This window comes from Acinetobacter uliginosus (assembly GCF_044130295.1).
Classification (GTDB): Bacteria; Pseudomonadota; Gammaproteobacteria; order Pseudomonadales; family Moraxellaceae; genus Acinetobacter.
Genome location: NZ_JBIQOC010000037.1, coordinates 1 through 47,516, shown reverse-complemented (window position 1 = coordinate 47,516; position 47,516 = coordinate 1). Strand labels below are relative to the sequence as shown.

At 43.3% G+C, this 47,516-nt stretch carries 41 protein-coding genes and 1 tRNA gene; 17 read left to right on the top strand and 25 right to left on the bottom strand.

All coding sequences use genetic code 11. The annotated features are described in order from the left end of the window. The first annotated feature begins 321 nt into the window (after window positions 1-321). From mutS to ACE01T_RS08630, 4 genes are all read left to right on the top strand, one after another. Window positions 322-2,973 (top strand): DNA mismatch repair protein MutS, encoded by a 2,652-nt coding sequence (gene mutS / locus ACE01T_RS08645; protein WP_180043655.1) that lies wholly within the window; start codon window positions 322-324, stop codon window positions 2,971-2,973. 200 nt (window positions 2,974-3,173) lie between these two features. After that, on the top strand, window positions 3,174-3,497 hold the full coding sequence (gene fdxA / locus ACE01T_RS08640) for a ferredoxin FdxA (RefSeq protein ID WP_004279936.1): 324 nt from the start codon (window positions 3,174-3,176) through the stop codon (window positions 3,495-3,497). Between the two features lie 140 nt (window positions 3,498-3,637). Then, window positions 3,638-4,351, top strand: coding sequence for a D-Ala-D-Ala carboxypeptidase family metallohydrolase (locus ACE01T_RS08635; RefSeq protein WP_086195110.1), 714 nt, complete (start codon window positions 3,638-3,640; stop codon window positions 4,349-4,351). A gap of 135 nt (window positions 4,352-4,486) precedes the next feature. Further along, a complete protein-coding gene (locus ACE01T_RS08630) occupies window positions 4,487-5,152 on the top strand; it encodes an O-methyltransferase (protein WP_180043665.1) in 666 nt (221 codons plus the stop codon). 142 nt (window positions 5,153-5,294) lie between these two features. On the opposite strand, the gene ACE01T_RS08625 is transcribed toward ACE01T_RS08630, so the two are convergent. The 8 genes from ACE01T_RS08625 to ACE01T_RS08590 all read right to left on the bottom strand — a co-directional run bounded on the left by ACE01T_RS08625 (window position 5,295) and on the right by ACE01T_RS08590 (window position 11,048). Further along, window positions 5,295-6,137, bottom strand: a complete 843-nt coding sequence (locus ACE01T_RS08625) for a universal stress protein (RefSeq protein ID WP_180043659.1) — start codon at window positions 6,135-6,137, stop codon at window positions 5,295-5,297. A 132-nt stretch (window positions 6,138-6,269) separates the two neighbouring features. Next, window positions 6,270-6,887, bottom strand: a complete 618-nt coding sequence (locus tag ACE01T_RS08620) for an acyltransferase (RefSeq protein WP_180043661.1) — start codon at window positions 6,885-6,887, stop codon at window positions 6,270-6,272. Further along, window positions 6,880-7,479 carry an IMPACT family protein gene (locus ACE01T_RS08615; RefSeq protein WP_180043663.1) on the bottom strand — a complete coding sequence of 200 codons (600 nt, stop codon included), beginning with the start codon at window positions 7,477-7,479 and terminating at the stop codon, window positions 6,880-6,882. Before ACE01T_RS08615 ends, ACE01T_RS08620 begins: the two co-directional genes overlap by 8 nt. A gap of 162 nt (window positions 7,480-7,641) precedes the next feature. After that, complete coding sequence (lptB, locus tag ACE01T_RS08610) at window positions 7,642-8,388, bottom strand: LPS export ABC transporter ATP-binding protein (protein ID WP_166168127.1); 747 nt, start codon at window positions 8,386-8,388, stop codon at window positions 7,642-7,644. Continuing rightward, the gene (gene lptA, locus ACE01T_RS08605; protein ID WP_180043089.1) at window positions 8,388-8,954 is read right to left on the bottom strand and encodes a lipopolysaccharide transport periplasmic protein LptA; all 567 of its coding nucleotides are present in this window, start codon (window positions 8,952-8,954) and stop codon (window positions 8,388-8,390) included. The genes lptB and lptA overlap by 1 nt, the downstream gene beginning before the upstream one ends. Next, window positions 8,938-9,486, bottom strand: a complete 549-nt coding sequence (gene lptC, locus ACE01T_RS08600; protein WP_180043090.1) for an LPS export ABC transporter periplasmic protein LptC — start codon at window positions 9,484-9,486, stop codon at window positions 8,938-8,940. Before lptC ends, lptA begins: the two co-directional genes overlap by 17 nt. Window positions 9,487-9,527: 41 nt before the next feature. Continuing rightward, window positions 9,528-10,067, bottom strand: coding sequence for a KdsC family phosphatase (locus tag ACE01T_RS08595; protein ID WP_092819354.1), 540 nt, complete (start codon window positions 10,065-10,067; stop codon window positions 9,528-9,530). Window positions 10,068-10,070: 3 nt separating this feature from the next. Further along, window positions 10,071-11,048, bottom strand: a complete 978-nt coding sequence (locus tag ACE01T_RS08590; protein ID WP_180043091.1) for a KpsF/GutQ family sugar-phosphate isomerase — start codon at window positions 11,046-11,048, stop codon at window positions 10,071-10,073. Between the two features lie 271 nt (window positions 11,049-11,319). Here ACE01T_RS08590 and ACE01T_RS08585 point away from each other — a divergent pair, with 271 nt between their 5' ends. The 5 genes from ACE01T_RS08585 to ACE01T_RS08565 all read left to right on the top strand — a co-directional run bounded on the left by ACE01T_RS08585 (window position 11,320) and on the right by ACE01T_RS08565 (window position 15,342). Next, window positions 11,320-12,015, top strand: a complete 696-nt coding sequence (locus ACE01T_RS08585; RefSeq protein ID WP_180043119.1) for a DUF1826 domain-containing protein — start codon at window positions 11,320-11,322, stop codon at window positions 12,013-12,015. A gap of 347 nt (window positions 12,016-12,362) precedes the next feature. Further along, complete coding sequence (cysS, locus tag ACE01T_RS08580; protein WP_180043092.1) at window positions 12,363-13,784, top strand: cysteine--tRNA ligase; 1,422 nt, start codon at window positions 12,363-12,365, stop codon at window positions 13,782-13,784. Window positions 13,785-13,849: 65 nt separating this feature from the next. Then, window positions 13,850-13,925 (top strand) — tRNA-Gly (locus ACE01T_RS08575). 286 nt (window positions 13,926-14,211) lie between these two features. Continuing rightward, window positions 14,212-14,664: a universal stress protein gene (locus ACE01T_RS08570; protein ID WP_131274254.1), complete on the top strand. Its 453-nt coding sequence runs from the start codon at window positions 14,212-14,214 to the stop codon at window positions 14,662-14,664. 291 nt (window positions 14,665-14,955) lie between these two features. Next, window positions 14,956-15,342, top strand: coding sequence for a carboxymuconolactone decarboxylase family protein (locus tag ACE01T_RS08565; protein ID WP_092819349.1), 387 nt, complete (start codon window positions 14,956-14,958; stop codon window positions 15,340-15,342). Between the two features lie 81 nt (window positions 15,343-15,423). On the opposite strand, the gene ACE01T_RS08560 is transcribed toward ACE01T_RS08565, so the two are convergent. From ACE01T_RS08560 to ACE01T_RS08500, 13 genes are all read right to left on the bottom strand, one after another. After that, a complete protein-coding gene (locus ACE01T_RS08560) occupies window positions 15,424-16,080 on the bottom strand; it encodes an ATP-binding cassette domain-containing protein (protein WP_180043093.1) in 657 nt (218 codons plus the stop codon). 1 nt (window position 16,081) lies between these two features. Further along, complete coding sequence (gene modB / locus ACE01T_RS08555) at window positions 16,082-16,765, bottom strand: molybdate ABC transporter permease subunit (RefSeq protein ID WP_180043094.1); 684 nt, start codon at window positions 16,763-16,765, stop codon at window positions 16,082-16,084. A gap of 33 nt (window positions 16,766-16,798) precedes the next feature. Further along, window positions 16,799-17,557: a molybdate ABC transporter substrate-binding protein gene (gene modA, locus ACE01T_RS08550; RefSeq protein WP_180043095.1), complete on the bottom strand. Its 759-nt coding sequence runs from the start codon at window positions 17,555-17,557 to the stop codon at window positions 16,799-16,801. A 14-nt stretch (window positions 17,558-17,571) separates the two neighbouring features. Beyond that, window positions 17,572-18,813, bottom strand: coding sequence for a molybdopterin molybdotransferase MoeA (locus tag ACE01T_RS08545; protein ID WP_180043096.1), 1,242 nt, complete (start codon window positions 18,811-18,813; stop codon window positions 17,572-17,574). Next, window positions 18,810-19,733, bottom strand: coding sequence for a bifunctional molybdenum cofactor biosynthesis protein MoaC/MoaB (gene moaCB / locus ACE01T_RS08540; protein ID WP_131274259.1), 924 nt, complete (start codon window positions 19,731-19,733; stop codon window positions 18,810-18,812). The genes ACE01T_RS08545 and moaCB overlap by 4 nt, the downstream gene beginning before the upstream one ends. Window positions 19,734-19,817: 84 nt before the next feature. Then, window positions 19,818-20,351, bottom strand: coding sequence for a molybdenum cofactor biosynthesis protein MoaE (locus tag ACE01T_RS08535; protein WP_180043097.1), 534 nt, complete (start codon window positions 20,349-20,351; stop codon window positions 19,818-19,820). A 1-nt stretch (window position 20,352) separates the two neighbouring features. Continuing rightward, entirely contained in the window at window positions 20,353-20,604 is a 252-nt protein-coding gene (locus ACE01T_RS08530) for a MoaD/ThiS family protein (protein ID WP_131274261.1), read from the bottom strand. 1 nt (window position 20,605) lies between these two features. Beyond that, complete coding sequence (gene moaA / locus ACE01T_RS08525; RefSeq protein ID WP_180043098.1) at window positions 20,606-21,658, bottom strand: GTP 3',8-cyclase MoaA; 1,053 nt, start codon at window positions 21,656-21,658, stop codon at window positions 20,606-20,608. Window positions 21,659-21,791: 133 nt separating this feature from the next. Next, a complete protein-coding gene (mobA, locus tag ACE01T_RS08520; RefSeq protein WP_180043099.1) occupies window positions 21,792-22,418 on the bottom strand; it encodes a molybdenum cofactor guanylyltransferase in 627 nt (208 codons plus the stop codon). Further along, window positions 22,415-25,195 carry a nitrate reductase gene (locus ACE01T_RS08515; RefSeq protein ID WP_180080929.1) on the bottom strand — a complete coding sequence of 927 codons (2,781 nt, stop codon included), beginning with the start codon at window positions 25,193-25,195 and terminating at the stop codon, window positions 22,415-22,417. The genes mobA and ACE01T_RS08515 overlap by 4 nt, the downstream gene beginning before the upstream one ends. 274 nt (window positions 25,196-25,469) lie before the next feature. Continuing rightward, a complete protein-coding gene (nirD, locus tag ACE01T_RS08510; RefSeq protein WP_180043120.1) occupies window positions 25,470-27,104 on the bottom strand; it encodes a nitrite reductase small subunit NirD in 1,635 nt (544 codons plus the stop codon). Window positions 27,105-27,124: 20 nt separating this feature from the next. Next, window positions 27,125-29,671, bottom strand: a complete 2,547-nt coding sequence (gene nirB / locus ACE01T_RS08505; RefSeq protein ID WP_218944719.1) for a nitrite reductase large subunit NirB — start codon at window positions 29,669-29,671, stop codon at window positions 27,125-27,127. Window positions 29,672-29,695: 24 nt separating this feature from the next. Next, entirely contained in the window at window positions 29,696-31,042 is a 1,347-nt protein-coding gene (locus ACE01T_RS08500; RefSeq protein ID WP_180043101.1) for an MFS transporter, read from the bottom strand. 448 nt (window positions 31,043-31,490) lie between these two features. Between ACE01T_RS08500 and ACE01T_RS08495 the strand changes: the two genes are divergently transcribed. From ACE01T_RS08495 to ACE01T_RS08475, 5 genes are all read left to right on the top strand, one after another. After that, complete coding sequence (locus ACE01T_RS08495; protein WP_086195084.1) at window positions 31,491-32,078, top strand: ANTAR domain-containing response regulator; 588 nt, start codon at window positions 31,491-31,493, stop codon at window positions 32,076-32,078. 3 nt (window positions 32,079-32,081) lie between these two features. Then, a complete protein-coding gene (locus tag ACE01T_RS08490; protein ID WP_180043102.1) occupies window positions 32,082-33,080 on the top strand; it encodes an ABC transporter substrate-binding protein in 999 nt (332 codons plus the stop codon). A gap of 183 nt (window positions 33,081-33,263) precedes the next feature. After that, window positions 33,264-35,339, top strand: a complete 2,076-nt coding sequence (locus ACE01T_RS08485) for a TonB-dependent receptor plug domain-containing protein (protein ID WP_395519106.1) — start codon at window positions 33,264-33,266, stop codon at window positions 35,337-35,339. A gap of 466 nt (window positions 35,340-35,805) precedes the next feature. Continuing rightward, entirely contained in the window at window positions 35,806-37,017 is a 1,212-nt protein-coding gene (mdh, locus tag ACE01T_RS08480; protein WP_180043104.1) for an iron-dependent methanol dehydrogenase, read from the top strand. 241 nt (window positions 37,018-37,258) lie between these two features. Further along, window positions 37,259-38,227: an alpha/beta hydrolase gene (locus tag ACE01T_RS08475; RefSeq protein ID WP_086195080.1), complete on the top strand. Its 969-nt coding sequence runs from the start codon at window positions 37,259-37,261 to the stop codon at window positions 38,225-38,227. A gap of 16 nt (window positions 38,228-38,243) precedes the next feature. Here the strand turns inward: ACE01T_RS08475 and ACE01T_RS08470 are convergent, their stop codons facing one another. Beyond that, window positions 38,244-39,425 carry a helix-turn-helix domain-containing protein gene (locus ACE01T_RS08470; protein ID WP_166168067.1) on the bottom strand — a complete coding sequence of 394 codons (1,182 nt, stop codon included), beginning with the start codon at window positions 39,423-39,425 and terminating at the stop codon, window positions 38,244-38,246. A gap of 204 nt (window positions 39,426-39,629) precedes the next feature. Between ACE01T_RS08470 and exaC the strand changes: the two genes are divergently transcribed. Continuing rightward, complete coding sequence (exaC, locus tag ACE01T_RS08465; RefSeq protein WP_180043105.1) at window positions 39,630-41,141, top strand: acetaldehyde dehydrogenase ExaC; 1,512 nt, start codon at window positions 39,630-39,632, stop codon at window positions 41,139-41,141. A gap of 142 nt (window positions 41,142-41,283) precedes the next feature. Next, window positions 41,284-42,003, top strand: a complete 720-nt coding sequence (locus tag ACE01T_RS08460) for a glutamine amidotransferase (RefSeq protein WP_180043106.1) — start codon at window positions 41,284-41,286, stop codon at window positions 42,001-42,003. 65 nt (window positions 42,004-42,068) lie between these two features. On the opposite strand, the gene ACE01T_RS08455 is transcribed toward ACE01T_RS08460, so the two are convergent. From ACE01T_RS08455 to tkt, 3 genes are all read right to left on the bottom strand, one after another. Continuing rightward, window positions 42,069-42,653 carry a YceI family protein gene (locus tag ACE01T_RS08455; RefSeq protein WP_086195076.1) on the bottom strand — a complete coding sequence of 195 codons (585 nt, stop codon included), beginning with the start codon at window positions 42,651-42,653 and terminating at the stop codon, window positions 42,069-42,071. 369 nt (window positions 42,654-43,022) lie between these two features. Then, the gene (locus ACE01T_RS08450; protein WP_180043107.1) at window positions 43,023-43,238 is read right to left on the bottom strand and encodes a hypothetical protein; all 216 of its coding nucleotides are present in this window, start codon (window positions 43,236-43,238) and stop codon (window positions 43,023-43,025) included. Window positions 43,239-43,398: 160 nt separating this feature from the next. Then, window positions 43,399-45,387 (bottom strand): transketolase, encoded by a 1,989-nt coding sequence (tkt, locus tag ACE01T_RS08445; protein ID WP_180043108.1) that lies wholly within the window; start codon window positions 45,385-45,387, stop codon window positions 43,399-43,401. Between the two features lie 904 nt (window positions 45,388-46,291). On the opposite strand from tkt, the gene metK reads away from it, so the two are divergent. Then, the gene (gene metK / locus ACE01T_RS08440; protein ID WP_180043109.1) at window positions 46,292-47,458 is read left to right on the top strand and encodes a methionine adenosyltransferase; all 1,167 of its coding nucleotides are present in this window, start codon (window positions 46,292-46,294) and stop codon (window positions 47,456-47,458) included. The last annotated feature ends 58 nt before the right edge of the window (window positions 47,459-47,516 follow it).

Sequence of the window (47,516 nt, the reverse complement as noted above, 5' to 3'; positions counted from 1 at the left end):
AGCTGCCGACACACAAAGTGACCCAAATTGAAGAATTGCTGCCGCACTGCTGGAAACCTGAATCGAATTAAAAATTGGTATGGGATTCAGCGGACGCTTACTTTACTGCAAAGCATTTTTCGCAATTCATGCAAATTTGATAAGATGTCTGAGCAAATGAAATAGCGTTTTTCCATAGCTCGGGTTGGCTTGAAAATAACAATAAGAACAAAGCCAGAGTCTAGGATTTAACGCATATCGTTTCATGCATAAATTTGAAATTGGTGAGACAGCCAAATTTTAACGATGAGATGTATTTAAATATTTAAGGATTTTACCTCAATGAGTTACCCGGAAATCATGGCTGATCTTTCCACTTTAACGCCGATGATGCAGCAGTACATGAGCGTCAAAATGCAGCACCCGCACTCCCTGATGTTTTATCGCATGGGTGACTTTTATGAACTGTTTTTTGACGATGCCCATAAAGCCGCCAAATTACTGGGGATTACCTTAACCCACCGCGGTAAGGCCAATGGCGAACCGATTCCCATGGCAGGTGTTCCCTATCATGCCGCTGAAGGCTATTTGGCCCGTCTGGTCAAAAAAGGCGAAACCGTGGTCATTTGCGAACAGCTTGGTGAGGGCGAGAGCGCAGGCTCTCGCGGAAAGGCACCTATGGAGCGTGGTGTGGTGCGTATCATCACTCCGGGCACCCTGACCGATGATGCGCTATTGAACAGTCATCAGTCTTCCAATCTGGTTGCACTCTGCTTACATCAGGGGCAAATTGGTATTGCATTGCTGGATTTAAGTGCCGGTATTTTCAAGGTACAACAACAAGAGTTTCATCACGAACAACTGGCAATTGAACTTTCCCGCTTAATGCCAAGTGAAATTGTGGTAGATGAAGATATTGTCGATCCCAATATTATCGAGCAGATCAAAAAACAACTCGACTGCCCTGTGACCCGTCGTCCGAATGTCGATTTCAACCTGAATAATGCACAAAAAACCTTATGTGACCAGTTCGCGGTATCTACCCTGTCCGGCTTCGGAATTGACCATTTACCGCTGGCCAAAGCGGCGGCAGCGGCACTGATCCATTATGCCAAAGAAACCCAGAAAACTGCTTTACCGCATATCCGCTCGATTCAGCTAGAACAAAGCAGTGATTTTATTGCGCTAGATCCGGTCACGCGTCGCAATCTGGAACTGGTTGAACCTCTATTTGAACATGGTACATCCCTGTTCCAGCTGATCAATGACTGCCAGACTGCCATGGGTGGCCGACTGCTCAGCCGTACACTGATGCAGCCTTTACGCGACACCAAAATACTGGATGCCCGTTTGGATGCCATTGCCGCTATGTTGAGCGGTTATCATGAAACACCGATTCGTCTGGTCCTGAAAGAAATTAGCGATATTGAACGTGTACTGAGCCGTGTCGCTTTAGGCAGTGCACGTCCGCGTGATCTGGTACAACTACGTCAGGCCTGTGCGCAAATTCCTTTTTTACGCCATGCCCTACAGCCAATGATGCAGACTAAGCAATCCGTTCTAATTCAGCAGCTGACAGATGAACTAGGGGATTTTAATGGCCTGCATCAACGCCTGATGTCTGCGATTGTCGAAAACCCTCCGGTATTACTCCGTGATGGCAATGTCATTGCAGAAGGATTTGACAGTGAACTGGATGAGCTGCGTAAAATCCGTGATCATGCAGGCCAGTTCCTGATTGATCTGGAAACTCAAGAACGTGCCAACACCGGCATTTCAACCCTGAAAATTGGCTATAATCGTGTCAGTGGCTACTATATTGAACTGACTCGTGCTCAAGCCGAGCAGGCACCGGATCATTATATCCGTCGCCAGACCTTAAAAAATGCCGAGCGTTATATCACGCCGGAACTGAAATCTTTTGAAGATAAAGTCCTGTCCAGCGAATCACGTGCCCTTGCGCGTGAAAAAATGCTGTTTGAAATGCTGCTGGATGAATTACGTCAAGACATTGGCAATTTACAGATGATGAGCAGCGCTATTGCCCAGATTGACATGCTGGCCAATTTTGCCCATCAGGCGCGTTTACGCAACTGGTCCCGTCCAGAATTCAGCCCTGAAATTGGGGTTAAAATTGTTGCAGGCCGGCATCCTGTGGTGGAAGCCTTAAGCAAAACTGCTTTTACCCCGAACGATACCACACTAGACTTTAACCACCGTATGGCCATTGTGACCGGTCCGAATATGGGCGGCAAATCCACCTTTATGCGTCAAACCGCACTGATCAGTTTACTGGCCTATTGCGGTTCCTATGTGCCTGCAAAGTCCGCAGTATTAGGCCCGATTGATCGCGTGTTTACCCGTATTGGTTCAGCAGATGACTTATCGACCGGTAAATCGACTTTTATGGTGGAGATGACCGAAACTTCGCAAATTCTGCATCATGCCACCAACCAGTCTTTGGTACTGATGGATGAAGTCGGACGCGGAACCAGTACCTATGATGGTTTGTCTCTAGCCTGGGCTTGTGTGATTGACCTGAGCAAACGGATTAAGTGCCTGTGCCTGTTTGCGACTCATTATTTCGAGTTGACCGAACTGGGCAAGGAATCAGGAATTGATAACTATCATGTCACAGCCAAGGAGCTGAACGGTAATTTAATCCTGCTACACAAGGTTCAGCACGGCCCTGCCAGTCAAAGCCATGGCTTACAGGTAGCAAAACTGGCCGGTATTCCTGCCAGCGTGATTAAAGAAGCACAAAATCGGTTAAAGATTCTGGAAAAACAGCAACATCAACAGGTCAATAAGGTAGTACAAAATGACTTGTTTAGTGCGATCGATGAACCGGCTGTAGAAATTATTGAACGTGTAGTGGAAATTGAAAAAGATAGCCCTGCACTAAGGTTGTTAAGATCGCTGGATGTAGACAATCTTTCTCCCCGGGAAGCCTTGCAACAAATTTATGCTTTAAAAGATGCCCTGGAAAGCTAATTTAAATCTGTGCCAGAAAAAGACTTCTAAATAGAAGTCTTTTTCATTTACTACATATATTTAATGAAATATTCAATTTTTACTAAAATTAACAGCCTTATATATAATAAATATCAATAAAAGCAATTGTTACTTAGCAGCATTTTTGCCTAAAATACAGCAAGAGTAACTAGAACCATATTTTTTAGGTAGCTGTCGCCATGACCTTTGTTGTCACTGAAAATTGTATTAAATGTAAATACCAAGACTGCGTAGAAGTTTGTCCGGTAGATTGTTTCTACGAAGGTCCAAATTTCCTCGTGATTAATCCAGATGAATGTATTGACTGCGCATTATGCGAACCTGAATGCCCGGCAAATGCTATTTTCTCGGAAGATGAGTTGCCTGAAGGTCAGGAAGTCTTTATTGAGCTGAATGCCGATCTTTCACAAAAATGGCCAAACATCACTCAAATTGGTGACCAGCCTGCCGATCGTGAAGAATGGAACGGTAAAGCCGACAAGTTACAATACTTGGAAAAATAAGACTGTTTCTGAGCCTGAAAAAGATCAGCATAGGCTGATCTTTTTTTATACTTAAAAAAACATTTGATTGCAATATTTTCAAATTTTATCCTTCAAATTAGATTAAAATAGCATGTATTTATAAATATCTGATTTCTATAATGAAGCATGTTTTAAAGGGCTTACTGGGCTTGAGCTTGGTCCCACTTGTCATGATTGGATGTAGCACATCTCCTCAGAAACAAGGGCAAATGCCCCATGGAAAACGGATCTTCATTCCTCAAGAACGCATTAGCCTTGAACGCCCAATTCCACCTAAAACAGTACCTTATGTTTATAATTCATGGATTGCCATCGGTGATAATTTACATCGTGTCCGTGAATATGAAAATTTTCTGGAACGTAATGGTGTCGGCAATATTATCCCAAGTTTCGAATTGTTGCGTTCTGCCCGTGACTGGCAAAAATGCGGCCGTCCACAATATATGATTCCTAACCGTGAATTGTGGAACAATCAAATTGCAACTTTACGTGTCTTTAAATACCTGGTTGCTGCCAAAGTGCTTACTGACTTTGAAGTGACCTCTGTTTACCGGGATTTGTCACTTAACCAGTGTGCCGGTGGCGCAAATTCATCACGCCACTTATTTAATTCGGCGATCGATTTCCGTATTGGGCCTGAAGTGCCCCAAGCAGAAGATTATGCATTTATTGAAAATAGCAAATTTAAATTATGTCAATTCTGGGTGCAGTACGGACAAAGCCTGAATATGGGACTTGGGCTATATGCTTCTGGTCAAATCCATATTGATACTCAAGGTTACCGCACCTGGGGTCCAGACCACTCACGCCACAGCTCGATGTGTAATTTTTAAAATCGTGTATTGCGGTAAAAAAGAGATCCTGCTGATCTCTTTTTTATTGCCCTATTTTCAATAAATCAAAACGATAAATTGCACTCTGAATGGAAAAGTTTAAAATGCATGCATCGCAACACAGGTGACCAGACTATGCAACAAATGTGGACAGAGATTGATGCTTACATCGATTCACATTTAATTCCAGAAGACCCCATTCTGCTACAGACATTAAAAAATACTGAAGATAAAGGTTTTCCAGATCACCTCGCAGTCGCACCCAATCAGGGCATGCTGCTGCAAATGCTGATTCAGATGAACAAGTGCAAACGTGTACTGGAACTGGGTACCTTTGCTGCCTACAGTACAATGTGGTTGGCTCGTGCGCTACCAGAAGATGGCTACATTCTGACCATTGAGGGTCGTGATACTCATGCAGCTTTGGGTCAGGAAAATATTGATCATGCCAAACTTCCGCAGACCATTGAGCTTAAGGTAGGGCGTGCAGCAGATGTATTAAAGGCATTGCCTGCAGATTTTGAACCATTTGACTTTGTGTTTATTGATGCCGACAAACAGAGTTATCCAGAGTATCTAGAACTCAGCTTAAACTTGTCCCATTCAGGGACTATTATTGTGCTGGATAACGTGATTCGTGCTGGCGAGATCATTAATCCTGCAAACCACAAACCTAGTATTGAAGGTATTCGCGATATGTTTGTCGCCTTGCAAGACCATCCTCGAATTTTGTCCTGTACTGCATTACAAACAGTTGGTAGCAAAGGACATGATGGCTTTGCACTTGCCATAGTGAAATAATATGACACAAAGGTTAAAAAACAATCTTTTTATTTTTTTTGTTTTTTATTAATAACTTACAGATACTGTCCATATAGTTATCCACAACTTATGCGGATAACTATGGGCAATTATTAATCAAACCTGTTAGATATTGACTCAGTTATTTCACCACCAGTAAGGGTACGGTTGAGTTTCGGAATATACTTGTTGCCACACTTCCCAAAAAGAATTGGCGAATCTTGCTGTGACTAAATGCACCCAGCAATATCAGTTGTATGCCATGTTCACTTTGGTATTCCAGTATATTTTCCGAAACATCGCCATAACGGTATTCAGTCACCACATCCATCCCGGCATCACGTAAATACTGCGAAGGTTCATTCAGTATTTCCGGATGATCACCTACATATAACAGATGGCACTGTAAGAGTCTTAATAAATCACTTTGTGCGACACGTTTCATCAGATTAACGCAGGTTGGTGAATATTCATAGGCAAAAATGAATCGTGTGGGTGGTTTAAACTGTTCCCCGACGGTCATTACGGTACATTTTGCACCACGAATAAAATTTTCTACATTACTGCCTATTGGTTTGTTTCGTTCCGCAGAACGCTCTCCGACCCGGCCAATAATGGCGATGTCATCTTCTTTAAGCACATGAAAACTTTGTTCCAGGAAATCGCCTTTTTCTTGCAGATGCGAGGCGCTAATCTCATACTTCTGCTGAATCATGTCAGAAATATGGGTTAAAAGATTATTGCTGTAATCCAGTGCCAGTTCACTTTGTTTTTGTTCAAGTTCTGCCAGTTCTTTCAGTAACATTGCATTACTTTCAAACCCGATCACCCCACTAATTTCCCCCAAATGATAACTAGCCGGGTAATAATCTAAAACCTGTAATAGTACCAATTCACGTTGTGTCTGCTTTGCAACCCATGCCGCAGCTTCAGCCACTGCATTTACACATGGAGAAGAATCAATACAAGCGATTACACGTTTCATTTTCGCCTCGCTTTTCGCCCATACAGGCTTTAAGTCTAATTGTTATTTTAACTTAGCATAACTCTTCACCGCTGTGCAGGCTTTTATGTAATTAAACTTACTCCCTGATTCATCTTCATTTTCTTGGATTTTTTAATCCCGATGACGAATAAACCTGGCCGGATTACCCGCAACAATAGTTGCCTTTTCAACATCCTTTGTGACCATACTGTTCATGCCGACAATGGCATGAGCATCAATCTTTATACCATCTTTAACACCCACATGCGCGCCTAGCCATACATCCTGACCAATCTCGATGCCCTGAGAACGTACCGCTTGCTGGTAAATGGGCTGTGCAAGTTCAATCCCGTGGTCAAAAGCATATAAATGGCAATATGCAGCTATACGGACCTGATCATGTAGCTTGATCCCCATGCGCCCACCATCGAGAATACAGTGATGGTTAATGGCCACTTCATTGCCAATTTCTAAAGGACCATGCAAGGTACAGTCTGCGGCAATAAAAGTATTGTCACCAATCGTGATTTTCCGGCCCGGCTCGGCAAAAATATGGGCCAGCGGTGAAATAAAACAGTTTTCACCAATTTCGACAGTTTCCATTTCCATCAAATAAGCCTGATATTCTTTTTGCCACTGTTCTGCCCAGCCGCGATTTTTCGGTTTTAATGACCAGTACAGCCACGGCATGTAATTTAAACGGTGCTTATGTTGTTCACGATATTTTAATAGCGGATCCTGTTCAGTCATGGTTCGGCTCTTCTACAATTTTCAGTTGTTCACGTCCGCGAGTCACATCCTGAATTTTCAGTGCCAAAGGCTGAATTTGATGAACTTGTAACAAGGCTTCGACCTGTACGCCTGTGGCAGTATATTGTTCTTGAAATTCGATGTTTTGGTGGTTCAACTCATACTGAAAAATAGCCCATTCATTAAAATGGGAGGCAAAGCTGACTTTCTTTTTTTCAATCAGTTCAATTTTTTCCGCCAGTACCAGGCACTGCCCTGCACAACCACCATAGGCCCGAACTAGCCCTCCCGTTCCGAGTTTAATACCGCCAAACCAGCGATTGACCAGAACGATGATATTGGTTAATTCATTGCCTTCAATGGTTGCCAAAATCGGGCGTCCAGCAGTACCTGATGGTTCACCATCATCATTAAAACGAACATTATGGCCAATTTTCCATGCCCAGCACTGATGTGTGGTGGTGATATCTTTATGGAACTCTAAAAAGTTTTTGACATCCTGTTCATTTTCGACTGGTGCAGCAATCGCCTGAAAGCGACTTTTTTTAATGTCTTCTTCGAAAGTAACGGATGAGGCAATCGTAAATGGCATAAATCTGGAATAAATAACAATACAGCAGCAGTATAGCCTGTTTTGAACCGCTTGCAGATACAAAAAAACCTCCTATAAAAGAAGGTTTCTTAATAATTAAAAATATTTAAACTTAAATGATACTGTAATTTATAAGATTAAATCATTCTGATTAAACTTTAATTAAACAGTAAAATCTTCACCCAAATAGACTTTGCGCACAGTGTCATTTTCAAGCACTTCTTGCGGTGTACCCTCTGCAATTACCGCACCTTCACTGACAATATAGGCATGCTCACAAATCGCCAATGTATCCCGTACGTTATGATCGGTAATCAGTACACCAATTCCGCGGTCTTTAAGTTCACGGATAATATCCTTGATGTCCGCTACAGAAATAGGATCGACCCCCGCGAAAGGTTCATCAAGCAGCATGAACTTGGGATCGGCCGCCAAAGCACGGGCAATTTCAGCACGACGGCGCTCACCACCAGACACACTCATCCCCAGTGAATCCTTAATATGCGTGATTTTAAAATCTGCCAATAGTTCATTTAAACGCTGTTGACGCTGTTGCTTGTTCAGATCTTTACGGGTTTCAAGAATCGCCATAATGTTTTCAGAAATCGTCAGTTTTCTAAAAATTGAGGCTTCTTGCGGCAAATAACCAATGCCTTTACGGGCACGTTCATGCATGGCCAAGTCTGACAAATCAAGATCATCCAAATGAATCTCGCCTTTGTCCATCCGAACTAAACCCACCACCATATAGAAACTTGTGGTTTTACCCGCACCGTTTGGACCAAGTAAGCCTACAATCTGTCCACTCTGCATCTGAAAAGAGACATCTTTCACAACCCATCTTTTACTATAGTTTTTTGCCAGATGTTTAATACACAATGTTTGGGGCTGATTTAGCGGTTGATCCATTAATCACGTGCTCCTGGGAACGTTTTTGAGCTAGATGGTGGAATAATAATTTGTACGCGACCTGAAGATGAGCCAGTATTGTTCGGTGTACCTGTCGCTTCAACATCACCTTTATTCATGCTGTATTTCAAAGTATTACCGCGAATACTTGCCCCATCCTGCTGTAAAAATGCATTGCCGGACAAGGTGATAATGCCAGTTTGGGCATTATAAAGAATCTTTTGTGCCTGACCTTTCGCCAAGCCTTTATTGACATCAATTTGTTGTTGGAAACGTGCCGGACCGCCTGTCGCCGTAATGCTACTGATCTGTTTTTGACTGTTCAGATTGGCAACAATAGAGTTGGCTTGCAATCTCATGGTGCCCTGTTCGATGATGACATTCCCGCTATAGGTCGTCACCCCGGATTTTTCATTATAGGTGGCACGGTCAGCAACCAGTGAAATAGGCTGATTTCGGTCAGATGGAATGGCCAATGCCGCTGCCGACGAGAATACAACCAAACCGGCTAAAGCTGCCTGTTTAAGCAAAGTTTTAGACAATGTAAGCTTAAGATTGTGGTTCATATTTTCCTCGAATATTAAAAAATTCGTATTGACCGTCATTTAAATTGGCTTTCAGACCTTGGCTTACAAATTCAGCTTGCGGAGATTGCACAATGACCTGTTTATCTGTCTCAATTTCCCGGGTTTCAGGATATCCGGTTAATTCCTGGGTCTGAAACTGCATTTTGCCCTGTGGCATCAACTTGGTCGCCACGACATTTCCTGACAGAATCACCCGTTGATTGTCATCATAACTGTTCGCCACTTTGGCATAAAAAGTGGCATCAACTGCGCCATTTTTATACAGCGAGGCATTCAGGTTCTCGAGTTTGGCCGTTTCTTTTTGCATGTCCTGTTCCATACGGTCGACCTGAGCACGGGCATACAAATTACCGTTGTCATCGGTTTGAGTCAGGTTAATTTTTTCAGCGGAATAGGTCATGCTTCTGGCTGAATCAACCTCGAGCTTGTTGCCCTTACCACTGTAATAGTAGTAACCACCACTTATAGCTGCAATTGCTATAGCAGTCAGGTATAAAACTTTTGTATCCATAAGTGTGGCACTTAACTCAAATTCAATGAATTGTTTAACAATTAATGTGGGGCAGCGGTATAGGTTTCAAGCAGCTGTTCATAAGCCCCTTTGGCCGTCAGAATCATGTCGCAGATTTCACGCACTGCACCACGACCACCCATGGCCTGAGTAACAAGGTCAGCACGGCGTCGAACTTCGACATGACCATTGGGAACAGTCACTTTCATACCGGCAATGGCAAATGCCGAAAGATCAGGCCAGTCATCGCCCATATATAAACAGTCTTCTGGAGCAACATTCAATTGGGCACAGGCTTCGCGTAATGCAGTGCCTTTGTCTTCACGGCCCTGGAAAACCAGGTCTACACCCAAGTCAGACATGCGCTTTTCTACAATATTGCTTTTACGTCCAGTAATAATAATGACTTTTACACCGGCTTTCTGTACGAGTTTCATACCTAAACCATCACGGATATCAAAGGACTTGATTTCATCCCCGGTATTGGTCAGGGTGACAAAACCATCACTCAGAATTCCATCGACATCAAGAACCAAAGCTTCAACATGGCGCGCCTGTTCCAATAAAATATAAGATGCCATTTATTAATTTACCCCGGCTTGAATCAGGTCATGCATGCTAATCACGCCAATAACCTTGTTTGCACTATCTACTACAACAAATTGATTAATTTTCTTTTCGTTCATGCGCTCTAGGGCTTCAACGGCACGTGCCTCTTGCGAAATGGTCAATGGATTTTTAGTCATGACCTCAGAAACCGGCAAGTTCACATCAAAGCCTTGTTGTTTATCAATTAAACGACGTAAATCGCCATCAGTAAAAATACCCAATAGAACGTCATTTTGATCGACAATTGTGGTTAAACCTAGGCGTTTGTTTGAAATTTCGTATAAAACCTGATTCATTGGTGTATCTGGAGAGACTTTTGGCAATTCTGTACCTGTGTGCATGAGGTGTTCGACATGTAACAACAAGCGTTTACCTAATGCACCGGCTGGATGAGACAGCGCAAAATCATCAGCAGTAAAACCACGTGCATCCAGCAAGGCAACCGCCAAGGCATCGCCTAAAGCCAGAGTTGCCGTGGTGCTTGAGGTCGGTGCCAGACCCAGTGGACAGGCTTCCTGAATATTTCCCAAGGTTAAAGCGACATCGGCATTTTGCGGCATAGGGCCTTTGTTGTCGCCACTAATGGTAATTAGAGGAATTTCCAGACGCTTGATTAATGGCATGAGCATCATGATTTCATCACTCTTGCCCGAGTTAGAAATGGCAATCAGCACATCGCCAGGAACCAGCATGCCCAAATCGCCATGTCCCGCTTCACCTGGGTGCATAAAGAATGACGGCGTACCTGTAGAAGCAAAGGTTGCTGCCATTTTACGGCCGATATGCCCTGACTTCCCCATACCGGTAATGACTAAACGCCCTCGACACTTCAAGATGATTTCACAGGCACGACTAAAACGATCGTCAATTTGTGTTGCCAATATTTCCAGTGCTCGTTCTTCTATACGCAAAGTTTCTAATGCAACTTTTTGAAAGTCTATTTGATTTGGCATATTTGGTGGGTTCAAAATAGGTTTACCTTTACTCTATACAGAGTTGATTCAATCAAGCAAAAAATAATTTTCGCAATTTTATCATATCTATGCAAATGTCACGTTTCTAAATTACAAGATTTCAATAATTGTGCAGAAATTATGGTGAGTAAAACTCAGGTTTATCGCGAACGTCATCCTTACTCTCTTCAGGTCATGTGTCATGAATCATTCTGCATTTATGTAAAGCTGAGTGTATATTATGAAACTTGGTTTATTATTTAATTCTCATATGAAAAATACGCTTTCTGATCACAAGCAAATTGGTGTGGTTGCCACTTTTCCTGAACTGGTCAATTCCAAGTTTCAAGGAAATATGAATGCCATGTGCTGGTATAGAAATCTGGCTGGTGATTTTAAAGAGATTGTGACTAAACTTGAATTAAAAGAGAATATTACAGAAATTTCTGTGGAAGATCTTTTAGCGCTGCAACTTTCAGAACAAGGTCATCTGGCTCGGGAAATGATCTTAAAAGATATCCAGCTATTAACCGATTTCGGAGCATCCCCATCTCTTAATTTACTTAAAAGTTATGAACGGGATGAAGAGCTGGATTTCATTGCAACAGATGTGTATTCCTATCACGTTGACCGCTCACCTATAGAAACCGATACTTTCTTATGTACTTATTCTGGTTGTGCCAGTGATATTTTGCCAAATGATCAGGTTGAGCAAAAGATTTTGATTCCCGAATTAAGAGCAAAGCTGAAAGACTTACATGATGGTCCAGAAACTGAGTTCGAAAATTTCCTGGAAGAATATTTCTTTGATTTGCATTATGCCCCCAAAGCGGATGCAACACCGATCAATTTAGGCCAGGGACATCTTTGGCGTTTGGCTGTCGATCATCCAACGCAGCCCGTTTTGCCTTGCGTGCATAGAGCGCCTGCTGAAGCGGGTGAATACAGACTTCTCTTGATCTGTTAAATATTGATGAGATATAGGGCTCACTTGATCTATAAGATTTAGATGTTACATCTGTCTGTTTATTCAATGCTCTGCTCTTGAATGCTCTAGAGGAACGGGACAGATTGGTCCGTATGAACTCACATTCCCGCTATACAACTATTTTGATTGCTGAATTGTTATTTTTCAGGTATCGCTGATTATTTTCATGAGCAGTGTGCTTTCTTAAGCCATAAGTAATGACATTAAATTTTCATATCGAGTTTTATATTCCCTAAAAAACTTCTGCATTTTTTCGTTTTAACTTTATGAAAAAAAATGCTTAGGTTAAGATGAGCCATCTTTTGTAAAAGCATCTTAGAAGACCTATGCAGCCATTTGTTCTATATAACTCAGAGCAACGTAAAAAAGTAGAATTCGTACCTCGTAAAGAAGGTCATATCGACATGTATGTCTGCGGTATGACCGTATATGACTACTGTCATATTGGGCATGCTCGAGTGATGGTTGCATTTGACTACATTATCCGTTTCCTGCGCAGTCAGGGCTGGAATGTAAAATACGTACGTAACATTACCGATATTGACGACAAAATTATTAAACGTGCCAATGAAAATGGGGAAAGCATTACAGCTTTAACGGATCGTTTCATTCAAGCAATGAATGAAGATGCTGAAAACTTGGGCTGTCTGCATCCAGATGAAGCCCCTCGTGCGACTGATTACATCGACCAGATGCAAAGCATGATTGGTAACCTAGTCAATAAAGGCACTGCTTATCCATCATCAAATGGTGATGTGTATTTTGAAGTGGAAAAATTTGCCAAATATGGCCGTCTTTCAGGCCGTAAACTGGAAGATATGCAGGCCGGTGCATCTGAACGCGTTGATGTTGAAGTAGAGAAAAAACATCCATTTGACTTTGTGCTGTGGAAACATGCCAAAGAAAATGAACCGTCTTGGGCTTCACCTTGGGGCAATGGCCGTCCGGGCTGGCATATCGAATGTTCGGCAATGTCAACTTGCTGCCTAGGCAATCATTTTGACATTCACGGTGGCGGTTCAGACTTAATGTTCCCGCACCATGAAAATGAAATTGCCCAATCAGAAGCATCTACGGATGAACAGTATGTGAATTACTGGATGCATGTCGGTTTCATTAATGTTGATGGCGAAAAAATGTCTAAGTCTTTAGGCAACTTCTTTACCATTCGTGATGTGATGGAAAAATTCCACCCTGAAGTGATCCGTTACTTTATTGTGTCTTCACACTACCGCAGCCCAGTGAACTTCTCGGATGTGGCATTAAAAGAAGCCAAAACAGCCCTTTCCCGTTTCTATCATTCATTTAAGGCTTATCAGCAGGTCTACGGTGAAAAAACCGTAGAAACTCTGGATGATGCATTGGTTGAACGTTTTAATACTGCTATGCGTGATGACTTCAATACAGCAGAAGCCATTGCTGTACTGTTTGAAATCAACAAAGAATTCAACCGTGCAGTGAAAGACGAAAACCAGGAGCAGGCAGCGGTTTATTATTCAACTTTACGTCACCTTACCAATATTCTAGGTCTGGTTCAGTACAATGTTGATGACTTCTTGAAGTCTGATATTGGTCAGGAAGCATTAGGTTTATCTGAAGAACAGATTGAAGATTTGATTCAGCAACGTAAAGATGCGAAAAAGGCCAAAGAATTTGCCAAGGCCGATGAAATTCGCCAGTCTTTACTGGATCAAGGTGTGGTTCTGGAAGATACACGTCAAGGCACTATTTGGCGTCGTGCTGATTAATTAATCATTTGGAAGCATAAAGAGTTGACAGTTAAAAGAAACTCTCTATAATTCACTTCCATATTGCGGGAATAGCTCAGTTGGTAGAGCATAACCTTGCCAAGGTTGGGGTCGGGAGTTCGAGTCTCCTTTCCCGCTCCAGAATATGAAAAGCCCAGATCAATTGATCTGGGCTTTTTTATTTATTAATCTCATTAAGTTTTAAGCTGAATATACGCCAAACCCATAATGATAGTTCCACTTAAACTTTTTAGTAAAATACACAAGATCGTTTGCCCTCGCATAGATGGTTTAGAAAATTAATTAAAATAATTTACAGGCTCAATAATAAATCATAAAAGATACATTTTTATCCTTTTTCCTTTCCACATTCCGGCTATGTTAAGCTTTGAACAAATAATAAATATTGAAACAAGAGGACAGCATCATGGAGTATTACCAGCACATTCTAGTTTCTGTCGATGACTCGCCCATTGCCGTAGCCGCAGCTGATCAGGCCATGGTGTTAGCCAAAGCTTTTGGCAGTAAAGTGACCATTGTGAGCGTAGTGATTATTGATCCTTTAACCAGTGTCAGTTTTTATAAAAATGTTCCCGGCGTCACTGATTATTTTATGGAAGCTCAAGCTCATGCTAAAAATATATTGGCCGAGCTAGGTGCCAGATTTTCCGAAGCAGGTATTCCAGCAGAAACCAAGCTTTTAGCCAAACAATCCCCTAGTGAGGCCATTGCTGAACTTGCCGATGAACTAAAGGCCGATTTGATTGTGGTTGGATCGCATGGCCGAACCGGTTTGAAAAAAACCTTCATTGGCAGTATTGCCCAAGATATTCTGACCGCCAGTCATGTTCCTGTGCTTGTGGTTAAACATACCCAATAACCCTTTTACTCTGCTTTTTTATGCCATTAACCTATCACTTCTGAGTTAATGGCTTCACGCAATTGGGCTTAAAAACTGTCTTTTAAGGATTTGTGTTCTGCTCAGCTGACCTTATTGCTGCACTCATTTTAAAACACTTAGATTAGCATTTAAAAACATAGACATGAGCCAAGCAATCATCTCGCAGATTCTATAAAAAACATCAAACTACGACCATAAACCTATACGCATAAACGTGATTAAGACATAAACTTTGTTCACAATTTTTTATAGACATTCAAAGAGCAAAACATGTCACAACAAGATTTTGAAAATGGTTTAAAAGTTCGCACCGAAGTCATGGGCGAAGCTTTCGTAAAACGTGCACAGGACAATACGGTACCCTTTACCCAGCCTTTACAGGACTGGATTAATGAACATGCCTGGGGTTCAACCTGGCAACGCGAAGGCGTTCTTCCACGTAAATATCGTTCACTGATCACCATTGCTTTTTTAACCGCACAAAAAAGCCCCACAGAACTTAAGGGACATGTTCGTGGTGCACTCAATAACGGTGCAACAGTAGAAGAAATTCAGGAAGTGTTATTACACAGTTTGCCCTACTGTGGCGCTCCTGCCACCCAGGAAGCCTTTCGTGCTGCACTTGAAGTCATCAATGAATATCAAAAAACTGAATAATATAATTTGATATTTATAGAAATGGTTTAAGCAGTTTAGCATTTAAATTGCTTAGGCTATTTTTATTGTTGACGATCTGATTCAACCGCAATCCATTGAATTGCGCTGTAATTGACCTTGACTTAACTGCAAAGTTTCCGCTTCCAGATATTCCAGTTCTTCGGGATGATGTGTGACATAAATCACTGGCAAATCCAGCTCCTCTTTTATCCGTTTAAAAAACGGTAAAATTTGCTGTTTTAAGCTACGGTCCAGTCCCGTTAAGGGTTCATCCAGAAGCAATAAATGGGGGGAAGATAGCAGTGCCCGCCCAATCGAGACCCGCTGTGCTTCCCCACCAGAAAGCTGATGGGCCTTACGTTGTATCAAGGTGGTCAAATCCAGCAATTCGACAATGTCATCAAACTGGAACTTTCGTTCTGACTTATCTACTAATTTCTCTGCATAGCGTAGATTCTGCTGCACATTCATATGTGGAAACAGCAAGGCATGCTGGAAAATTAAAGCGATTTTGCGCTGATACATCGGGATATGAATATTCTGCCGGGTATCTATTAACAGCTGTTCATTCAACTGGATATAGCCTTGTTGTGGCTTGAGCAAACCCACAATATTTTTTAGCAAGGTACTCTTGCCACTCCCTGATGCTCCGACAATGCCTAACAGTTGCTGCTGCATCTCCAGTTCAACGTTCAGGCTGAAATCACCCTGCTGATAGAGAAAATCACATTTCAACATATCAGGCTCCCAATTTCCGTTGATATTTTTGCAAAATAAAATAGTTCGCAATCAGGGCTGAAAATGCCAGAAATAAAGATAAGACCACCAGCCGCATGGCAAATTCTTCGCCATTGGGTTGTTGCAGCAAGGAATAAATCGCGATTGGAATGGTGCGGGTCTCATCTGGAATATTGCCGACAAAGGTAATGGTGGCACCAAACTCTCCCAGACTTCGGCTAAAACACAGAATGCTCCCGATCAGCATGCCCGGCAGTGCCAAAGGCAGGCTAATACTGCAAAACACCCTGAACGGGCTTGCTCCCAACGAGCCGGCCACCTGTTCTAATTGCCGGTTAATCAATTGAAAAGACAGGCGAATCGGCTGCACCATCAAGGGAAATGCCACAATCATTGATGCCAGTACCGCCCCTTTCCAGTTAAAGGCCAGTTCAATCCCGAGCGCATTCAGATATTGTCCAATCCAGCCTTTATTGCCAAACAGCAGCAACAGTAAATAGCCCAAGACCACAGGCGGCAGCACCATCGGTAATTGCAAACATGCTTCAAGCAAAAATTTCAGCCTGAATTCATGGCGTGCCAATGTCCAGGCCAAAGCCACTGCAAACGGTAAACAGATGACCGTTGCCCAGAAGGCGACTTTTGCGGAAAGATATAAGGCACTCAGTTCTTCGGGACTGAACATTGCGTGGCGATCTCCCTATGGTTGATTTATAGATTAATTCATGCGAAATCCATATTTTTGAAAGATGCTTTTTGCCTGTGAACTGCTTTTCACAAATTTTTCGAACTGCATTGCCTCTGCATTTTTCTCGCCCTGCTTGGTCAAGGCAATCGGATAAATAATGGGATGATGCGAATCTGCGGGAAAAGTTCCGATTATTTTCACTTTCTGGCTAATAAATGCATCCGTTTTATAAACAATGCCTACCTCACACTCACCCCGCTCTACAAAAGCCAAGGCTGAACGAACATCATCCGTTCCTACAATGCGGCTTTTGAGCTGAGCCAGCCAATTCAGCTTGATCAAACTCTGTTTGGCATATTTACCCGCAGGTACTGACTCCATTTGTCCTGTACATAAATGCCCTTTAAAGGCTTGGGCAAAATTAAAATTGGGCTGTGGCTTAAATGCAATATTTAAATTTTTCGGGCTAATGACCACCAGCTGATTGAACAATACGGGCTTGGCCCTATTGTGATGAATGAATTGCTTTTTAATCAGATAATTCATCCAGTCCAGATCTGCAGAGAAAAAGAGGTCACTGCTGGCACCAGCTTCAATCTGTTTGGCAAGTGCTGAGGATGCACCAAATACCGCTACAACATCCGTTTTCGGATGCTGCTTTGCATACAATTTTTTAATGTCGTTAAGGGCATTACTCAGACTGGCTGCTGCGTAGATTTTTACCGTGCCTGCATAGGTAGAGGAAAATGTAACTGACAAACACGCTGCTAAAAACAGGGATTTTTTCATCGATATTTTCCTTCTCAGTGAATAAACAGACCTTGCACGATTTGCCCTTTAGATAATGCAGCTCCCGCAGGAATCCTGACCAGACAATTGGCCTGCATTAAATTGCTCAGCATATGTGACTGCTGTTTGGACAAGCTCCGGACTTTGAGCAGTCCCTGATCAAAACTGGCCGACATTCTTAAAAAACGTTCTCGGCTATCCATTTTTAGCTCATGGGTCAACACGACGCTAAACCAGTCCGGTTGCTGTTTCTGTCCTTGCAAAGCCCTTAACAGGGTTGAAGTATAAATTTGCATGCCTACATAAACTGCTGCCGGATTGCCCGGCAGTCCAAGCAGATAACAACGTGTGCGATCAGGGCGTGTTAATTCTGCAAAGAACATCGGCTTGCCCGGCTTTTGTTTCACTTTCCAGAACAGCTGTTCAAAACCCAAATCGAGGGCTACCGGTCGAATAAAATCATAATCTCCAACGGATACACCACCGGTGGTTAAAATCACATCATGGCTTTCCGATAATTCCTGGATTAAGGCTTTCACGGCATCTTCTGTATCAGCCACATGGAAAATTTCAACCTGCTGTCCTGCATTTTGAAACCAGGCCTGAATCAGGGGAGCATTGGCATCAAAAATTTTTCCTGCTGCAAAATCCTCGATGCTGCTCGCGACTTCATCTCCCGTAATGACCACTGCAACTTGGGGATAGCGAAAAACTTCAACCTTTTGAATGCCTGCCATACTTAAGGAGGCAATTGCACCTACTGAAAGGAACTGTCCTTTGTGGGCCAATAATTGTCCAACCGAAATTTCTTCACCCACATTGCGAATATCGGCATGAGCATGCAGGTTTTCGACTATTGCGATTTTGCCTGAATCGATGAGCTTGACGATTTCCTGACGTGCCACCGTGGTGGTTCCATAGGGAATTTTGGCGCCAGTAAAAATCCGTACGGCTTGCCCTGCCTTAAGTTGTAATTCGGACGAATGTCCGGCTTGAATTTCACCGATCAGTTTAAATTCGCTATGCGGCTCAATGGCAGATTGGGCGCAAATTGCATAGCCATCTACAGCGCTTTGCGAAAATAAGGGCAGATTAATGGCAGAATAAACCTCTTGCGCCAAATAGCGGTTTAAAGCCCCATTTAACTCCAGACTTTCCGTGGCCAGTCCCTGAGTATGCTGCAAAATTAAATCCAGGGCCTGATCTACCGTAATCAGGCCATGCTCTGCTCCACATCCAGACATGATGCTATTCATTGGTACCCCCCTGGATGGGGAATATTTTTCTGGACATCAAATAAATGTACCAATGCCGGCAAGACTGCAATCAACGATTCTTTCGCCCCCTGACGGCTACCCGGTAAAGTCATTACCAGACTGTTATCAATATAACCGGCTACACCGCGACTTAAAGCCGCATAAGGCGTACGCTTTTGGCCAAAACTGCGCGAGGCTTCCATCAGTCCGGGAATTTCACGTTTTAATAAAGGCTGCAGGGTTTCCACGGTTAAATCTTTTGGTCCCAGACCCGTTCCCCCAACGGTTAAAATTAGCGGATAGTCATTTTTTTGCTGTTCAATCAAGGCCAGTAACTGTTCCGGACTGTCAGGAATGACATGGTAAGCAATATCGCTAAAATTGGCTTCCTGCAAAATTTCCCGCACATTCTGTCCTGCCGTATCCGGTTTCTTTCCTGCAGCAACGGTATCGGACAACACAATGATAGACGCAGGCAGCGCTTCTTTTAATACACGGGTAAAATGGGATTTGCCGCCTTTTTTCTTTTGTAACTTGACCTGATCCAGGCATAAATCTTCCGGTTCACAATGCGGTTTCAACATGTCATACAGCGTTAAACCGGCCAGACTGACTGCGGTTAAGGCTTCCATTTCCACCCCGGTCGGACCGATGGTTTCTACGGTTGCAATAATCTCGACATGGGCATCGAACAGTTCATATTCCACATCGGCACGGTAAATCGGCAGCGGATGACACAGTGGAATCAGCTCATCGGTGCGTTTCGCAGCTAAAATGCCTGCTATCCGTGCTGTCTTCAAGGCATCGCCTTTTTCAGTATTGCCTTGACGTAATAATTCAATGCAATGTGGCGGTGCATGCAAAATCCCTGTGGCTACTGCAGTCCGGTAACTTTCTGCTTTCATCCCGACATTTTTCATTGCATATTTCCTGAATTCATTTTTACTTTAAATATTGCTGTTGACTGACATCTACCCGGGTTCACTCAGTAGATGAAACTGTTTTTAATGATGGCAATGGGCATGATCACCGTGTGCAGGTTGTTTATCTGCATATTGTTTATCTGCATGATGATGGACATGCACCTGCTCCGCTGTATCTTTACGGATACAGCAGCCTTCTACATATTGACTGCTGCCATCCAGATAAAATTCCTCTTTCCATACCGGAACTTCATGTTTGACCCGTTCCACCGCTTCTTCACAGGCAGCAAAGGCTTCGCGGCGATGGGCCGCATAGGCCATGGCAATAATGGCTTTTTCACCAATAGCCAAAGCCCCAATCCGGTGAATCACCCGAACATAGGACACCGCATATTTGGCCTGAATCTCCTGTTCGATCTGACGGATCATTTTTTCCGCCACGGGTGCATAGGCGGTATATTTCAGCGCTTTAACCGCTTTACCTTCATGATGATTACGCACGGTTCCGATGAATACGCCAATTCCCCCACACTCGGGAAAATGTTCGATCGGGTCAAAACTGTCCAAGCTTAAGGCAGTATCCTGAATTCTGCAAAATGTTTTCAATAACGTCATTTCAGCCTCCTGCCACTGGCGATAACAGCACTAGCCTGCTGTCGATGCTTAATTGCGTCTGGCGTGAAATAATGTCTTCACCGATGGCACAGGCACAGCGTTCAATCATGGCAAACGCTGCCGGATAATCTTGCCCTACTTGAGCCAGTACCTGAGCAACCGTGCTGTATGGGCTACACATCATTTCCAGATTTTCCGGTAACTGGCGTTCTACCGCACCAAAGGCCTCAATTTTAATTTTGATCTGTGGCATCTTAACCTCCTATCATGTGCATGCTGATTTTTCGGCTGCTTTTATTCATGCGCTGATTTTCCAAACGTTGTGCTATGGCGTGATAACCTGATTCTTTGTTCCAGATATATTTTGATAACACGGCATGCAAACTCAGCACACTCAAAGGCTCAGAACAACCCAGGGCTTTAATTTCAGTTTTTAGATTCAGGCCTTGAGGAGCAAACAGGCAATTATAAAATTCACCCTGTGCGGTTAAGCGGACACGATCGCAAGTTCCACAAAATGAATTGGTGATGGTGGATATGATTCCAAGCGGATGGCCATCCATAAAATACTGTCGTGCCGGCTCTGAACTGGAGCGTGATAAATCACCTGGCTGTTGAATTACAGTAAATTCAGTACTCAGGCTATCTAAAATCTGCTGTTCGCTGACCACATGTTCTGATGACCATTTACGGTCACCATCCAGGGGCATAAATTCGATAAAACGCAGCATAATTTTTTGCTGAACCGACCAGCGTGCCAAAGGCAGAATTTGATTGTCATTGATCCCGTTCATCAATACACAATTGATCTTGATTGGCAGACCTACCGCTTGTGCTGCATGAATTCCTTCCAGTACGGGAGATAACTCTTTTTGTGTCAGCTGTTTAAATTGATGTGCATCCAGACTGTCTAAACTGATATTTAAATCATCCAGTCCGGCCTGTTTTAAAGCCTGTGCATATTGTCCAAGATAATGCGCATTGGTAGTCATGGAAATGCGTTTTAAACCCAGCTTTTTTAGCTGTTGTAGTTGTGCAATAAAATGCACCACGCCTTGACGCATTAAAGGTTCGCCACCGGTAATGCGAATAGATTCGATGCCACGACGCACCATAAAATCACAAAAATGATAAAGCTGTTCAAAACTGAGCAAATCGTGTTTTTTCATCCATTCAGGGTGTTCCGGCATGCAATAGATACACTTGAAATTACAGCGATCGGTCACTGAAATTCGTAATTTGCGCTTGCTGCGACCAAACTGATCGACAAAACGCGCTTCGGTTTCAAGTTCTGTCATCATATTCATGTTGAACATCCATCTTCGAGCAACTTCCTGTTACCGCACAGCAATTGTGCGCAAGATTTAAAGTGCCCAATCTTGTTATTGTTAGAATTGCAATAAGTGTTCCAAGTTTGTGCCAAAGGCAAAAGATTCAGTTTTAATGCAGAAATTTAAGTTGTTGATGCTGCTGTAGCTCATCCAGTGAATTAATGCTGTGAAAAAACAGGGCACGATTTTTAAAACTTGCCACTTGAGCGTGCAAGTCGGCAAAACAGTGTTTTAGACTGCGCTGTTTTTGTTCGAGATGACTGATGAAGGTAGGTAGACTACTGCGTTTAAGCAGACAAAATGGATAGAGTGCCTTGCCGTTGATTTCCACATAAGCCACCTCTGCCAGACTGTTTTTGGCCAAAGCTTGATGCAACTTGAGTAGAACTCGTGAAGGGATATAGGTCACATCACAAGGGACAAATAGCACATAGTCGGCCTGTACATGTGCCCAGGCACTTTTCATGCCCATCAGTGGACCTAAAAAGCCGCTCTCATCATCCTGATAGCAATCAATACTGGGAATGATTTTCTGGTAAATCGAATCATCCCGGTGACTGTTAATCCAGACATGTGCCACATCGGATTTTAGCTGTTGATGGATTTTGATCAGTTGAATCTGGTCATCAAATTTCTGCAACAGCTTATTGATGCCATTCATGCGCCGTGCCTGCCCCCCGGCTAAAATCACCAGATCGGTGCTCGGATAAACAGCATTTTTTAAGGTTTTTCTCATTCTACCGCCTCCATTTGACAGGCTTTAATCAGACCACGAATTTCAGGCAGACATGAACCACAGTTACCGCCCGCTTTTAAACAGGCAGTGACCTGTTTTTCATTGGTTATATTTTTTTCTTTAATGGTTTCAATAATGCGGTTTTTACCCACCTTAAAACAGCTACATACCAATGGACCTTCATTATTTGCCATCGACATCGGTTGTCCGGCAAGTAATGCCTTGCGGTGCATGGCACTTAAACGTTCACGTTTAAACAGGCTGGCGACCCAGTCACGATCAGGCAATAAAGCCTTGGGAGCAATATATAGGCTAGCAATCAAATGCCCATCTTTCAGCACCACACTGTGACTGATATGGGCAGTCTGATCTTCAATATTCAGCCATTCAAAACTTTCATCCTGAAATGGTAATAGCTCTTTTAACTGCTCTGTGGTCTGGGTAAATTTTTTACGGTCGGCCAGTTCATAACGCACAGCCTTGGCGGTGATGATTTTGGTCCACCACACCATATTCTGAATGGATGATTGCACAATCTTTTCAAAGCCCTGACGTACATAGAGGACGCCTTGCCACTGATTGTAAAATGGCTGGATGATGACTGGGGTATGCTTAAATTCAGGCTCACCGGAAATGGCATCCACCACCGGATTGACTACTTTGCCAATCCGTGCATCGGACGCGACCTGGTCATTCCAGTGAATCGGTGCAAAAACCTGTCCACGACGGATGTTGTCACTGACTGTGGCGCGTAATATACAACTCCCCCATTTCGATTTGACTTCCACCAGCTCGCCATCTTTGGCCCCGTATTTCAAGGCATCATGTGGATGGATTTCACAAAATGGCTCTGCGCGATGACTACTTAAATTGGCAGATAAACTGGTACGGCTCATGGTGTGCCACTGGTCACGAATCCGCCCGGTATTCAGCACCAAAGGAAATTCGCTACACACCTGATTGACGGGATTAACTGCGCTAATGGCAATAAATTGGGCTTTGCCATCCGCATGACTAAACTGACCTTTGGAATAAAGTCGCGCTACACAACCATCTGCCTGATGTTTAGTCCAGACCGGCCATTGCACCGGTTTTAGGTCATCATATTGATTAAAGGTTAAATCTGTTAAGCCGTTTAAATTAAAATAGCGGAAATATGGCGTTATATCGCACTGGCTTAAATCTGCATTTTGATGTGCCGATAAACGGGCATGTTCCAGAAAAATGTCATGGCTATTGTTAAAATCAAAACCGCTAAAGCCCATGCGTTTTGCGACCTGACTGATCGCCCACCAGTCGGCTTTAGCCTGTTCTGGCTCTTCTAAAAATGCACGCTGTCTGGAAATACGGCGTTCAGAATTGGTGACTGTACCATCTTTTTCACCCCAGCCTAAAGCCGGTAACAGCACGTCGGCATATTGTGTAGTGTCGGTGTCTTGGCAAATGTCGGACACCACCACAAATTCACACTTGTCTAAGGCACGTTTGACCTGATCGGCATCGGGTAAGCTCACCACCGGATTGGTGGCCATAATCCAGATGGCTTTAATTTTGCCACTTTCTACCGCATGGAATAGATCAACCGCCTTAAACCCAGCCTGCTTGGCGATATAGGGACTTTGCCAGAAGTTTTGCACCAGCTGTTGATGGTTTTCATTTTCCAGCTCTAAATGTGCTGCCAGCATATTGGCCAATCCACCGACTTCACGACCGCCCATCGCATTCGGCTGACCAGTCATGGAAAATGGCGCTGCACCGAGCTTGCCAATTTTTCCGGTGAATAAATGGCAGTTGATTATGCTATTGGCTTTATTTACCCCTTGTGAAGACTGATTCACCCCCATGGAAAACAGAGTCATTACTTTTTCAGTTTGGGCAAATTTCTGATAAAAAACTTGCAGTTTTTCCAGTGAAATACCGGTACGTACCACGACATCTTCAATGGACGATTCAGTTTGGCTGTGGATCAAAGCTTGCTCTAAGCCGTGGGTATGTGCAGCAATAAAATCTGGGGCAGCATGACCATTTTGCGATAGATATTGCAATAAGCCGTTAAATAACTTGACATCCTGCCCCGGTAAAATCGGCAAATGTAAGTCTGCTGCTTCACAGGTGCTGGTAAAGCGCGGATCAATCACCACCACAAACAGATCACGTTGCTCTTTGGCTTGCATGATGCGTTGATACAATACCGGATGACACCATGCGGTATTGGAACCCACCAGCACCACCATGTCGGTATGTTCAAAATCTTCATAGCTTGCCGGTACAATATCTTCACCGAAAGCACGTTTATGTGCCGCAACTGCGGAAGACATGCAGAGTCGTGAATTGGTATCGATATTGGCTGTACCGAGGTAACCTTTAACGAACTTATTCACTACGTAATAGTCTTCCGTCAGCAATTGCCCGGACACATAAAAGGCAATACTGTCACGACCATATTGATCAATGCATTGCTGAAACTTATTGGCAATTAAATCCGTTGCAGTATTCCAATCGGTCTTTTCACGCTGATTTTTTCTGCCCAGCATAGGATAAAGAACGCGTGTTTCAAGCCCCAGGGTATCGGCCAGATTACTGCCTTTAATGCACAGTTTCCCGTAGTTGGATGGATGATTAACATCCCCTGCAACCGACACTTTTTGCCCTAAAGCAGTGTCCTGCACAGTCGCAGTGACACCACAACCTACCCCACAATAGGGACAGGTGGTATTGGTGATTTTGGTATTTATTTCTGTGGAGCTATGCAGTTCCATAACGGGAATACTATTCATGGATGCTCCTTTCTATCGAATAAATTCACTTGAATAATTTCTTCTATTTTCCAAGCTATCTAAATCTTTAGAGTTCACGTAAGCATGTATTCTGTCGAGGTGGCATGGATGCCACCGTTTCCCATCATTACAGGACGTAATGTATGGGAAACAAAGATTTTTGTTACTTTTGATCTTTCAAAAGTAAGATCATGCCTACGCAATTACTCTTTACTTATTAGTGCAAAGTGTGGCTGTGCAAATATTTAAAATTGAACAAATACCACTTATGTGATTAGCCTGCTTTCTTTAATGCAAAATCTTTACCAAAAAGCAATTTATTACGAATATTACTGATTGGCGTTTGATCAGAAATCAGTTCTGCATACCAGGTACCATCTTCAGTATCACCAAACAGCACTGCACCAATGACTTTATCTTTTTGAATAATAATGCGTTTATAAATCTGACGTTTTTCATCATTCAAGATAATGTCTTCGTAATCGTCCTGTGGTTCACCATTTTCTAAATCAATTCGACCCGCTGAAAATACATCACAGCCACTGACCTTGAGCTGCGTTGGAACTGTCGGTGCTTTAAAAGTTAAGCTGCCGTGTTCGGCCAGATGTGAGGCACAAATAAAGGCTTGACCCCAAAGTGGTTCAACCAGACCGAAGGTTTGATTACGGTGCTCAATACATTCACCCACCGCATAAATACTCGGATCAAAGGTTTGCATGGTGTCATTCACCATCACACCACGGTTACAACGTAAGCCGGCACTTTGCGCCAATGCCATATTCGGACGGATGCCCACAGCAAAAACCACCAGATCAGCATCCAGCACCGTTCCATCTTTCAGCTTGATTTGGGTGACATGACCCTCTTCGCCAATCAGTTGTTCGGTATTGGCTTGAGTCATGATGTTGATGCCCTTGGCTTCAATACTTTGTTTTAACAGGCTGCTTGCACGACTATCCAATTGACGTTCCATAATCCGGTCCATCAAATGCAAAACTGTCACATTCATGCCGCGTTGTTTCAGACCATAAGCCGCTTCAAGCCCAAGCAGACCGCCACCAATCACCACGGCATTCTGTTTAGATTTGCAGTAATCCAGCATGGTATTGACATCATAGATATCGCGGAAACTGATCACGCCCTTTAAGTCCGAACCTGGAATAGGCGGGACAAAGGGTTTGGAACCTGTTGCCAGAATTAGACGATCATAATCCACCACCAAGCCTTTTTCGGTATAGACCTGCTTACGTGGACGGTCAATTTTCACCGCAGCATCACCGGCAATAAAGCGAATGTTTTTATCGCTATACCAGGCATGTGGATGCAGCATGATGTCATCAATGGTTTTATCGCCAGATAACACCGGTGAAAGCATGATGCGGTTATAGTTGCCCCACGGCTCTTCGCCAATGACCGTCACTTCATAACGTTCAGGTGCCATATCCAGTAAGTCTTCCAGACAGCGCATACCCGCCAGACCATTACCTACCAACACCAGTTTCATCTTTTCTTGGGAAGTGCCGTTATTGGTGATATAGGTTTTTTGCGGTGTAGGACTGATCCAGACCTTGCCATTTTCAATCTTGCTTGGGAAAACCAGTAACTTTTGATCTTTATCTTCCAGACAACGTCCGGTGGCCAGACTGAAATGCTGCTTGTAGATGGGAGATGCCACTACACGCTCACCCTGCAAATCGCCAATGATGCCGCGCGACATGACAAAAGCCTGACTAAACGGATCTTGATTGCTCAAGGCATAGACGCGTTTTTCATTACCGACACGGAAAATGGCAATTTGCTGATTTTCAATTAATGCACCTACACCGGTATTCGGGGTAATGTCATCCAGTGCACAAATTTCCAGCCATTCCAGCTCATTGGTTTTATTCATTTCTTTTAAAATTGTCATCATCTTTCTCCTTTATTCTTTTAAGCTTCAACAACAGGAATACGCATCACATCACGTTCAGCCTCGGTTTTTGGACGGATTTGCCCGCGCACCTCGGCGAATTGAATGTGTGGATCATTTTGTTGTTCAACTTTTGCATTGATAAAGGTTACGAAGCGTTTACGGACTTCCGGATCTTCCACCGCGGTACGCCATTCATCTTGATAGGTGCCGACCACATGGTTCATACGGCGTTCCAGTTCAGCAGCCAGACCCAGTGAGTCATTTACCACCACATCTTTTAAATAATCTAGACCGCCTTCCAGGTTGTCACGCCATACCGAAGTACGTTGCAAACGGTCTGCAGTTTGGATATAGAACATAAAGAAGCGGTCGATATAACGGATTAGAGTTTGCGTATCCAGATCCGATGCCAGCAATTCCGCGTGGCGTGGTTTCATGCCGCCATTACCGCAGACATACAGGTTCCAGCCTTTTTCTGTAGCAATCACCCCAACATCTTTACTTTGTGCTTCGGCACATTCACGGGTACAGCCCGACACCGCCATTTTCAGTTTGTGTGGTGAACGCAGACCTTTGTAACGGTTTTCCAGGAAGATGGCCAAACCGACTGAGTCATCCACCCCATAACGGCACCAGGTACTGCCGACGCAAGATTTCACGGTACGCAATGATTTACCGTAAGCATGTCCTGACTCAAAACCGGCATTGATCAGTTTCTCCCAGATTTCAGGCAGCTGATGCACTTGTGCACCAAACATGTCGACCCGTTGTCCACCGGTGAGTTTAGTATATAAACCGTATTCTTTGGCAATTTGACCGATTGCAATCAGGCCCTCTGGAGTGACTTCACCTCCAGCCATTCGCGGTACAACCGAGTAAGAGCCATCTTTTTGAACATTACCCAGATAATAGTCATTACTGTCTTGCAACCCTGCATGGCTTGGCTTCAATACAAAGTCATTCCAGCAGGAGGCTAAAATATTGGCTGCAGTCGGTTTACAGATATCACAACCTAGACCGTGACCATGTTGTCCGATCAAATCATCAAAGGTTTTGATTTCATTGACCCGCACCAGGTGATACAGCTCCTGGCGTGAATAGGCAAAGTGTTCGCAAAGGTGATTGTTTACAGTCACCCCTTGACGTTGCAATTCAGATTTCAATACTTGAGTGACTAAAGGTGCACATCCGCCACAAGCCGTTGCCGCTTTAGTACATTTTTTCAAGGCACCCAGCGAGGTTGAACCATCAGCGATAGCACTGCAAATATCGGCTTTAGAGACGTTATTACATGAACAGATGGTGGCACTATCTGGAAGCAGATCCACACCGCTACCACCCGCTTTGGCCGTAGATTGCGCATAGCCTGGCATGATCAGGCTTTCCGGATTTTCTGGAATTTCCAATCCATTCAGCATCATTTGCAGCAGGTCGTTATATTCTTTGGCACAGCCCACCAGAACAGCACCGAGTAGCTTGGTTTTTTCCGCATTCACCACGATTTTTTTATAAATCATGGCATCTTCATCTGCATAGAAATAACTTAAGGCATTTGGCGTCATGGCATGCGCATCACCCACCGATGCCACATCTACCCCCATCAGTTTGAGCTTGGTGCTCATGTCTGCGCCGGTAAATGAATTGCAAGCCTGATCCATGACATGTTTGGCTGCAATACGTGCCATGTCATAGCCCGGAGCCACCAGACCATAAATTTTGTTTTGCCACAGTGCACATTCACCAATCGCGTAAATGTCAGCATCAGAAGTCTGGCAATAATCATTGATGACAATACCGCCACGCTCACCCAGCGCCAAGCCGCTTTGACGCGCCAATTCATCACGTGGGCGAATCCCCGCAGAGAATAAAACGATATCGGTTTCAAGTTCAGAACCATCGCCAAACTTCATCACATGCGTGGTATTTTCACCGGCTTCGATGCATTGTGTAGCTTTTTGGGTATGAACTTTCACACCCAGATTTTCGATTTTTGCACGTAAAACCTTACCGCCTAAATCATCAATTTGTACCGCCATTAAACGGGGTGCAAATTCGACCACATGGGTTTCAAGATCCAGATCACGCAAGGCTTTCGCAGCTTCCAAACCGAGTAAACCACCACCAATCACCACGCCGGTTTTGGCATTTAAACTCGTGGCACGAATGGCATCTAGGTCTTCAATAGTACGGTAAACAAAGCAGTTTTCACGCTCATTCCCTGGAATAGGAGGAACAAAAGCATATGAACCAGTTGCCAGCACCAGTTTGTCATATGCAATGACTTCGCCATGATTGGTGGTAACGGTTTTATTCAGAGTATCTATTGCAATAGCTTTGGTGCTTAAACGCAGATCAATACCATAGGCATCGGCAAAATCCGCACGACATAAAGTTAAGTCTTTGGCTGATTTACCAGTGAAATATTCGGTTAAATGCACACGGTCATAAGCTAAACGTGGTTCTTCTGCCAGAATCGTGATTTCAACCTCGTCACCTGCATGTTCAAGAACCGATTCAATGAACTTGTGCCCTACCATACCGTGACCAATCATGACTAATTTCATATCAATTCTCCTTAATCCCTTTGCTTAACCTTGCGCCATGTTGTTGCGTTCAAGCACTGCATCTTCAAACAGTTTTTGTTCTTTCTGTTTATGCTCAACCGAGAAGCGAATCATCAGTACAAAGCTTGCTGCAATCACCACCAGTCCACCTAGAGCCATCAGGCAGGTTTGAATATCCAGCATGCCTTTCAGTAAGAAACCTGCTGCCACTGCACCGACGTTACCGCCTGCGCCAATGATGCCAGCAACACCACCCAAAGCATCACGGTCAATGAAAGGCACCAAGGCATAGGTGGCACCACAGGCCATGTGGGTAAACAGTGCAAAAACTGTCATGACCAGAATTGCGAGAACTGCGGTATTCATTTGAGAGAACAAGATCAGGAACAGGCCTTCCATCAAGATCATGCCGAACAGCACTTTGGTACGACCATCCAGGCCTTTTTTAATTGCGACTTTGTCCGAGACAATGCCACCTAAAGCACGGGCAAACAGCGCCAGTAAACCGAAGATCCCTGCTGCCAGTCCTGCTTCTTTGAGGCCAAAGCTAAAGTGTTCAACGTAGTACATCGCCACAATGTTATGAATGAAGATTTCAATACCGAAACACGCAGCATAAGCACCAAATAAAATCCAGACCCGGTAGTTACGTGCAGCGTGCATCAGAATCGCCATGCCGCCTTTTTTATCGCTACCAACTTGAATGCCTTGTGCACGAAGTTCTTTAAAGTTGCCTTGTGGACAGTCCTGGGTGAATTTCCAGTACATTGCACCGACAATCAGCATCATCAAACCTGGAACAATGAGCGCAATTCTCCAGCCCATCGCCTGTTCAACACCAAACATCACCAAGGCAGCAAGCATTAACGGCATCAAGGCTTGAGTTGCACCACCACCCGCATTCCCCCAACCTGCTGATGCAGCATTGGCAGTCCCGACCACATTCGGAGCGAACATAATACTGGTGTGATATTGCGTGATCACGAAGCTGGCACCAATGGCACCAATCAATAAGCGGAAGAAAAGGAAAGATTCATAGCTGTTGGCAGAGGCCACACCAAAGACAGGAATACTGCCGATAATCAGTAATGCGGTATAGGTTTTGCGTGGGCCATACTTATCACATAAAGGCCCGACAATCAGACGAACTAAAATAGTAATTGCGACTGCGGCAATATTAATATTGGCAATTTGATCTTTAGTAAGATGAAATTCACCGGCAATGACAGGCATGAGTGGGGCACAGGCAAACCAGGCAAAGAAACAGACAAAAAATGCGAGCCAACTCATATGGAAGGCCCGCATTGCTGCGCTACTGAAATTGAAAAGACTTATTTTTGTTGCTTTTTTAGCATTTAAATTTGAAGACATAGCCCTCTCCTTCCTGAACTGAACGTATTGTTTTATCTGTCATGCAGATAGCTGCACAGCAGATTCGATCAGAACGGACGTCTTTGGCCGTCTTACAATTTTTGGAGTCGTCTTTGACTCACAAGAGATATAGCAATGCGCGTGCCAATAACTCAGAGAAAACTATAAGTTTATATTTTTTATCATTTTTAATTTTTATTTATAATTTTTCAATGCCAGTAATGGTCTGCTTCTCTATTTTTAACTATGACCTCCTGACTCAGCTCAACAATGATTATGCTTCCTTGTAGCGCATTTTTGCATTAAGACAGTGCGCAATTTGCTCACCGTTCCTTGGTTCAGTGAACTTTTATTGAAATCATAATGATTTAACTCATTTGGCATTTTAATTGCTTTAAATAGATTATGACTTTTTCTTTCAGGCATGGCCTGATGATATTTAGCCCATATGCCAAAACTCAAAATCGCACTGATTGATGACGATCAAGACCGTGCCCATTACATTCAAGCCTCCCTGATCGAACACAATTTCGAGGTCGTGGCCTGCCTCAGCGCGGATCATTTAAGCATGTTCCGCCTCGAACAGTTGCATGCCGACGTGATTTTGCTGGATATGGATCATCCCCATCGTGACATCATTGAAAGCTGTGTCAGCCAGTTCGATCTGCCGACAGTACTGTTCACTAAAAACAGCCACAAAGACACGATCAAAAACGCCATTGATGCCGGGGTTACGGCGTATATTGTCGATGGCATTGACCCATCCAAACTGGACAGCATTTTAGAAATCTCGATTGAACAGTTTAAAAAACATAAAAAATTGCTCGGCGATCTGGAAGACACCAAAAATAAGCTAGCCGACCGTAAAGATGTGGAGAAAGCCAAAGTATTGATGATGCAATTGCACCATCTTACTGAAGATCAAGCCTTTCAGTTACTGCGTAAAAATGCCATGAGCCACCGTATGACCATTGGCGAAATGGCACGGCGTTTACTGGATGCACAGCAACTACTACAAAGCCAATTGAAGGATTAAGCCATGCCAGATTTAGAAAAAACTCAAATCCAGTTCGGCTATATTCCTCTGCTGGATTGTGTGGCCATTCTTTGGGCCAAGCAGCGTGGTTTTTTTGAGGAAGCGGGTTTAGAGGTCACGCTGGTGAAGGAAGCATCTTGGGCCAGCTTAAGAGACCGGTTGGCTTTTGGTTTTTTAGATGCTGCACATTGCCTGTCTGCCATGCTGCCTGCCGCAGCACTTGGTGAAGACCAGCTCGGTATTCCACTCCAGACTGCCCTGGTATTAAGTTATAACCGTGCCTTTATTAGTTTGAGTCAAAAACTGTGCTTTGATCTGAACATTTCCAGTCAGGACAGCGCACAACAATCTGCACAAAAAATCGTCTCTGCCCTACAAGCGCAAAAAAAGATTCAATTTGCCCATGTCTTTAAGCAGTCGATTCATCATTATTGTCTCAGAGAATGGCTCGCCCTTGCCAATCCTGAAATTGCACGAAATATAAAACTGGCCACGCTTCCCCCACCCTATATGGTGCAGGCATTAGCCAATCAGGTCATTGATGGTTTTTGTGTCGGTGAACCCTGGAACAGCCAGGCTGAACTACTGGGAATCGGTCAAATTGTCGCTTCCAGTCAGGACATTATTCCCCAAGTGGCAGATAAGGTTTTGGCAGTCACCTGTGATTGGGCAATGCAACATCCAAACACGCATCAGGCTTTAACGCAGGCCATTCAAAAAGCCCAGCAAGAACTGAAAGATTTACAGGACTATGCTGACGTTTGGCAAATGCTGACCGAGTTCAATATTGTGCAATTTCAATGCTCAGACAGCATTCATGTACAAAAATTCCACTCCATTCAAAATATTATCCGCAATTTTGTCGATGAGACATCTGTGCCAAAGGTAGATGATTTTAAATGGCTGACCCAAAAAATGCTGAAATGGGATAACCCAATTCACTTGAATGATGCGGTGATTGAAAACATCAGCCAAAACTGTATTTTATCTTTGACGAAATAAGGCAGCATCCGCATTGCCCCCGGCCACAAAAAATAATCAGAATGCTGGGGTTAAGCCATTCATTTTGATTATTTTATCGCTGTAATCCAGTTTTATGGTTTATTTTCATTTCTGCTGTTTCCCACAAATTTTCTCCATATTTTTACGTTATCTTACGCAAAATTACATAGGGAACATCGAATAATGAAACGCATACAACCGCGTTGGCAATGGAGCACCCTGAGTTGTGCACTGTTTAGTTTTATCTCCCCAAGCTGGGCGGCTGACACGATTAGCGATGCCACAACAAACAGCACGGTTGTTCAAACAGACCCGGTACAGACACTGGCAACCCTAAAATTTCAAGCAACGCCCGCCCAAGCCAAAGACCCGGATATCAGTGCGGTGGCGAAAACTATTGTCACGCGTGAAGAAATGCTGCAATTTGGTGATCAATCCGTGAATGATACCTTACGCCGTGCCGCCGGTTTTCAGATGCCCACACCGGGACAAGGTCCACGTGGGGGTGGCGGTGCTTCAGCTATGCGTTTTCGTGGCGGTGGTGCCCCGGCATTTTTAATCAATGGTGAACCGGTTCAAGGTGGCCCACGCGGTGGCATGTCGGTTGTTGACAGCATCACGCCAGACATGATCGAACGGATTGAAATTACCAAACAGCCAAGTGTCGCTCAGGTTTCTGTGGCATCTTCCGCCGTCATCAATATTATTCTGAAACAACCCTTGGATCATGCCCGCATCAGCGGAACCATTCGTGCAGGATATGGTTTGGCAAAATCTGACCAAAAAGAAGAGGAACGTAAAAATATCAGTGTTCAGGCTGATGACCGGGATAATGCCTGGTTATACAGCCTGTCTGCCAACCAGATGTGGAATGACACCATCTCGATCATCCAGACCCAAAACAGCAGCCAAACCCGCGAACAAAAGCGTATTACTGAACGCAAGTCGCAAATGCTGACACCCCGTGTTGAATATGAACTGGATGACCAGCAAAAACTGGTTGCCGAACTGTTCTATCGTAACAATGAAAGTGACGGCAGCCGTGGCGATCAGACGCAAAATGACAAGAATGACAGCATCCGTTTAAATACCCGTTATGAACGTAAAGACAAGGATAATTCCGACAAAATTCGTCTTTCAGTCGAACAGCAGAACGAAATCGAATCGACCCGGTCACCGCTCTTCAGCAGCTATACCGATGAAACCATCCATGAGTATGGTGTGGCTTATGATGGTGTGCGTAAATTTGATGACACCCGACAACTGAAGTTTGGTACGGATATTCGCTCGAATGAACTTGAAAGTAATATTACCGATACACTCGATGAACAGCATTATGCGCTCTATACCGAAGGTAGTTGGAAGTTTACCGACCGGCAAACCGTGACCTTGGGTGCACGTCAGGAATGGATTCATCGTTCAGGACTTGTGGATTACAGTGACCAGCACTTTAGTCCTGTTTTGGCACACCGATTTGATTTTGATGATCACTGGTCATTACAAAGCAATATCAGCCAGGCATTCCGCAGTCCTAAAACCGACCAGCTGTTACCTACGGTTTCTGTTTCTACCGATAGTGATGCCGGTAGCCTGAACAATCCGGATCGTGGTGGAAACCCCAATTTACGTCCGGAAAAAATAACCGCCTTTGAATCCACCTTAGGTTATAACACCCCGTCAGGTGGCGTCAACATCACGGCATATCAACGTGAAATTGAAGATTACATTGAGAAAGTGATTCGTCAGGAAGGCTCGCGTTTTGTAGAACGCCCGCAAAATCAGGATAATGCCACCACCTATGGGGTTGAAATTGCTGCTCGTTATGCCTTAAAGCAAACTGAAAATGGGCATGCATTGATGTTGAATGGTCAACTGTCGACGGTACGTGCAAAAATTGAAGAGACCAATCATCAGCAACGTTTAGCCAGTGATGTGGCACCTTATACAGCCAGTGCCGGTTTATCTTATAACTACCAGCCCTGGCGTCTTTCCAGCAGTGTGAACCTGAACTATGTTCCTGAATTTACCCGTGCCCTGGATAACCAACCCTATGACCGCACCAGTAATGAACGGGTCAATGTCGATATCAGTATGAGCAAACGCTTTGATGATGGCTGGGCAATGACCCTGAGTGCACGCAATATCTTGAGTACAGATTATAAAGAGCGTTTAACCAATCAATCTGATGGCAGCCTGTATGAATCCCGGGTCAATCAGGCCATTCCAAGTGTACTCCTCAGTGTAGAAAAAAAATTCTAAACGGGGAAGATAAAAAACCGGTGCCAGTCACCGGTTTTTTATCTCCAGATAATGATTGTATTTATGCTGCCCAGCGGAAAAATTTAATCTTCTGGCCGTTGCCAATTTTCTATGATTTCTCAACTAGTCAGGATTTTTAGCTTTACCCTATCACCGCCCTCAAAACTGGTATTCGAGCTTGAATATCAATCTGATGCTTAGGGCTTTTTAATGGTTGATCACCTGAATATGATTCAAACATGCTAAAGTTCGAGAACCTCTTATACATGGTTTGCAAGATAGCCTAGATATGAGTAAATGATGCATCAAAAATAGATAACCGGGCAATATTTAATAAAAAAATTATAAAATTCATTAACTTAAAATGGTAGGTATTTGGTAGGTAGGATTTTTTCCAGCTTCATTCGATACTCCAATTACGGTGAGAGTCACCGATAATATAATGAATGGTAGAAGGAATCGCACCATGGCTTTTAAAAATATTGCAGATCAAACCAACGGTTTTTATATTCCCTGTGTTTCACTTTTTGGCCCAGGCTGTGCCAAAGAAATTGGAACTAAAGCGCAAAATCTAGGTGCCAAGAAGGCCTTGATTGTGACTGATGCAGGTTTATTCAAATTTGGTGTCGCAGATACTATTTCAAACTATTTAAAAGATGCTGGCGTTGACAGTCATATTTTCCCGGGTGCAGAACCGAACCCAACCGACATTAACGTACATAACGGCGTTCAAGCCTATAATGAACAGGGTTGTGATTTTATTGTTTCTTTAGGCGGTGGTTCATCACATGACTGTGCCAAAGGTATCGGCCTGGTGACAGCGGGTGGCGGTCATATTCGTGACTACGAAGGGATCGATAAAAGCACTGTACCGATGACACCGCTGATTGCGATCAATACCACGGCAGGTACGGCTTCAGAAATGACCCGTTTCTGTATTATTACCAATACCGATACCCATGTAAAAATGGCTATTGTTGACTGGCGCTGTACCCCGCTGATTGCCATCGACGATCCTAAACTGATGATTGCCAAACCAGCCAGTTTAACTGCGGCAACCGGTATGGATGCATTGACTCACGCTGTTGAAGCCTATGTATCAACTGCAGCCAATCCAATTACCGATGCCTGTGCCGAAAAAGCAATTACCATGATTAGCGAATGGCTTAGCCCGGCTGTTGCCAATGGTGAAAATCTTGAAGCACGTGATGCCATGAGCTATGCACAGTATCTTGCAGGTATGGCTTTTAACAATGCATCTTTAGGTTATGTTCATGCCATGGCGCATCAGCTGGGCGGTTTCTACAATCTGCCACACGGTGTTTGTAATGCCATTCTGCTTCCGCATGTATCTGAATTTAACCTGATCGCCTGCCCGGATCGCTATGCGAAAATTGCACAGTTAATGGGAGTCAACACTGAAGGCCTGACGGTAACTGAAGCTGCATTTGAAGCCATCAATGCCATTCGTCAACTTTCTGCTTCTATTGGTATTCCATCTGGTTTGGCTGAACTGGGTGTCAAAGAAGCTGATCTGGCCATCATGGCAGAAAATGCGCAAAAAGATGCCTGCATGCTGACCAACCCACGTAAAGCTAACCATGCTCAAGTGGTCGATATCTTTAAGGCAGCATTGAAACCTAATGCATCGGTAGTCGATTTTAAAGCAGCAATGTAATACCTCCCTGTAAGTCTTCTATCCAATTCTTTGACTTACACTTTTAGCAACCCATGTTCGCACTTCGTCAAGAAGTGCGCCAAGAAAAGAAACCATTTCCCTTTTCCTGGCTGATCCTGTGTCCTTGATGACAGGATAAGAACTGTGGTTGCTTTTTTTTTTATAAAAATAATTCAATTTGACAAATTACCACTCATCATGAAGGATAAGAGAAAACAGATTCTTCTCTATGAGTATAAAAATGAGCAATGGCAACACCGCCCCACTTTATCAACGCGATATCTTAGGCCCAGGTTATGAACAGGCCACTTTAAATTTCCCGGATGATTATGAAGGTCAGGTTACAGCGACCTTAGTCAGAAAAAAAGCCGACCAAACCACATCCAAAGCTGTGTTATATATTCATGGCTTTATTGATTATTTCTTCCAGACCGAAATGGCCGAACAGTTCAACCAGCATGGTTTTGACTTTTATGCACTGGATTTACGTAAATATGGCCGCTCCATTCTGCCGCATCAAAAATATTATAATGTGCGTGAAATTGCCGAATACGATGCGGAAATTACCGAAGCCTTAAACATTATAGGCGCAGAAGGCCATGATGCCATTTTACTCAGTGGCCATTCTACCGGTGGCTTAACCACCACACTGTATGCGGCACATCATCCAGAGCATCCTTTAATTAAGGCACTGTGGGTCAATAGTCCGTTTTATGATTTCAATATGAACCCGATCAAGAAAAAATTGGGCATTCCCAATTTAAGCCGGGTGGGTAAGGTTTGCCCGGATTTAAAATTTCCCAGTGAGCTGAACAAATGGTATGTTCCCAGTCTGCATAAAAATCTGCATGGCGAATGGGACTTTAATCTGGACTGGAAACCGCAGTCTTACCCTCTGGTTCGCTTGAGTTTTGTTCGGGCCATTTTTGAAGCACAGAAAGAAATCCATCAGGGAGTCAGCTTAACGGTACCTGCTTTGGTGATGCATTCCGATCAAAGCAAAAATCCAAAAAAATGGCATCAATATGCGCAAAGCAGTGATGTGATTCTAGATGTCAAACATATCGACAAATATGCCAGAAAAATCAAAGGTGATGTCACCATTGCTAAAATCAAGAATGGCTTACATGATCTGGTCTTGTCGGAAAAATCGGTACGCCAGAATGTCTATCTGCGGCTGTTTGAATGGCTAGAAATTAAAGGGCTGTAAATATATCTTACAGCTCTCAGGCATCCTTATATTTCAGCAGGGTTTGATGCACAGGGTGCGTTTTGGGCATGAGCTCAATCAGGCGTTCAACCGCATCAATCGCCTCAGGGAATCGAGCCACATGTTTTAGCAGCACATCGGTTTCATTGGCTTTAAAAATGGCATCACTTAAACGTGATTCCAGACAATCGCGCCAGGCACATAAAAAAGGACTTTCAGTTTTGGCTAGAAATACGCCAGTACACAGTTTTAAGGCCGAATCGATATAGCCGGCATCCAAAGACTGTTCTGTCAATAAAAAGTCAGCCTCGACATGTGCCAATAAACGATAAGGTCTGGAACCCAGCATACCGCCCAGTACATCACGCAACTGCGACATTTCCGCCTTTAAGGTACCTATACTGACTTTTCGTTCTCCGTATAAAGCCTGATGCAGGGTATCCAGACTTAAACCTTGCGGACATAATGCCAGGATGGTCAAAATTTCAATTTGGCGGGGGGTCAGAACCAGTACCTTGCCATTAAACAAAACCTGAGGCACGGAAAAAGCCCGGATAAACAGACGCTGCTTTTGGTATTCCAGCAAAGCCGATTGAATAATCGAAGCACAGCGTTCCGCTGCAAGTAGTCCCAAACTGTTATGCTTTTGCCAGGTAGTCGACAGGTCAATCACCCCTAACACCTGCTTGGAATAAGGATCAATAATCGGGGCAGCATAACAGACCCAATCATGAATGGAAGGCATATAATGTTCATTGGAAAACACACAACTCGATTGCTGGGTTTTTAACGACAGTGCCAAGGCGTTGGTTCCGACCAGTTCCTCGCGCCATTGCCCGCCTTCAATAAAATGCACACTTTCTGCTGCACGCTGCATTTGTGGACTGGAGGCTGACCAGATAATGGTGCTACCGATATCCCCGACTGCAATTACCATCGAAGACTGTTCGGCAATATGCTTTAAATCCTGTGCGCAATGTTGCAAGGCATTTGCCAAAGCCGAAGGATAGGTTTCTTTTTGTAAGTGAACCAGTGGGGCAGCCAAGCGATCCTTGGGAATTTCGGCCGAGGATGAACGTTGCCAAGAACTCGCAATACTTTGACCCAGTTGTTCCGCATGTAAGGCAGATAAACTGCTACTTTGCCTAAACTGATCAATTTTATGCCTTTTTTGCATCAAATTTTGTTTTGTCATCATTCCTTATTCTCACAACAATTCATGATTTACATCCACTGTAATCGCTATTTTTTATGCTGGATTGAAAAGATTGTAAACCTTCTTGTATCCAACCTTTCTCCAACCTTATTCAGGTTATGCTAATCATATAATGTACACAAGTACCTTATATACCAAAGCTGTAGATACGGTTTTAAGACACTAAAATAAGCAAAGGAAATACATATGCGTTACGTCGATCCTAATCAACCTGGTTCAAAAGTTCAGTTTAAAGCCCAATATGAAAACTTCATTGGTGGACAATGGGTAGCGCCTGTCAAAGGAGAATACTTTGACAATATTTCGCCTGTAGATGGTAAAGCTTTCACCAAAGTTCCGCGTTCTAGCGTTGAAGATATTGAGCTTGCTCTTGATGCTGCACATAAAGCCAAAGCACAATGGAACAAGTCATCGCCAACGACCCGTTCCAATATCCTGTTAAAAATTGCCGACCGTTTAGAAGCCAATCTGGAGCTTTTGGCAGTTGCTGAAACCTGGGATAATGGTAAGCCGATTCGTGAAACCCTGGCTGCCGATATTCCTTTGGCGATTGATCATTTCCGCTATTTTGCCGGCTGTATCCGTGCACAAGAAGGCGGCATTTCAGAAATCGATGAAGATACTATTGCTTACCATTTCCATGAACCTTTAGGTGTAGTCGGACAAATCATTCCGTGGAACTTCCCGATTTTAATGGCAACCTGGAAACTGGCACCGGCTCTGGCTGCAGGTAACTGTATTGTTTTAAAACCGGCTGAACAAACACCGGTCAGTATTCTGGTACTGGTTGAACTGATTCAGGACCTGTTGCCTGCAGGCGTATTAAACATTGTAAATGGTTATGGCGTTGAAGTGGGCCGCCCATTGGCTACCAACCCACGTATTGCCAAAATTGCATTTACTGGCTCAACAGCTGTCGGTCAGCAGATCATGCAATATGCCACCGAAAATATTATTCCGGTAACCTTAGAGCTAGGTGGTAAATCACCAAACATTTTCTTTGAAGATGTTATGGCTCAGCAAGATGACTACCTAGAAAAAGCGCTAGAAGGCTTTACCATGTTTGCCCTGAACCAAGGGGAAATCTGTACCTGTCCATCACGTGCTTTGGTTCAGGAAAGTATTGCAGACCAGTTCCTGGAACTTGCAGTAGAACGTGTGAAACGCATTAAAACCGGTCATCCACTGGATACTGAGACCATGATTGGGGCACAGGCTTCTCAAGAACAGCAAGACAAAATTCTGGGATGTATCGCAACCGGCCGTGGAGAAGGTGCTCAACTATTGACGGGTGGTGAAGCACGCCATGAAGTTGGCCAAGGTTTCTACATTGAACCGACCATTTTCAAAGGCACCAATGACATGAGAACGTTCCAGGAAGAAATTTTTGGACCAGTACTCGCAGTGACCACCTTTAAAGATTTTGATGATGCCATCAAGATTGCCAACGATACCATTTATGGTTTAGGTGCTGGTGTCTGGTCACGTTCAGCGCATACGTCATATCGTGCAGGCCGTGCGATTGAAGCAGGTCGTGTATGGACCAACTGTTATCATATCTACCCTGCACATGCTGCATTCGGTGGTTATAAAAAATCAGGTATTGGACGTGAAAACCACAAGATGATGCTGGATCATTACCAGCAAACCAAAAACTTGCTGGTGAGCTATGCCACCAAGCCAATGGGCTTCTTCTAAACATAACGTTGTATCAAGTATCTCAAAAGCGAACTTCGGTTCGCTTTTTTGCTTTAAATTGCAAACGATCAACAGAGAAATCTTCATTTTTCTGACTATTCAGGCTAAATTGCTATGATTCCTTCTCTATGAAAACAAAAGCATGATAACTATTCCTCCAGACTTTCCTGACACCATTTATGCCATTCAACATCTTGCCTTTGAAGACCTGGGGGCATTTGAAGATGTCTTTTATCAACTCGGTTTTCGGGTACGTTATTTTGAAGCCGGTGTAGATGATTTAAGCAAAGCATTGCAGCATAAAGGTCTCACCATTATTTTAGGTGGACCGATTGGCGTGTATGAAACAGATGACTACCCTTTCTTACAACAAGAAATAGACTTACTTAAAGTTCGCCTAAAAGAAAACTTGCCAACTTTAGGCATCTGTCTAGGTGCTCAACTGATTGCTCATGCCCTGGGTGCCAAAGTGTATGCAGGACATCAAAAGGAAATTGGCTGGAGCCAACTCAGTATTACAGATTGTGCAAATAATCTGCTTAAGCCATTAACTGGAACTGCTGTATTACACTGGCATGGCGATACCTTCGATTTGCCTGAACAGGCTACATTATTAGCAGGTTCAGAGATTTATCTTCATCAGGCATTTTCTGTGGGGAAAAATATTCTGGCCTTACAATTTCATCTTGAAGTGGCCCCAGAAAGTCTGGAAAAATGGCTGATTGGCCATACCTGCGAATTAAGAAAAGCTAACGTTAATATTCCGGCTTTGCGAGCCGACAATCAACGCTATGCCACTGCATTAGCATTGCAGGCACAGGCTGTATTGCAGGCATATCTCAAACAGATTTCAGCAATTTAAAGTAAAATTTCAACCAATAAAAAAGCACCCTCTCAAGGGTGCTTTTTTTATTAGCCAATTCAGGCTTATTTTTTCGCAGGAACAGAAGCTTCAGTGGTAATGTTTACCGTGATTTTATCGCCCACATTTGGTACATAAGCCCCTACGCCAAATGCTGACCGGTTGAATGAAGTCGTGGCATTGAAACCAATAGCCTCTGCTTTAGTCATTGGATGTACACCTTGTTTATTTAACACTGCATCTAAAACTACAGGTTTAGTCACATCTTTCACTGTAAGGTTACCAGTGATTTTGTATTTGTTTTTACCTAATGCCTGAACTTTAGTACTTTTAAATGTGATGTTTGGATACTTCGCTGCATCAAAAAAATCTGCTGTTTTTAAATGCTCATCCAATGCTTTTACGTTGGTATTTAAACTCGATAAAGGAATAGTCACATTCACAGATGAATTTGCAGGTTTTGCATTATCGACGTTAATTGTACCTTGAATGTCGCTAAAGTTTGCAGAAGGCGTAGAGAAACCAAAGTGACTCCAGGAAAAAACAGTTGCTGTGTGGGTTGGATCAATCTGATAGGCAACCGGTTTTGCCATAGTAAAAGTTGCCACTGATGCAACCGCCAGACCTAAAGTTAGTGCTTTAAAATTCATGTCTTGTTATCTCGCATTGGAATGATTATTAGTTTATACCTTTCTTATTTTAATTCACCGATATAGATAAAACGATATGTTGCAAGAATAGAACAATTACCGGTTATCTAGCTCCATAAATGAAATGATATGGTCACCTCATCTTAATATATTGATCATCATCATAATTTATTTTAAACCCTGATTCGCAATTTTATGTCTTTATCACTTGTTTCTGTTTTTATTAAATATTTAATACAAAAATATACAGTTTATAAAAATCATGATCAATTAATGAAAAGTACAGCCCATCTATTCGTAACTGTTCACATTTTTAAATATCCAAAATAATAAAAGCCCCCATTGGGGCTTTTTAAAGATGTTTCATCTTTATAACTTTTCAACCAAAATACGGTCGATTTGCTTTAAACCGGTATGCTTTTCATGATTCTTACGGCGGATCTTGATCACCTTGTCTTCCTGCAAGTCTTGCAGCATGAGTTCCACAGCAACCATAGCATCAAGTTCAAGGTCTGTACCAATCCATTTCTGTTCACCAGCATCCATCAGGACAATTTCATCATTAATCTGATCATAAAGGCTCATATTTTCCTCACTTGGGGCAATCATGCACCCCGGGCTGAATACTGTATGAATGAATTAATTTTAAACCTAGACGTTTAAATCATTCGTTACAAATCGTTATTTCTGCAATGAAAAACGCCCCTTTTGCTGGGGCGTCTTTTTAACCTGCTAATCGGATTGATTAAGCGGTAATGTCTTTTACTGCTGCAACAACCGCTTCAGTGGTAATATCGAAATATTGGTACAAGTCTTTCGCAGGTGCAGATTCACCGTATGTAGTCATACCGATCACTCGACCATCCAGACCCACAAATTTCCACCAGTAATCCACATGCGCAGCTTCAACTGCGACACGCGCACGAATATGAGATGGAAGAACCGCTTCACGGTAAGCAGCATCCTGTTTCACAAACTCTTCGGCACATGGCATAGATACTACACGTACACCATCAAGCTGTGCATAAGCTTCCATTGCCAATGAAACTTCAGAACCAGTCGCAATAATAATCGCTTTTAATTCACCTTTTTCTTCAGCCAGCACATAACCACCTTTAGCAACGTTCTCAATTTGTGCTTGAGTACGGGTCTGGAATGGCAAGTTTTGACGAGAGAAAATTAATGCTGTAGGACCTTCGCTACGTAACAATGCAGATTTCCAAGAAATAGAAGCTTCTACAGTGTCACATGGACGCCAGGTATTTAAGTTTGGTGTGCCACGTAAAGAGGCGATCTGTTCTACCGGTTGATGCGTAGGACCATCTTCACCCAGACCGATTGAGTCATGGGTATAAACATGGATGACACGCTGTTTCATCAATGCAGACATACGCACTGCATTACGCGCGTATTCCATAAACATCAGGAATGTTGCAACGTAAGGGATGAAACCGCCATGCAATGCAACGCCGTTGGCAATTGCAGTCATACCAAATTCACGTACGCCGTAGTGAACATAGTTACCCGCTGGATTGTCTTGTACGCCTTGCGCACCTTTCCACAAGGTCAGGTTTGAACCTGCCAAGTCAGCAGAACCGCCCAAAACTTCTGGCAACAATGGTACAAGTGCTTGAAGTGCATTTTGGCTGGCTTTACGCGTCGCAATAGTTTCAGCTTTTGCATTTACTTCAGCGATATAAGCATCTGCTTTAGCGACGAAGTCAGCCGGTAATTCACCGCTTAAACGACGTTTAAGTTCAGCCGCTTCAGTTGGGTATTTTGCAGCATATGCAGCAAAAGTTTCATTCCATGCAGATTCAGATTGAGCACCTTTGTCTTTGGCATCCCAAGCTGCATAAACGTCAGCAGGAATTTCGAATGGACCTTCAGTCCAACCCAAAGCTTCACGCGTCAAGGCGATTTCGTCATTACCCAGTGGTGCACCATGACAATCTTCTTTACCTTGTTTGTTTGGTGAACCTAAACCAATAATTGTTTTACAGATAATTAAAGTCGGTTTAGCCGTTTCAGCTTTTGCTGCAACAGTTGCTTGACGGATCGCATCGCTATCGTGACCATCCACTTTAATCACTTGCCAACCATAAGCGTGGAAACGTTGTTCTGTATCGTCAGAGAACCAGCCTTCAACTTCACCATCAATAGAAATGCCGTTGTCATCGTAATAAACGACAAGTTTACCCAGACCCAAAGTACCTGCAAGTGAACATGCTTCATGAGAAACACCTTCCATCAAGCAGCCATCACCTAGGAAACAGTAAGTGAAGTGGTCAACCACTTTGATGTCGTCTTTGTTAAATTGAGCAGCTAAAGTTTTTTCAGCCAGCGCAAAACCAACCGCATTGGCAATACCCTGACCCAATGGACCAGTCGTGGTTTCAATCCCTGGTGCATAACCTAATTCAGGGTGACCTGGAGTTTTAGAATGTAACTGGCGGAAAGATTTTAAATCTTCAATAGAAAGATCATAACCGGTCAAATGCAATAGTGCATATTGCAGCATAGAGCCATGGCCGTTAGACAATACAAAACGGTCACGGTTGGCCCATTGCGGGTTTTGCGGGTTATGATTTAAAAATTCACGCCAAACGACATCAGCGATGTCTGCCATCCCCATCGGAGCACCTGGATGTCCTGAATTTGCTTTTTGCACAGCATCCATTGCCAATACACGAATTGCGTTTGCAATACGACGTTCGTTAAGCGGGGTTGTCATAGGTCAGAGTCCAACTAAATCGTTTAAAGAATATGATGAATAGGAAAATTCAAAGCTGGCTATATTGTCTTAAAAAAACAGCAAAGGGTAAAGTCTAATAGCCAACATTTCGGCATTTATTCACCACTGGACATACTTTAATGCAGGCAGAGCTCAATTTCACATCATTTGCAGCGACTTAGCGCATGATTAAATACCTTGGCTTATTTAATCTAAAATTTATATATGACACTTTAACCATTATTAATTGCATGAGCGTTGTTTCACCAGTTGCTTTTATTTCTTTATGTGGAAAAAGATCAAGAAGATCCAACAATGATGAAAAACCTCTACTTTGGCTATTGAATATAGGCTTTAAAGCTTTTCCTCATTTACAGAATCATTTTATTGTTTATGCTTTGATAAATACCCGCTACAAAATTACAGGGTAAATTAAATTTTTGGCCTTACCCAATTGATGAATAAACACTCAAAAGCTTAAAAAATGAATTTGATTCACTTTAAACAAAACTAACTGAAAAATTTAATTCCTTTTAACTGTATCGCTTCACTCTTATAAAGTTTCATCCCGTCAGGCTTTTTTCAAAATGATTTTTTGTCGAAGTTAATATATAACAATAATATATATAAATTTTTAAATGATTAAATATATTTATAATCGTTTTTGATTAAATAGAAATGCTTTTGAAGCAAGGATTAAATATTTGCTTAAGCAAATTTTTGTTATAAGCAAAATTACTATTTCAGGCTCATTTTTAACGACTTATCAGTTTTTTAGATGCCCATATCAATTAAAAAGTCATTGAATTGAAATAAATTCATCCATTTTTATCGTCTAGAACTGGTCCAAAAGTCCAACTCGATGTAACATATTGCGTCTTTTGAATTAACTGTGATAGGACTTATGCGCGAGTACGCTGTATTTACCTCGGAATCTGTAAGCGAAGGCCATCCGGATAAAATGGCTGACCAAATCAGTGACGCTATTTTGGATGCAATCTTAAAAGAAGACCCTTATGCACGGGTTGCTTGTGAAACGCTTGTAAAAACGGGTGCGGTAGTACTTGCCGGTGAAATCACAACAACTGCTAACGTCGACTTTGAAGCAATCGTACGTCAAACCGTCAATGGTATTGGCTATCATCATTCTGACCTCGGTTTCGATGGTTCAACCTGTGCCGTGATCAACATGATCGGTAAACAGTCTCCTGAAATTGCTCAGGGTGTGGACCGCCAAAAACCTGAAGATCAGGGTGCCGGTGACCAAGGCTTGATGTTTGGTTATGCCAGCCGTGAAACTGACGTGTTAATGCCAGCTCCTATTTCATATGCACACCGCTTAATGGAAAAACAGGCTGAGTTACGTCGTAATGGCCGTTTACCTTGGTTACGTCCAGATGCGAAAAGTCAGGTGACTTTTGCCTATGAAAATGGCGTGCCTGTCCGTTTGGATGCTGTGGTACTTTCTACCCAGCACGATCCTGAAATTTCACAAGCCAACTTAAAAGAAGCTGTGATTGAAGAAATCGTGAAGAAAATCATTCCTGCCGAAATGTTCCATGCAGACACCAAATTCCACATCAACCCGACCGGGATGTTTGTGATTGGCGGTCCTGTAGGTGACTGTGGTTTAACTGGCCGTAAAATCATTGTCGATACTTACGGTGGTATGGCTCGTCACGGCGGCGGTGCTTTCTCTGGTAAAGATCCATCTAAAGTTGACCGTTCAGCAGCTTATGCCGGGCGTTATGTAGCGAAAAATATTGTAGCAGCTGGCCTAGCAGATAAATGTGAAATCCAGGTGTCTTATGCGATTGGTGTTGCTGAGCCAACTTCTATTTCAATCAATACATTTAACACAGCCAAAGTACCTGAAGAATTCATTATTCAATTGGTTCGTGAGCACTTTGACTTGCGTCCATACGGCATTACCCGCATGTTGAATCTGATTCAACCGATGTATAAGCAGACTGCTGCTTATGGTCACTTTGGCCGTCAAGGTTCAGATACTGCATTTACCTGGGAAAAAACCGATAAAGTGGAAGCACTTAAAGCCTCTGCCGGACTGTAATTTTTCCATCAAAAAGCCCACATTGTTGTGGGCTTTTTTATTTCTGCTTTAAAATAAT

What these genes read in the sequence shown, in the direction of transcription:
- ACE01T_RS08450 (WP_180043107.1), bottom strand. Translation starts at nt 43,238, where the DNA reads ATGAGCCTTTATGATCAGATTAATGATGAAATTGTCCTGATGGATGCT.
- ACE01T_RS08560 (WP_180043093.1), bottom strand. Translation starts at nt 16,080, where the DNA reads ATGTTGAAATGTGATTTTCTCTATCAGCAGGGTGATTTCAGCCTGAAC.
- exaC (WP_180043105.1), top strand. Translation starts at nt 39,630, where the DNA reads ATGCGTTACGTCGATCCTAATCAACCTGGTTCAAAAGTTCAGTTTAAA.
- ACE01T_RS08515 (WP_180080929.1), bottom strand. Translation starts at nt 25,195, where the DNA reads ATGAATAGTATTCCCGTTATGGAACTGCATAGCTCCACAGAAATAAAT.
- mdh (WP_180043104.1), top strand. Translation starts at nt 35,806, where the DNA reads ATGGCTTTTAAAAATATTGCAGATCAAACCAACGGTTTTTATATTCCC.
- ACE01T_RS08595 (WP_092819354.1), bottom strand. Translation starts at nt 10,067, where the DNA reads ATGGCATCTTATATTTTATTGGAACAGGCGCGCCATGTTGAAGCTTTG.
- modB (WP_180043094.1), bottom strand. Translation starts at nt 16,765, where the DNA reads ATGTTCAGTCCCGAAGAACTGAGTGCCTTATATCTTTCCGCAAAAGTC.
- ACE01T_RS08460 (WP_180043106.1), top strand. Translation starts at nt 41,284, where the DNA reads ATGATAACTATTCCTCCAGACTTTCCTGACACCATTTATGCCATTCAA.
- ACE01T_RS08535 (WP_180043097.1), bottom strand. Translation starts at nt 20,351, where the DNA reads ATGACGTTATTGAAAACATTTTGCAGAATTCAGGATACTGCCTTAAGC.
- lptB (WP_166168127.1), bottom strand. Translation starts at nt 8,388, where the DNA reads ATGGATCAACCGCTAAATCAGCCCCAAACATTGTGTATTAAACATCTG.
- ACE01T_RS08495 (WP_086195084.1), top strand. Translation starts at nt 31,491, where the DNA reads ATGCCAAAACTCAAAATCGCACTGATTGATGACGATCAAGACCGTGCC.
- moaA (WP_180043098.1), bottom strand. Translation starts at nt 21,658, where the DNA reads ATGAATATGATGACAGAACTTGAAACCGAAGCGCGTTTTGTCGATCAG.
- tkt (WP_180043108.1), bottom strand. Translation starts at nt 45,387, where the DNA reads ATGACAACCCCGCTTAACGAACGTCGTATTGCAAACGCAATTCGTGTA.
- moaCB (WP_131274259.1), bottom strand. Translation starts at nt 19,733, where the DNA reads ATGAAAAATGTCGGGATGAAAGCAGAAAGTTACCGGACTGCAGTAGCC.
- ACE01T_RS08570 (WP_131274254.1), top strand. Translation starts at nt 14,212, where the DNA reads ATGGAGTATTACCAGCACATTCTAGTTTCTGTCGATGACTCGCCCATT.
- ACE01T_RS08625 (WP_180043659.1), bottom strand. Translation starts at nt 6,137, where the DNA reads ATGAAACGTGTAATCGCTTGTATTGATTCTTCTCCATGTGTAAATGCA.
- lptC (WP_180043090.1), bottom strand. Translation starts at nt 9,486, where the DNA reads ATGGATACAAAAGTTTTATACCTGACTGCTATAGCAATTGCAGCTATA.
- ACE01T_RS08630 (WP_180043665.1), top strand. Translation starts at nt 4,487, where the DNA reads ATGCAACAAATGTGGACAGAGATTGATGCTTACATCGATTCACATTTA.
- ACE01T_RS08635 (WP_086195110.1), top strand. Translation starts at nt 3,638, where the DNA reads ATGAAGCATGTTTTAAAGGGCTTACTGGGCTTGAGCTTGGTCCCACTT.
- ACE01T_RS08545 (WP_180043096.1), bottom strand. Translation starts at nt 18,813, where the DNA reads ATGAATAGCATCATGTCTGGATGTGGAGCAGAGCATGGCCTGATTACG.
- metK (WP_180043109.1), top strand. Translation starts at nt 46,292, where the DNA reads ATGCGCGAGTACGCTGTATTTACCTCGGAATCTGTAAGCGAAGGCCAT.
- ACE01T_RS08615 (WP_180043663.1), bottom strand. Translation starts at nt 7,479, where the DNA reads ATGCCATTTACGATTGCCTCATCCGTTACTTTCGAAGAAGACATTAAA.
- ACE01T_RS08590 (WP_180043091.1), bottom strand. Translation starts at nt 11,048, where the DNA reads ATGCCAAATCAAATAGACTTTCAAAAAGTTGCATTAGAAACTTTGCGT.
- cysS (WP_180043092.1), top strand. Translation starts at nt 12,363, where the DNA reads ATGCAGCCATTTGTTCTATATAACTCAGAGCAACGTAAAAAAGTAGAA.
- nirD (WP_180043120.1), bottom strand. Translation starts at nt 27,104, where the DNA reads ATGACAATTTTAAAAGAAATGAATAAAACCAATGAGCTGGAATGGCTG.
- ACE01T_RS08565 (WP_092819349.1), top strand. Translation starts at nt 14,956, where the DNA reads ATGTCACAACAAGATTTTGAAAATGGTTTAAAAGTTCGCACCGAAGTC.
- ACE01T_RS08455 (WP_086195076.1), bottom strand. Translation starts at nt 42,653, where the DNA reads ATGAATTTTAAAGCACTAACTTTAGGTCTGGCGGTTGCATCAGTGGCA.
- ACE01T_RS08470 (WP_166168067.1), bottom strand. Translation starts at nt 39,425, where the DNA reads ATGATGACAAAACAAAATTTGATGCAAAAAAGGCATAAAATTGATCAG.
- mutS (WP_180043655.1), top strand. Translation starts at nt 322, where the DNA reads ATGAGTTACCCGGAAATCATGGCTGATCTTTCCACTTTAACGCCGATG.
- mobA (WP_180043099.1), bottom strand. Translation starts at nt 22,418, where the DNA reads ATGAGAAAAACCTTAAAAAATGCTGTTTATCCGAGCACCGATCTGGTG.
- ACE01T_RS08475 (WP_086195080.1), top strand. Translation starts at nt 37,259, where the DNA reads ATGAGCAATGGCAACACCGCCCCACTTTATCAACGCGATATCTTAGGC.
- modA (WP_180043095.1), bottom strand. Translation starts at nt 17,557, where the DNA reads ATGAAAAAATCCCTGTTTTTAGCAGCGTGTTTGTCAGTTACATTTTCC.
- ACE01T_RS08485 (WP_395519106.1), top strand. Translation starts at nt 33,264, where the DNA reads ATGAAACGCATACAACCGCGTTGGCAATGGAGCACCCTGAGTTGTGCA.
- ACE01T_RS08620 (WP_180043661.1), bottom strand. Translation starts at nt 6,887, where the DNA reads ATGACTGAACAGGATCCGCTATTAAAATATCGTGAACAACATAAGCAC.
- ACE01T_RS08585 (WP_180043119.1), top strand. Translation starts at nt 11,320, where the DNA reads ATGAAAAATACGCTTTCTGATCACAAGCAAATTGGTGTGGTTGCCACT.
- nirB (WP_218944719.1), bottom strand. Translation starts at nt 29,671, where the DNA reads ATGAAATTAGTCATGATTGGTCACGGTATGGTAGGGCACAAGTTCATT.
- ACE01T_RS08530 (WP_131274261.1), bottom strand. Translation starts at nt 20,604, where the DNA reads ATGCCACAGATCAAAATTAAAATTGAGGCCTTTGGTGCGGTAGAACGC.
- ACE01T_RS08500 (WP_180043101.1), bottom strand. Translation starts at nt 31,042, where the DNA reads ATGTCTTCAAATTTAAATGCTAAAAAAGCAACAAAAATAAGTCTTTTC.
- lptA (WP_180043089.1), bottom strand. Translation starts at nt 8,954, where the DNA reads ATGAACCACAATCTTAAGCTTACATTGTCTAAAACTTTGCTTAAACAG.
- ACE01T_RS08490 (WP_180043102.1), top strand. Translation starts at nt 32,082, where the DNA reads ATGCCAGATTTAGAAAAAACTCAAATCCAGTTCGGCTATATTCCTCTG.
- fdxA (WP_004279936.1), top strand. Translation starts at nt 3,174, where the DNA reads ATGACCTTTGTTGTCACTGAAAATTGTATTAAATGTAAATACCAAGAC.